The following is a 56,658-nucleotide window of genomic DNA, read 5'->3' as shown; positions in this document are numbered from 1 at the left end:
GGAAGACACCTTCGATTTCTTTTTGCACCATGTGAACTTTGCCGGGGCTGCCGATGCGGTGAAGATGGAGAACCTGCCGACGGCGAAGATATTTCTGACGCAGCCTGCTTATACGAAGTTCTGGCAGGATATGGCGGTGGAGAGGCATCTGACGAAGGTGGAGGTGCCGACGCTTGAGGTAGGTGGATGGTGGGATCAGGAGGATATGTGGGGGACGCAGGCGGAGTATGCCGCGTTGAAGCCGCATGATGCGAACGATGAGGTGTTCATGGTGCTGGGGCCGTGGAACCATGGTGGGTGGGGGCCGACGACGCGGCATCTTGGGGTGCTGGATTTTGGAGCGGCCACTGGGGATCAGTACAGGAAGACGATGGAGGCTCCTTTCTTTGAGAAGTATTTGAAGGGGCGCGGCGGGTTTGACCTGACTGGCGTGGCAAGCTTCCGGACTGGGGTAAATAAGTGGGAGCGGTATGAGGCGTGGCCTCCGAAGCAGGGGTTCAGAGAGGCGAAGCTGTTTTTGAATGCTGATGGCGGGTTGTCGAGGGATACGCCTGCGGCTGCCGGGAAGGCTGCGGCCAGCTACAACGCAGATCCCGCAAATCCTGTGCCGTATCGGAATCGGCCCATTCAGTCGACTTATGGAGATGGGTCGAAGTGGCGGACGTGGCTGGTGGAGGATCAGAGGTTTGTAAGTGGGCGGAAGGATTTGGCGAACTTTTCATCGCCGGTCCTGGAGAAGGATGTCACTGTGACGGGAGATGTCGTCGCGGATCTGTTTGCTTCGACGACAGGGACAGATGGTGACTTTGTGGTGAAGTTGATCGATGTTTATCCGGATGATGCGCCGGCTCCGATGGCGGGATATCAGCTGATGATTGTGGATGAGATCTTTCGCGGGCGGTATCAGAAGAGCTTTGAGACGCCGGAGGCTTTGACGCCGGGGAAGGTGACTGAGTACAAGTGGAGTCTGCATGGGGCGGATCATACTTTTTTGAAGGGGCACAAGATGATGGTGGAGGTGCAGTCCAGCTGGTTTCCTCTGTACGATCGGAACCCGCAGACGTTTGTGCCGAATATCATGACGGCTCCCTCGAGCGCGTACCAGAAGCAGACGGTGACGATCTATGGATCGGGGGAGTATCCGTCGCATCTGGAGTTTTCGGTTCCTGACAGGGATTGAGTGGTGTTGGATGGGGGTGTTGTGACGATCAAGACGATCAGCAGCCGGGAGGTCTATCGGAATCCGTGGACGAGCGTGCGGGAAGATGTGATCGAACGGGCGAATGGAAAGCGAGGGATCTATGGGGTCGTCGACAAAGATCCGGCTTGCATTGTGATTCCGCTGGAGGTGGGAGCGGAGGGTGAGTTTGTATATCTGATTGAGCAGTTCCGGTACACGGTGGGGGCGCGGCACTGGGAGCTACCGCAGGGCGGGTGGGAGTTGGCCGAGGTGGTGCCGGAGGAGTTGGCTCGGGGAGAGCTGCGGGAGGAGACCGGACTGACGGCCGAGCGTATGACGCTTCTGTCGACGCTACAGATTGCGTATGGAGTGATGAACCAGAGGCAGTATGTGTTTTTGGCTGAGGGGCTGACGATAGGCAAGGCCGACCCGGATGCTGAGGAGAGCGATTTGGTGGTGAAGCGGGTGAGCGTGGTGGAGTTCGAGGCGATGATTCTCGAGGGTACGATCGTGGATAACTGCTCGGTGGCGGCGTGGGGGCTTTACAAGATTTGGCGAGAGCGTCGGGGTTAGTTCATCGTGTCAGCAACTGGGGAGAAGGATCGCAGGCTGGAGTCAGGCTCTTGCGTGGAAGCAGGATTGATCACTACGTCTTTCAGAACTTCGATCGGAGCAACGGGGGACGTGTGCCGAGGGCCACTCTCAAAGATTGCGGACTCTTGATGCGATGTTTGCATCTAAAGGTCACCATGATTCTGCGGATGAAGTTTGTTCTGATTATTTTTTCTTTAGGCGGTTCCGTCGCGCTTGCGCAGCAGGGAGCTGCGTCGAGCGTGCCTGGGCGGCAGTCGCCTGCGCAACAGGTGGTAGTGCTCCGGAATGCGCGGGTGATTGACGGCACGGGTGCGGCGCCGCGGGAGCATGTTTCATTGCTGCTGCGGAATGGAAAGATTGAGCAGATTGGTGGCGGCGAGATGGCTGCGCCGGCGGGAGCGCAGGTTCGGGATCTGACGGGAAAGACGGTGATGCCGGGGCTGATCAGCGCCCACTCGCACCTGGGTTTGCTGGTGGACGATGCGGAGTCTTCTGCTGCCGGGTATACGCGGGAGAATGTGACCGCGCAGCTGAAGCAGTATGAGCGATACGGTGTGACTGCGATCCTGTCGCTGGGCTTGAATCGCGATCTGGTGTTTGTGTTGCGGGATGAACAGCAGGCGGGACGGTTGGGCGGTGCTTCGATCTTTACTGCGGGGAGGGGGATTGGAGTGCCGGAGGGGGCGCCTCCGCTGCCTGCGGCCGCGGATCAGATCTATCGTCCGGCAACGGAGAAGGAGGCGAGACGGGCTGTCGATGAGATGGCGGCACAGCGTGTGGACATCATCAAGATCTGGGTGGACAAGCTGCATGGCAAGGCGCCGGAGATGACGCCGGAGATCTATAAGGCGGTGATCGACGAGGCGCATAAGCGGCATGTGCGCGTGGCCGCGCATGAGTATGCGTTGGAGGATGCGAAGCAGCTTGTGGCGGATGGTGTGGATGTGCTCGCGCATTCTGTTCGGGACCAAGTGGTGGATGATGCGTTTGTGCGGGCGATGAAGCAGCATCGTGTCTGGTATGTCCCTACGTTTACGGTGGATGAGTCGGCTTATATCTATGCGGACGATCCCGCTTTCATGAAGACGACCTTCTTTCAGCAGGCCGCGGGTCCGAAGCTGTTGGCGAAGTTCAGCGCGCCGGGGTATGGGGAGAAGATCGGTCAGGATCCGCAGACGGCGCAGCATAAAAAAGACTTCGACGTGGAGCAGCAGAACTTGAAGAAGCTGTTTGATGCCGGCGTGAGTGTTGGGTTCGGAACGGACTCGGGCGCGTTACCGGGACGCATTCCAGGTTTTGCGGAACATCACGAGCTTGCTTTGATGGTGAAGGCGGGGCTTACTCCTCTACAGGCTATTACAGCGGCTACGGGAGGGAATGCGAAGCTGCTGCATGCGACCGATCGCGGAACGATCGAGGTCGGCAAGCGTGCCGATCTGCTGGTGCTGGACGCGGATCCGCTGGTTGACATCGGCAACACGCAGAGGATCTTCGCGGTGTATCACGATGGGCACAACATCGTCGATTTGCCCTCGCTTGTGAAGTAGCACAGGGCTTGCAGTTTGCCCGCGTGTCTTTTTCGTAGATGGCTTTTGTTTTGTAGTGTCACATAAGTGGCGGCCTGACGGATCGTGTTGGTTTGTTTTTGACCCTGAGCCGCTCTTCAGCTTTCCGCATCAAACCTCACGGAAGTTGTGATCGAAAAACATGAACGAATCGATAAGTGATTTGAAGACTCGGAGGCATCGAGGGGTGTGGGGTTGGATTTTGATCTCTTTGCTGATTGCGGTCATTGTTCTTGCGGTGATCGGCGAGATCGTGGTTCATCGGGCGATGACGATCTTGAAGGGGCGCGTTATCGAGACGCTGAGCACCCGGTTCAACAGTAGGGTGGAGATGGATAACTTTTCCGTCTCTGTAATGAAAGGGCTTGAGGTGTCTGGGGATGGGCTGCGCATCTATCCGCAGGACGAGGTGGTCGCGGCAGGGGCCACGGATCCTCTAATCACGCTTGGTCACTTTTCGTTTCATGCGAGTCTGTCGGGTTTGTTTGTGAGGCCGATGCATGTTGGAACGGTGCACGTCGCGGGCATGTCGATTCACATTCCGCCGCGAGAGATGCGGCAGCAGGCGCCGAAGGGACAGCGGCATCTGGGCAAGATCAAGATCCTGGTGGATGAGATTGTGTTCGACGATTCGAAGCTGACCATCGGGACGATGAAGCCGGGCAAAGAGCCGAAGGAGTTTGAGATGAGCCGCATTGCGATGCGGAACGTTGGGCCGGATGCGCCGTGGAGGTACGATGCGACACTGGTGAATGCTATTCCGAAGGGCAATATTCATGCGACGGGAACCTTTGGGCGGTGGAATAACGAGAGCCCGGGCGACTCGACTGTGACTGGGAAATATACGTTTGATCATGCGGATTTGAATACGATCAAGGGTATTGGCGGGATGCTGTCTTCGGTGGGTGAGTTTGGCGGGCAGTTGAACAAGATTGTGGTGGATGGGACGACGGAGACGCCGAACTTTTCGCTGGATACGGCGAATCATCCGGTGCCGCTGCATACGAAGTTTCATGCGATTGTAGATGGGACGAGTGGCGATACGTATTTGCAACCGGTAGAGGCACGATTGGGCAGGTCGGAGTTTACGTGCAGCGGAGCGGTGGTGAATGTGAAGGGTAAGGGACACATTATTGATCTCGATGTGAATGTGCCGGCGGGGCGGATACAGGATTTTTTGCAGCTTGCGGTGAAGACCACGCCGGTGGTGATGACAGGTCGGCTGCAGATGAAGACGAAGCTGCATATTCGTCCGGGGCCGGAGAGCGTGGCGAAGAAGATCGGATTGAAGGGTGGCTTTGTGCTCGAGCAGATTCATTTCTCCAATCCCGAGATAGAGGACAAGGTGGATATGTTGAGCCTGCGGGCGCAGGGAGATCCGAAGGCCGCGAAGCCTGGTGCGGAGGACGTGCCTTCCGAGATGGTGGGAGAGTTTGTGATGGATGCTGGGCGGCTTAGTTTCAGCAAACTGAACTACAGCTTGCCCGGAGCGGATGTGATGCTGGCGGGAGAGTACACGCTGGATGGAGAGCGCTTCGAGTTCGCGGGGAAGGTGCGGACCAAGGCGAAGGTGTCGCAGATGGTGGCTTCGAGGTGGAAGTCGATTCTACTGAAGCCGGTCGATCCATTCTTCAAGAAGGATGGGGCAGGTGCTGTGATTCCTGTGAAGGTGAGTGGGACGAAGTCAGCACCGAAGTTTGGGCTGGATCTGCATCACTAGAAGTTATTTGAGAGTGCGCCGCCTGGAGAAGCGGGTGGCGCTTTCGATCAGGATGAGGGCAAGTCCGAAGAAGAGGATGGGGCCTGACCATGCGGAGGCCTGTCCGAGGTGGGGCGAGAGAGTTCGCACGATAAGGAGCCAGAGGAGGATGGCGAGGGCGAAGCTGCTGTCGTCGACGAAGAGGCCGAAGATCTCGCGGAGGATCGTTTTGATCGAGTTCAGGGCGGTCTCCTTATGGGATTGATGGCTCGGTTTGCGAGCGACTGCGGCAGAGGGGAACCATCGCCAGGGCTAGGAGCAGGTAGGCTGCAATGAGGGCGAGGATCGACCAGTCGGCTGCGGGCCAGTGGAGGTCGAGGCCTTCGCCCACCCAGAAGGTTCCGAAGGCAGAGAGCAGGATGCCGACGAGGAACTTGAGGGTGTTTTCGGGGACTCGCGCGAGGGGGCGGTGAAGGATGAGGCCGAGGGCGATGACGACGAGGAGCGCAGCCACTGCGCCGAGGCTGGCGGGGAGGAGCGTGCCGGCGCGGCCTGCACCGATGGCGATGACGATGAAGACGACTTCGGTGCCTTCGAGCATGGTGATGTTGAAGGCGGCGGCGAAGGCGATCTTGTCCCAGGCGGTGGGGAGGTTGGCGTGCCGGCGCATGGCCTCCGTGTTCTTGGAGAAGGCAGCGGCTTCGTCGTGAAGAGGGATGAGGCCCGCGGCTCTGAGGATGGCTTTCCGCAGCCAGCGCAGGCCGAAGAGGAGCAGGAGAGTGCCTACGGTGAGTTGAAGGAGGTGTAGCGGGATGTGGGTGAGGACGTTGCCGAGCGCTGCGATGATGAGGAGGAGGACGGCGATGGCTGAGGCGCTGCCGATGAGAGCGGAGCGCCAGCCGCGGACGCTGCCCACGGCGAGGACGACGGTGAGGGCTTCTACGCACTCGACGAGGGAGGCCAGGAAGGAGGCTGTGATTGAGGTGCCGATATGTGCCCAGCCTGTGCCCATCATTTTCCTTTTGATGATGTTAGCTGATAGTTGTCCTGCCGGACGGGCCCGCTGCGCGCGGCGCGGTCACTTCGTGACTGGTATACCGCTTCGCTTGGTCCTCCCGTTGGTCGGAGGGAGTTTAATGCACGGTTTTCATGCGGCGGGACATGAAGTCCATCAGGAGATAGTTGCCTAGATTTTCGGGGGTGGTGAAGTAAGCTTTGCCGCGGCACATCGCGCTGACCTGCTGGACGAACTGCACGAGGGAGAAGTCGCTGGCGAGCATGAAGGTGTTAATCATGATGTTGGAGCGCTTGCAGCGGGAGACTTCTTCGAGGGTCTCGGAGATGACGAGGGGGTCGAGACCGAAGGCGTTCTTGTAGATGCGACCGTCGGGGAGGGTGAGGGCGGAGGGCTTGCCGTCGGTGATCATGACGATCTGCTTCATGTCTTTATTCTGGCGGGCGAGGATACGCTGCGCCATGCGAAGGCCTTCGCGAGTGTTGGTGTAGTGCGGGCCGACCTTGACGCGGGAGAGTTGTGAGACGGGGATCTCTTCGGCGGTGTCGTGGAAGAGGACGAGGTTGAGGGTGTCACCGGGGAATTGGGTGCGGATGAGGTGTGAGAGGGCCATGGCGACGCGCTTGGCGGGGGTAAAGCGGTCCTCACCGTAGAGGATCATCGAGTGGGAGCAGTCGAGCAGGACGACGGTGGCGCAGGAGGATTGGTAGTCGGACTGATGGACGTGGATGTCGGAGTGGTAGATGTTGAGCGGCGCATGCTCTTCGCCTTCGATGGCGGTAGCGAGCCCTTCGCGGGCGAAGACGCTTGAGAGGGTGGCGGTGATGTCGAGATTCAGGGTGTCGCCGAACTCATAGAGCTTGCTGCTGCCGTTAGTCTCGACGCCGGCGGCTTCGTGGCGAGTGTCGTGACGGCCAAGGTTGGATTTGCCGAGGGGGCCGAGGAGTTCGCGTAGGGCTTTGTAGCCGAGGAAGTCCATGCCCTTGTCGGTGACCTCGAAGCGGGCGTCGCCGTCGCCGTCGCCTTGTTCGCCCTGGCCTTGCTGGGGCATCTCGGCGTTGATAAAGTTCTGCTCCTGCATCTTCTGGATGATCTGGTCGATGAGTTCTTCGACCTGTTCTTCGGAGAGGGCTTCGTATTTTTCCTGGGCTTCATCGTCGAAGAGTTCGCCGGAGTCGAGGGCTTGGCGTATGGCTTCGCGGAGGTTCTCCATGGTCTGGTCGCCGTCGAACTCCTGGAAGCGGGACATGGGGTCGTTGAAGCCGGAGTCGAGCAGAAAGTCAGAGAGGGCCTGCATGAGGTCTTCGAGGCCGAAAGAGGAGGCGAGGTCGCCGGTGAACTTTGTGTATCGGACGCGCTTCATAGTTTTCGCCTAGTGGACCCAGCGGGTGTTGACGACGGTGAGTTGCGGGCAGCCTGCCTTGGCTGCGAGCTGTTTGTCGGTGAGTGCGGGTGCTTGCGACTGCTGCCTGATCTTCGATTGAAACGACTTGATGTCGTCGAAGCGGAAGACCTGACAGCCGCGCAGGAAGTCGACCACGTCGCCGGTGGTGGGGTCGATGGAGTACATGCGGACTAGATGGGCTTTTTTGTAGATGCCGATCGAGTCGAAGCCGTCATCGGTGTCGGGATGCATGGGGTCGAGGGTGTAGTCGGGGTCGCTCAGGGGCCAGCCCTCATCGTGGGCGAGGATGGTGGCGATGTCGTTGAGTTGGTCCGCAGAGAGGTGCGGGGGCAGCTTCTCCGGGGGAGCGGCGAGGGCGAGCAGCGCGAGAGTGGAGGTCAGGAGCATAGTTTGAGCCGTTACGTGAGGAAAGCCCGAATCTACCTTGAGTTTTCCTCATGCGGATAGAGAAGGGCTTTTAATTGAAGCCGCGGCGGGTGCGCTTGGCGTAGTCGTCACGTTCGATCTCGCGGTCGCGCATCTTTTCGGCGTACTGCGAGGCCTGATCGTTGCGGGATTTCTTTTCGGCGGCGCTGAAGGCGCGCTCTTCGGTGCGGCTGAGACGCTTGTGGGCGTACATGCCTTCGAGGAGAAACTCGGCGGCGCTTACGGTGATCTCGGGTTTGGACTTTGAGTTGATCTCGAGCGGTGAGAGTTTTTCGATGAGGCCCTGAATCTGTTTGAGCTCTTCGAGAGAGCCGCTGGAGGGTTGCTCGTCGTTGAGCTGGACGGTGCCGCCGAGGTTGAACCACTGCTCGATCTGCTGGGTGTTGGTGGCGGCGAAGTACTTGTCGAAGACAGTTGCTACGCTTGTGCGGATGATCTCGCGGATGACGGTGTCGGCTCCGCGCATCTCGCCTTCGTACTCGAGTTCGATCTTGCCGCTGATGCCGGGGAGCGCGGTGTAGATGTCGCCTACGCGGGGGACTGCGATGGCTTCGTCGTGGAGGAGAGCACGGCGTTCGGCGTTTGAGACGACCAGCTCCATGGTGCTGATGGGAAGCCGCTGGGAGACTCCGCTGCGCTTGTCGACTTTCTTGTCTTCGCGGGCGGTGAAGGCGATCTGTTCGACGATCTGGCGGATGTAATGAGGGATTTCGATCTTGGAGGCTGGGCGTGAGGACCAGGCTTCCTGCGCGGTGATGGCGATGCCTTCTTCGACATTTTCTGGATAGTGAGTGCGGATCTCGCTGCCGATGCGGTCTTTGAGCGGGGTCACGATCTTGCCGCGGGCGGTGTAGTCCTCGGGGTTGGCGGAGAAGACGATGGCTACGTCGAGCGGGAGGCGGACGGGGTAGCCTTTGATCTGCACATCGCCCTCCTGCATGATGTTGAAGAGAGCGACCTGAATCTTTCCGGCGAGGTCGGGGATCTCGTTGATGGCGAAGATGCCGCGGTTGGCGCGGGGGAGCAGGCCGTAGTGCATGGTGAGTTCGCTGCCGAGATCCTGATTGCTGCGGGCGGCCTTGATGGGATCTATATCTCCAACCAGATCGGCTACTGTCACGTCGGGGGTGGCTAGCTTTTCGACGAAGCGGTCATTTGGTGTAAGCCACGCTATGGGCGTGTCTTCTCCGAGGCGCGCGATGAGGTCGCGGCTGAACCTGGAGATGGGGGCGTAGGGATTGTCGCGGATCTCGGAGCCGGCGATGTAGGGGCAGTGCGGGTCGAGCAGCGTGGTGAGGGAGCGGAGGATGCGGGATTTTGCTTGGCCGCGGAGGCCGAGGAGGATGAAGTTATGCTTCGAGAGGACGGCGTTGACGATCTGGGGGACCACCGTGTCCTCGTAGCCGACGATGCCGGGGAAGAGCGGGGCTTTGTTGCCTTCCTTCGATTGGGCGGAGGCGCGAAGTTTGGCGATTAGATTTTCACGGAGCTCGTCTTTGACGCTGCGGGCGAGGCGGGCTGGGGTGAACTCGCTTGCGCGGAGAGAGCCTAGGGTGGTCGGGAGTGTGGTCGCCATGTCTAAGTATAGATGTTTGGCGTTGATCAAGGGTTCAGACGCTCTGCGTATGAACAAATGCGCTTGCAAATTTCGATGTGAAACGCAGATGCGTTCGTACGGGGTCAGGTGGTGAGGTCGTCGCGGAGGGCTTCCATTTCGGCGAGGGCGTGCTGGTTGTTGGTGCGGTTGGCGGTGGCGATGCCGTGGTGGAGGCGGTCGAGGGCTTCGTCGGTGCGGCCTAGTTTGGCGAGGGTCTGGGCGGACATCTGATAAGCGGGGACGTAGTCGGGGCTGTGGTGGATGAGGGTGGTGAACTCGGCGAGGGCGGTGTCGGTGTGGCCCTGGCTGATGTGCTCCATGGCGAGGCCGTAGCGGGCGAAGGCGTTGGTGGGGTCGGCGGTGAGGATCTCGGTGAGAGCGGCGATCTTGTCCATAAGTGGATTTTAGTGGGTCTTACGACGGAGTGCCGACCGCGGATTGGCGCGGAGTAACACGGATTAGACGACTAAAGACGATTGAAAACGGAGAAGGGGCGGATCGACGGCTTGGATAGCGTTGGAAGGTGTTTCATGTGTTTCGATCCGTGCGAATCCATGGTCGGTGTTCTGGGGATTTAGACTTGTAGGAATGAGCGAGTTGGTTTTAGAGCGGACGGTGGCGGAGTCGCAGTCGGAGCGAAGTGAGATCGTGTTGCCGGCGGACTCGAATGCGCTGGGGAGCCTGTTTGGCGGGCGTTTGATGCAGTACATCGATCTGGTCGGCGCTATGGCCGCCAGCCGGCATGCCCGGGCATTTACGGTGACGGCGAGTATGGACCATCTGGATTTTGTTGCTCCGGTACGGGTTGGGGAGTTGCTGATCTTGAAGGCGAGTGTGAACCGGGCGTTTCGGACGTCGATGGAGATTGGGGTGCGCGTAATGGTGGAGGATGTGCGGGAGCAGAGATTGCGGCATGTCTCTTCGGCTTACCTGACGTTTGTTGCGGTGGATCGCGAGGGAAGCCGGCTGGTTGTGCCGCAGGTGGTGCCGGAGACGGAACATCAGAAGCGCAGGTTTGAAGATGCCGGGCGGCGGCGCGAGATGCGGGCGGGAGAGACGCAGAGGAAGAAGGAGATGCGGGCGTCGCTTGGGGCGGGATGGCATGTGTGAGGCGTCGACTAAGCCAGCATCGTTCCGCTCTGTGAGCAAAATGCGGGGGTTTTTCGCTCCGCTCAGAATGACAACTTTATAGACGTTTGGATAGGGGATGAGTATGGGACATATGGGAGCAGGAGCACCGCAGGGGCCGCAGCCTTTGCCGGGAGTGGCGCATGTTGTGGCGATTGGCAGTGGCAAGGGCGGAGTGGGTAAGACGACGGTTGCGGTGAACCTGGCGGTTTCGCTGGGGAGGCTGGGGTATCGCGTTGGGTTGATTGACGCCGATATCTATGGGCCGAATGTGCCGATGATGTTGGGCGTGACGCGGCAGCCAAATATTGTGGGGGAGAATCGGATTGAGCCGATTCTGGCGCATGGAGTGAAGTTTATTTCTGTCGGGCTGATCTCGCCTGGGGATAAGCCCATGGTGATGCGGGGGCCGATGCTGCACCAGATCATTCGGCAGTTTCTGCAGCAGGTGGAGTGGGGGGATTTGGATTTTCTGATTGTCGATCTGCCTCCGGGTACGGGGGATGTGGTGATTTCGCTGGTGCAGACGGTGCCTTTGACGGGGGCTGTGGTGGTTTCGACGGGGTCGGGCGTGGCGCTGCAGGATGCGCGGAAGGCGTTGGAGATGTTTCACCAGGTGAAGGTGGAGGTAATTGGCCTGGTGGAGAATATGTCGCTGATGACATTGCCGGATGGGCAGGTGATCGACGTGTTTGGCGCGGGTGGGACGGAGCGGACGGCGGCACAGTTTGGGCTGGAGTTTCTTGGGGCCGTGGAGCTTGATCCGCAGATTCGCGAGGGGGGAGATAAGGGGCTGCCGGTGGCGCTGGCGGGGCCGGATTCGAAGTTGGCCAAGGATTTCTACTTGATTGCGGCTAAGGTGGCGGAGAGAGCCAAGGCGATTGCTGCTAAGACGGAGGATGTGCTGGAGATCTCGTAAGTGCCTTGTCCTGCCGGACGGGCCTCCTGCGCGGAGGGCGCCCACTTCGTGGGGCGTGTACCTTGTCTGGGTGTATTAGCTGCGTTGGGCCTCCCGTTGGTCGGCTTGAAGAGTGCTCCCGAGCTTCGGCGGGACACCGCTTTATGCACTTGACGGGTGGCGTAGAGTTAAGGACGGAGGGATGAATGGCGGATGCGGAGCGGGTTACGGCGCGGCAGAGAGCTATTCTGACCGCCATCATCGAGAGCTACATCGAGACAGGCGAGCCGGTTGGGTCGGGGACGATTGCTCGTCTACAAAGTGGTGAAAGTGCTGGGCTTAGCCCGGCGACAGTACGGAACGAGATGGCGGAACTGGCGGATGCGGGTTTGCTGGAGCAGCCGCATACCTCGGCTGGGCGGGTGCCTACGGCTAGGGCGTTCCGGATGTTTGTGGAGCAGTTGAGTGGCGGGGTGAACCCGAGGATTGATGCGGCGCGTTTGTCGGCTCGGTCGCGTTCGCAGATTGACTCGAGTTTTGTTGGAGTTGCGGGAACGCAGGCGGTGTTGGAGAGGACCTCGCATGTGCTGGCTACCTTGTCGAGCGGGGTAGGCGTGGCCATTGCTGCGGCTGCGGATGGGGACATGCTGGAGCATGTGCACTTTTCGCGGCTGGCTCCGGCGCGGGTGCTGGCGGTGGTGGTGACGCGCAGCGGGCTGGTGCGGGACCGGGTGCTTGCGCTCGATAAAGACTTGACTTCGAGGGAGTTAGAGGTTGCTGCGAATTTTCTGAATGAGAACTTTCGCGGATGGAGCGTGGAGCGGGTTCGGGCAGAGATTGCGCGGCTGGTGGAGCGGGAGAAGAGCGAGTATCAGAGATTGCTGAATTCTGTGCAGCAGCTTTGGATGAGGGCGGTGCCGGAGGCTGGGGTGCCGCTGCAGACGGTTTATGTGGATGGGGTGGCGAATCTTGTTGGTTCTCAAGAGGATAGGGAGAAGCTGCGAGAGGTTTTGACGGCGCTCGAGGCGAAGCAACGGCTGGTGGAGTTGTTGAATGCCTACATCGATGCGCGGCAGGAGAGTGTGCGGGTGGTGTTTGACCTGGAGGAGCAAGCTCCTGAAATGGCGGGACTTGTGCTGATTGCTGCGCCGGCGCGGATGGGTGGAGAGAGCCGTGGTACGGTGGGCGTGATTGGGCCGAAGCGGATGCACTACGAGAATACGATGAATGCGGTGAGCTATATTGCGCAGGTCTTTGACCGGATGCTGCATCCGGTAGATTGATTTTGGGGAGTGATTTTTTTCTGGCGTGGTCGGGGTGTGGTTTTTGCCGGTGTTTTTAAGAGAATAAGGTGTTTGGACGTGGTGAATTTGTGGTGTGGATGTGGTGTTTTGCGTGGCTGAGTGTGGATGTTCGCCGCATAGTTTTGAGCGATTAAAAATACGCCAAGGTTTTAAGATTTATTTTCTTGCCGGGTGAGAGGGTATTAAGAACAGACAATGGCTTGACGAGGGTGGAAAGGTACGAGCGTCTTGGCAGGGCGGAGTTCGTCGGGATCCTTCGCTGCGCTCAGGATGACAGCAAAGGCACAACGTCGGGATATGGGCTTTGCTAGCCGAACAAAGGCGAAGACATAACTGGGTTTTGCGGACGGCAAGCGAGGTTTTTAGGATGAATGCCAGGGAGCAGTTCGCGCGATGGGCTCGGATGGGCAACAATGGAAGAGGTAACACGATGAGGAGTTCAAAGAAGATGCAGGATCAGATGGCGGAACAGGAAACGACTGGGCAGGGAACGATGGAGCCGGAGGTGGCTGTGGGTTCTGAGGTTGAGCCGATTAATGAGGTGAGCCCCGCTCAGGCGGAGCTGGAGCAGGTGAAGGGCGAACGGAATCAGCTGCTGGACCGACTAGCGCGGCTGCAGGCCGAGTTCGACAATGCTCGCAAGCGTGAGGCGAAGGAGCGAGCGGATTCGCGGGACTATACGGTTTCAAATACGGTTGAGCCGTTTCTGGGCGTGATGGACAACTTTCAGCTGGCGCTGAAGGCGAATGGGACGAAAGAGCAGTTGCGGGGCGGTGTGGAGCTGATTCTGAAGCAGATGGAAGATGCGCTGAAGGGGTTGAATGTTCAGGCGGTGGAGACGGTGGGGACGCAGTTTGACCCTCGAATCCATGAGGCCCTGGGGAGCATCGAAACCAAGGAGTTCCCGGACCACCAGGTGTTGGAGGAGATTCGGCGGGGGTACAGTATCCGCGAGAAGCTATTGCGGCCGGCGCTGGTGAGGATTGCCGCGAATCCGAATCAGGTTGCGGATTAGGAGAAGAGGGCATACCCCAGGGGCTAAAGCCCCTCGTTTTCTTTTTGTAGAGAGGCCCAAGGATGAAGCCTTGGGGTACCTAGAGGCAAAGACAATTGCAACTGCAACGACAGAAATAAATGCTTGCGGGATGACAGGAAAAGGGCAAGAGCAACGACAAGATGCGGCTGAGTGAAGGCGTACTTTCCCACCCATCGCAGGAACGCGATGGATGGGGCACCCGATGAGTATTGGCCGGTTGGGGATGAGAGTACACCGCAGTAACTGTAAATGAATACCAGCACGCATCAGTCGCAACTGCACGGCAACACAGATTAGAAAGAGACTTTCAGGGATATGGCGACGGCAAACGTGACGAAGGTTGACTACTACGAAGTATTGAGTGTTTCGCGGGATGCGAGCGATCAGGAGTTGAAGACTGCCTATCGCAAGCTTGCCATGCAGTACCACCCGGACCGGAACCCGAACAATCCTGAGGCTGAGGAGAAGTTCAAGGAGTGCGGCGAGGCCTACTCGGTGCTGAGCGATGTGGAGAAGCGCGCGGCCTATGACCGGTATGGTCATGCGGCGTTTCAGAACGGCGGCGGGGCCGGTGGTCCATTTGGTGGTGGGTTCAGCGGCAATCCGCAGGACCTGGGAGATATCTTCGGCGATCTCTTCGGCGAGATGTTCAACATGGGCGGCAATGGTCGCCAGCAGGCTTCACGGGTGCAGCGCGGACGCGATCTGCGGTACGACATGAAGCTGGAGTTTGAAGAGGCAGTCTTCGGCAAGGAGAAGGAGATCACGATCCGGCGGATGGAGACCTGCATCGACTGCAAGGGCTCGGGTGCGTCGCGGGGTAAGGCTCCGGTGACTTGTACGCAATGCGGCGGCCGCGGGCAGCAGAGGTTTCAGCAGGGGTTCTTTTCGGTGGCGCGGACCTGCTCGGTGTGTGGAGGGACGGGGACGCTGATTGTTGATCCTTGCCAGACCTGCAAGGGCGAGACGCGGATACAACGCGAGCACACGATTATGGTGAAGGTGCCGGCGGGTGTGGAGCAGGATACGCGGATTCGCTACTCGGGCGAGGGTGAGGCGGGCAAGTTTGCGGGACCTGCTGGTGATCTTTACGTTGTGCTGAATGTGAAGGCGCACAAGTTCTTTGAGCGCGATGGGGATGATCTGCATTGCGTGATGCCGATCTCGTTCCCGCAGGCTGCGCTGGGGACGGAGCTTGAGATTCAGACGCTGGAGGGTGCGGCGACGATCAAGGTTCCTGAGGGGACGCAGAATGGGAAGGCGTTCAAGCTGAAGGGCAAGGGTGTGCCGCATTTGAACTCGCATGGGAAGGGCGATCTGATCGTGGAGATTCGGGTGCAGACGCCGGGCAAGCTGACCAAGCAGCAGCGGGAGTTGTTGAAGCAGCTGGACGAGATGATGGTGGTGGAGAATACGCCGACGTCGCGTGGGCTGTTCGACAAGGTGAAGGATATGTTCAGCTGAGAGGCAGCGAGTCAGGTGGTCAGCGCGTTAGCTAGTTAGCGGGTTAGCGTAAAAGACGAGCAACGGCAACGCAGGTGCAATGACAAAAGCAACTGCAAGTGCAAGTGCAACTGCAACAGCAGACGCAAATCCCCTTCGGGGATGACAACAAAGAAACTGCGGTCAGCTGGGTTAGCTAGTCAGCTGGAAACTGGTCAGCGCGACGGTGACGTTTTGTGGCTTTGGAGCGAGGATGGGCTTGGGGAGGAGAGCGGTTCGCGCCTGCCGGCGCGAATACCCCACCCTATCGCGATGAGGCCGCGAAAGGATGGGGCACCCGGCTTGGGACGGCTGGCAGGGAGCAAAGGCAGGATGCGGGAGCCTCTCTTGCGCATCTCACTATGAAGCTTTGGTGCTCGGTCGATGACGGCTTTGTGGTGGGGGCGCTGACCGCTTGCTGGATGGGCTAATGTGCTCGACGGGGGTGTGGATGCTGTTGGCGATCTGGCATGCTCTGAGGATGTCGTTGACGATGGGGTGGGAGATTCTTTGGGCGTTGATTCTGGGATTTCTGCTGTCAGCGGTGGTGCAGGCGGTGGTGTCGAAGGAGGAGATGTCCGGGCTGCTGCCGGATGACCGTGCGGGGACAATTGTGAAGGCGTGCGGGCTGGGGGCAGCGAGTTCGTCGTGCTCGTATGCGGCGGTGGCGCTGGCGCGGTCGATGTTCCGCAAGGGCGCGAACTTTACGGCTGCGATGGCGTTTCAGTTTGCGTCGACGAACCTGGTGATGGAGCTGGGGATTCTGCTGGCGGTGCTGATGGGTTGGCGGTTTACGCTGGCGGAGTTTGTGGGCGGGCCGCTGATGATCTGGGTGCTGGTGGTGTTGTTCCGATTGTTTCTGCGGCGCGGGCTGGTGGAGGCGGCGCGGGAGCAGGCGGACCGGGGCGTCGCAGGGCGCATGGAGGGGCATGCGGCCATGGACATGAGCGTGCATGAGGGAACGCTGTGGCAGCGGGCGGCGTCGGAGAAGGGGCGGACGGCGATCAGCCACTTCTTTGTGATGGACTGGGCGTCGCTGTGGCTGGATATCGGGGTGGGGCTGCTGATTGCGGGAGCGTTGGCGGCATGGGTGCCGAAGCAGTTCTGGCAGACGTTCTTCTTTGCGGGGCATCCGGTGCTGGCGAAGTTGTGGGGTCCGCTGGTGGGGCCGGCGGTGGCGGTGGTCTCGTTTGTGTGCTCGGTGGGCAATGTGCCGCTGGCGGCGGTGCTGTGGAACGGTGGGATCAGCTTTGGGGGCGTGATCGCGTTTCTGTTTGCGGATTTGATTATTCTGCCGATTCTGAATATCTATCGTAAGTATTACGGGTGGAAGGTTAGCGCATTCCTGTTTGTGACGTTCTATGCGGCGATGGCGGTGGCGGCGCTGGTGGTGGAGTTTGTGTTTGGGTGGCTGCACCTGATTCCACAGCAGAGGAACGCGCGGGTGATGGAGGAGGCGATCTCGTGGAACTATACGACGTGGCTGAATCTTGGATTTCTGGTGGTGGCGGCGCTGTTAGTGGTGCGGTTCCTGAGGACGGGCGGTCCGGCGATGCTGCGGATGATGGGGGAGCCGCAGAAGACGGGATTGGAGCACTCGCATACGCATCCGGCGGCGGGCGCGGATTCGCATGGATAGGCGTGGATTAGGCGAGGTGGGTGGCGGCTATGGCGATGGCGGCTATGGCGGCGGTTTCGGCGCGGAGGATGCGGGGGCCGAGGGTGACGGGCTGCCATTGATGGGTGGTGAAGAGGGACATCTCTTCGGGGGTCCAGCCGCCTTCGGGGCCTATGGCTAAGGCGGTTTGACGGTCTACCTCCCACCCTTCGCGGTGAGACTGCGAAGGATGGGGCACCCGGTCTTTTGTGGCGGGTGATGCTCCTTCGAGGGCGGCGGTCAGGGTTTGGGTCTGCTCGGTTTCGGATAGGAGGATGCGGGTGGGGGATTTTTCGCTTTCCAGGGCGGACTTCAGTGGGGTGGGGTCGGCGATCTCGGGGATGTCGGTGCGGCGGGATTGCTTGCTGGCTTCGAGAGCTATGCGGCGCCAGCGTTCGGAACGCTTGAGAGCGGATTGCGCGAGGTGCTTTTCGGTGCGGCGGGCGAGGATGGGTGTGATCTTTGCGATGCCTAGTTCGGTGGCTTTTTCGATGGCCCACTCCATGTGGTCGAACTTGAAGACGGCGAGGAGGAGATGGAGGGGGAGGGCGGCGTCGGACTGGAGCTCTTCGTGGAGGGTGAAGAGGACTTCTTTTTCGGAGACGGTGAGGATTTCGGCGCGGTGGAGGAAGCCGTTGGAGACGACGTCGTAGATCTGGCCGGGTTCGGCGCGGAGGACGCGGGCGAGGTGGGCGGCCTGGTCGCCGGTGAGGGATGCGGTGGTAGGGGTCCAGGTGTCGGCGATCCAGCGGCGGCGGGTCATGGGGTTAGTTTACGGTTTTATGGTGGATTCTCATGGGGGGCGGGGCGCTTCGGGCAAAATGCGGATGTCCCTCCACTGCGCTACGCTTCGGTCGGGATGACGGGATTTGTGGTGCGCCCCAGAAGTAAGTTGAGGATTTTGTGGGTGCGTCCCAACGTCAATTGACTCCATTGGTGCGTTCCCCAAGGTTCGTGGGCTGCGTCTCAGGGGGCAGTTGAGTCAGTTGGCTACTTTGGTGGCGGGGTTTGGGACCGCTTCGCTGGCGCGGCTGATCATGATGGACTGAAGGCCCTGATGGTAGAGGTCGACGTTGAGGGCGGCGGTGCGGCGGTGGTCCCATACCTCCTGGGATATGGGGAAGTGAAGGATAATCATGCCCTCGGCGGATTGGCCGGGGTTGATCATGGTCTCGCGAAGGAGGGGTTCGGAGGCGAGGGGCTTGAGTGCGGGGAAAGCGGATAAGACGCTGGGAAGGTCGTCTTTTTCGACGGCGCTGGTGGTGATCTCTTCGCCGTCGCCGGTGGTGAGGGTGGCGGTGAAGTCTTTGAGGAAGAGGGGGAGGCGGAGGCCGTCGGTGATGCGGAGGGTGGTGAGGACGTAGAGGTCGTCCTGGCCCCGGTCGTGGCCGACGAGGATGGACTCGCCTTTGAAGACGGTGTGGGCGGAGTAGACGTTGGTGTGGAGGATGTCGAGATCGGCGGTCTTATGCGGGGTGAAGCGCATGACCAGGGCGAGGGTGATGCCAAGGATCAGAAACGCCAGAAGGACCGGAGCCAACAGGTTGCTGCGAGCGGGTTGGGCAAACTTGAGATCTGACACTGGCATGAGAATAGCAAGGGCGGTTGGTTTTCAGAAGATTAAAAGAGCTGGAATTTAACCTAACGTTGGTGGTGCGAGTCTGTAAATAGTGACGGAGATGGGAATGCGGTGAGCGTACCACAAAAGTTGCAGGCGGGGGATCATTCCTTTTGGACGGCGTACTCCTCCAGCAGGACGGTGATGAGGGCGGCGGTGGGGACTGAGACGAGGGCTCCGACGATGCCGGCGAGGGCGGTTCCGAGGAGCAGGGCTACCAGGACGGTGAGGCCCATGAGGTTGACGCTGGAGCGCATGATGCGGGGGGTGAGGACGGCGTTTTCGACGTTGATGTAGATGGCGTAGAAGAGGAGGACGCTGGCCATCTTGGTCCAGGAGTCGAGGGCGGCGACCCCGGCGGCGATGATGATGGTGATGACTCCGCCGGCGATGGGGATGATGTTGAAGAGGCCCATGAGGAAGCCGAGGAGGAGGAAGTATCGGACGTGAAGGAGGCCGAAGACGATGGTGCTGGAGACTCCGAGGATGAGCATGAGGAGTCCCTGGCCAAGGAGCCACTTGCTGATCTTGCTCTCAGCTTTTTTTAGAGTGGCGTTGAGGCGGGGGCGATCGGCGCTGGGGAAGAGGGAGAGGAAGAACTGGTAGGCGTGCTCGCCTTCGAGCATGAAGTAGATGCAGAGGAAGGCGGCGGTGAGGATGTCGAAGAGGTGGGAGAGCCAGAGGGGGAGCGAGGTGAAGAGATAGGTGGCGGTGGCGTCGAAGGCTCCGGCGGCGCGCTGGGCGAGGGAGTCGATGCCGAACTTGTCGGCGAGGGGGAGCTTCTTGATGCGGGCGACGACCTCGGGGATGCGCTGGGGCAGCTCGGCGGAGAAGTTGCGGAGGTCGCTGAGGACAGGCGGTAGGCCGGTGGTGAAGAAGAGGGCGAGAACGCCGGCGACGGCAGCGATGAGGATGACGATGGCAACGCCGCGGGAGGGCTGGTAGTTGCGGATCTTCAACTGACGGATGCGCTTGACTGCGGGCATGAGGACGACGGCGAAGAGAGCACTGACGTAGAGGATCAGCAGCTCTTTCTGGAGGGTCCAGGCGAGGGCGAGCAGGAGGATGACGGCGAAGAAGAAGAGGATGTTGCCGCGGACCTGGGCGCGGTTTTTTTTCTCGTAGGGTGTGAGGTCGTCGGGCGTGGGGTTGGTCAGCCGGGTTCTCCTGTGGGTGCTGACGTTGAGATGCAGATATTGTGCGCTTTCACTGCTTAGGTGCGGGAGTGCGGAGTTTGAGTCCGGGGTTTGGTTGAGCAGAGTGCGCTGCCTTCGATCGAAATGGCGGCTCTTTGTTGATGTCTATGGCAATTTGCCTACTAGTGTAGAAACTGCAAATGCAGATTCCCTTCGGGAATGACAACAAAGGGAGGACGGCTCTAACTCCTGCTTTGAGTCAGGGCGAGGAGGAGGGCTTCGACGGTCTGGGCGGGAGTCTGGTCGGCGGTGGCTATGGTGAGTGCGGCCATGCGGCGGTAGAGGGGGTGGCGGCGCTCGAAGCGGATCTGGGCGGCGGCGGGGTCTTCGAGGACGGGGCGGGCGTTGGGACGACCGAGGTCCTGTAGCATGCAGCGGTCGAAGAGGGTGGGGAAGGGGGCGTCGAGGAAGATGGTGAAGGTGGCGGGGGTTTGTTCGAGGAGGAGGCGGTTGGTGAGGTCTTCGGGGGTTCCTCCGCCGAGGGCGAGGACGATGTTGCTGTAACCAAGGGCGGAGGCGAGGGCTGTGGATTCGAGGCGGCGGAAGCGGGCTTCACCTTGCTGCTCGAAGAGCTGAGGGATGGTGGCGTTGGTGCGGGACTCGAGGTGGGCGTCGAGGTCGAGGAAGTTCCAGCCGATGCGGGCGGCGAGGAGGCGGCCGATGGTGGATTTGCCTGCTCCCATGAAGCCGGTGAGGACGAGGCGTTTGAGGTGGGCTAGGGCTTGGGTCATGATCTCGGTTGGGGTCTTGATTTGGGTCTCGGGCTCGGGCTTGGTTTGCGTATCGGGTTCGGTGGACGTCATTGCCTCTCCTTAGTGTGCCTGTAAAACGTTGCGGAAAACGAAAGAGCCGCAACCTGGTGTGGGTTGCGGCTCGGGAAGGTCGAAGACTCTGAAGTTTTTAGGTTTTTTCAGAGATGCATGCGAGGACTCCACTGGCCGCTGGATGGCGCCAATAGGAGCAGGTAAAAAAAGCGAACTGGAAGCGGCTCGACATGCTGGTAAGACGATACACCGGGGGTTTGGGGTAGTGCAAGGGGTTGGTAGCGGTTGGTAGCAGAATGCGGGGGGCCGCGAGATGCCCGTTTTCCGGATAAATAACATAGATGACGACAAGCCGACTTCTAGGGAGTTGAGAGCCGAATTTCTAAGGGCCCGAGGAGGATGTCGACCATCTTTGATGGTGTCGGTTCTCGAACTTCGTTCAATGAAGGTTGTCAAGAAACGCATTCATCTCTGCGACCACCTGAGCTTCGTTGCTCAAATACACATAGTGGTCTGCGTTCGGGATCATAACGATATGGGCGTTGGGCACGCCCCTGCGGAAATTATCGGCCCAGCGCGTGCAGCGCGCTTTATCGTCCTTGATCAAGGCGGCCTTCCTGTCGCCATCAGGTAGGCGGTCCCAGTTGTGCGGACATGCATAGATAGCGAGAGCGGGAACTGAAATGCTTGTGTACTTTTGCGTGCCGAAGTTGAGCGCCGCACCGATTGGCGAACGAGGCGGCAGGGGCGGCATATTTGCTATCTCCGCGTTGTCATGATGTAGGACGGTCTCGAAGCGTGCTGCAGCAATCTCCAGTTCCAATAGCTCTTTCTTTTCATCCACCCCACCTGCTTCGATCTTGTCAATGCGCTTCTTCATGTCATTCATCTCGTTTGTCAGAAGTGGATGCTCAGGATCATCGAGAGCAAAGTCAGTCGCAGCATCCAGATAGATCAACCCGGAAACCTTGTTTGGAAAGCGGCTCCCGATCGAACTCAACTCCTCTCCGGCCATGGAATGCCCCACCAGCACAGGACGGTCGATGCGGAGCGCCTTCGCCACCGCAAGCACATCATCGCCAAGGCGGTCCGCTGAATAATTCCCATTGGCCGGTGCGGGACTGCTGGAGGCGCCAAATCCTCTCCGCGTGACGGCGAAAACGTGGTGCCGCTTTCTGAATTGTGGAGCGAAGCCATCGAAACGATGCGCTGTATCGCCGTTCCCAGCCAGAAAGATGAGAGGTCTTCCGGACCCGCCCCAATCCAGAACTTCGAGCTGAACGCCCGGTTCGACCACTACCATTTGGACTGAGTGTGGTGACGAATCCGTTTGAGCCATCGAATACGCGGCAATCCAAGGTGAGACGATGAGCAAGAATGATAGCTTCCTGATTTGACGCATAGTGGGTCTCCCTGAACCGAGCGGTCACCAATATTTCACAAGTAACCCACATCAGTCCTGATAAACGCCGTTCGCATCAAAAGCGATAGAGGAGGCTTCTTCGATTTAGCATTGGAGCATGCAAGAGATTGTGATTGGGAGCAGACAGAAGATTGACCTGGAGACTTGGGAGCGACGCGCGAGTTTCGATTTCTTCAAGAGTTTTACCGAGCCCTATCACGGCGTCTGCCTCCGCGTTGACTGCACAGAGACCTACTATTACGCCAAGAAGCATCAACTGTCAGTCTTTTTGTCACTGCTGCATCGCTCACTTGTCGCTGCGCACCAAGTTGAGAACTTCAAGACGCGTATTGTTGGCGACACCGTCTGGAGCTATGAACAGATCAATGGCGGAAGTGCTGTAGGACGCGAGAATGGCACGATTGGCCTGGGACACTATCAGTTCCGACCGCGAATCGATGAGTTCGTGCGGGAGGCGGCTATCGAACTCGACCGGGTGCGGCAGAGAGATGACATCGAGCGCTATCCGGAGGCCAACCTGATCCGTTATTCGGTGCTTCCCTGGTTCGACTTTACCTCCATTTCGCATGCTCGCGACTTCGCGCACGAAGACTCCGCGCCCCGCATCACGTTCGGCAAAATTACTGAGGCGGGTGGCCGCTGCACAATGCCCGTATCGATCCATGTGCACCACGCTCTGGCGGATGGCCTACATGTGGCTCAGTTCGTTGAGAAGTTTCAATGTTGCCTGGATGCCCCGGTCGATCGCGAGATTGGTTAGGCGCGCCCACTTCGATTGGTAGCGAGCGTTGCTATTCCACGCCCGACCGAAGGCAGACGATGAAGCTTTCTATCGCTTCGGTCGAGATGACGATTTTATGGAGTGGTGTGGAGAGTTTAGACAAAGCTACGGGAAGTGCAACAGCAGATTCCTTCGCTGCGCTACGGAATGACAAAAAAGGACAAGCAACTGCAGCAGTGACTGCAACCGCAATAGCAACTGCGATTGCGTGGGTCAGGCTTTGATGGAGGGGGCCAGGTAGCCTTCGGTGGCCAGGTGTTGGCCCATCTTGGCGTACATCTCTGGGTCTTCGGGTTGCCAGGTGGCGAGGCCGTCGACGTAGCGGTTGAACATGCAGAAGGCTGCGGCGATGAGGACGGTGTCGTGAATCTCGAGGTCGGTGGCGCCTTGTTTGCGGGCTTTGGCGACGTCTTCGGAGGTGACGTGCTTGCCGCCTTGTTGGACTTTGCCTGCGATGGTGAGGAGGGCTTTTAGTTTGTCTGAGACGGGTGCCTGTTCGTAGTTTTGTCTTACCTGTTCGGTTAGACCCCAATCGTTGCCGAGGTGCGCGGCGGCGGCTGAGGCGTGGCTGGTCTGGCAGAAGTAGCAGTCGTTCTGGCTGGAGACGTAGGTTGCGATGAGTTCGCGCTCGGCGGGAGTGAGGGAGTTGGGCTCGTGCAGGAGGACGTGGGCGAGTTCGCGCATGGGCTTGGCGGTTTCGGGGCGGTAGACGAATCCGCTGCTGATGCCAGGGAAGCCTTCGGGCAGTTTGATGTGGGGCATGAGTCTCTCCTTACTGGGTTTTGACTGATGGTGAGAACTGCAGACGCAGATTCCCTTCGGGAATGACAACCAAAAGCAGGTTCCCTCGGGAATGACAAACAAAAAAGCGACGACTCTAAACCAACTAGTGTGCGGCTTCGGCGGGCAGATATTCTTTGCTGACGCTGACGTATCCTTCGCGTGCGATCCACTTGCCGCGCTCGCGGTACATGGCTTCATCGCGGGGTTGGGTGGTTCCGAGTCCGTCGACGTAGCGGTTGAACATGCAGAAGGCGGCGGCGATGAGGACGGTGTCGTGGATCTCGATGTCGGTTGCGCCCTGATCGCGGGCGGCGGCTACGTCGTCGGTGGTGACGTGCTTGCCGCCTCGTTGTACCTTGCCTGCGATGACGAGGAGGGCTTTTAGCTTTTCGGAGATGGCGGCATTGTGGAAGTCGTGCTTGACCTGTTTGACGAGGGCTTCGTCGCCGTTGAGGCTGGCTGCGGCTATGGCTCCGTGGATGGTTTGACAGTAGTAGCAGTCGTTTTCGGAGGAGACGTAGGTTGCGATGAGTTCGCGCTCGCCCGGGGTGAGGGAGTTGGGGCCGTGGAGGAGGACTTCTACGAGATCGTTGAGCGGCCTTGCGGTGGCGGGGCGGAAGGCCATTGCGCCGCGGATGCCGGGGAGGCCTTCGGGGAGTTGGATGTGTGCCATGAGTCGTTCCTTTCAGGATGTGATTTGTTGGGGAAGTGGGTTGGCGTTGACGTCTGCCTTGGAGAAGAAGAGACGGCGGACGGGTTCGCCGCAGAGGACGATGACTAAACCGATAAGCGCGGGGATGGGATCGTGCAGGAGGATCATCAGGTCGATGACGGCGCAGCCGAGGAGGAAGACGATGGGTGCGGTGGGGAACCACCATCGGCGAACGGGCTGAGGCATGCGGAAGAGGGTGGTGACGGAGAGGGCGAGAAAGCAGAGCGCGGAGAAGATGATGAAGGAGAGGATGCGGTTGAAGGCTCCGAAGCTTAGGACAAGGAGGGCGAGGCCGGTTTGCAGGAGGATGCCGCTGGCGGGAGTGCCGAAGCGAGGATGGAGCTTGCCGAAGGGGGCGAAGAAGGCACCGTCTTTTGCCATGGCGTAGTAGACGCGCGGGGCAGCCATGGTAAGGGCCATGAGTCCTCCGAGAACGGAGAGGAGGACGCAGGCGGAGAGGACTTTGCCTCCTGTGGTGCCGAAGAGGGCTTCGCCGAACTGGGCTACGAAGGCGGTGTTGGAGACGATCTTTTCGAGCGGGACGACCATGAGGAACGAGGCGCTGACCAGGAGATAGACAGCGGTGACTAGGAGCACGCCTCCGGTGAAGGCGAGGGGCATGTTGCGGCTTGGGTTGCGGACTTCGCCGGCGATCTTGCCTGCCTCCCACCATCCGCCGAAGCTGAAGAAGGCGCTGACGGTGGCTCCGGCGATGGCGGCGAAGAGAGGTTCGGAGCCGGGGCGGCGGGCGGCTAAAGGCAACAGATGCGCGACGGTCGCGTGCCCGGAGATCCATGCCCAGAGCACGAGGCATACGAGGACTGCGATCTTCAAGAGGTTGGCGGTGGTCATGACGCGGCGGCTGAGGCGAGTGCCGATGTAGTTGAGGACAGCGAGGCCGATGAGGATTAGCGCGGGGATGACGATTTGCGTGCGCGGCGGGAGTCCGAAGAGGGAGAGGACATAGGGGGCTGCGCCTACGGCGAGCGCGGCGGCGAGGCCTGGGTCCATGACGGCGGCGGACATCCAGCCGTAGAGGAATGCGAGGCGGGTGCCGTAACCCTGGCGCAGGTAGACATATTCGCCGCCAGTGAGGGGGTAGTTGATGGCTAGCTCGGAGTAGCAGAGCGCTCCGCATAAGGTGATGAGGCCCATGCCGCACCATACGGCGGCCAGCAGGAGAGGCGAGCCCAGCGATCTTGCCATTGCGGCGGGAGTAAGGAAGATGCCGAGCGCAATCGACTCTCCAGTAACCACGGAGAGGGTTGCGGCCAGTCCCATCTGCCGACGCTGTTCCATCAGGGAGCTATGCTACTCGTCTGATTTGGAATCTCCCATCCATCAAAGGGTTGAGATCGTGGGTGCTCAACAGCCGATGGCGGAACAGCAACCATGCAGATGCACCGGTAATAGCGAAATGCGGGGTTCTTTCCCTTCGACAAGCTCAGGGCGCGGAATGACAAGAAAAGGCAAAGACAAATACAGGGATTCTTCGACTGCGTTGCTCACAAAAAGCCGTGAGCAACTTCGCTCAGAATGACGATCCTTTTTGGGTAGCAGGGGACGACAATTTTGGGTAACGGGGGAACGACAATGCGAATGCGAAGCAACGGCGACACGGCAGTCGGAGGGTTACTCGTAGCGGAGGGCTTCCATTGGTTCTACCTGGGTGGCGCGGCGGGCTGGGATGCCGCTGGCGATGAGGACTACGGATGCGAGGATGGCGACGGCGAAGAGCAGAGGAGTCAGCGTCTGGTTGGTTGCCGCAGCCCAGTGAGCCAGACCTTTTTGCAGCAGGATGGTGAGCAGGATTCCTATCGCAACGCCGATGCCGACGCTCGTGATGGCTGAGCGCGCGACTAACTCGAGTACGCTACCGCGTGGAGCGCCGAGGGCCATGCGGATGCCGAACTCGTTGGTGCGTTGCGAGACGGTGTAGGAGACGACGCTGTAGAGGCCGACTGCTGCGAGAAGGAGAGCGAGGATGGCGAATCCGGCGAAGAGCCAGGAGAGGAGCTGGCCCTGGGCGTACTCGGGCTGGGTGCTGATCCAGTGTTCGAGGTCCAGGACCGACTGGCCTATCTGTTGGTCGTGATCCACGGAGGCGACCTGCTGGCCGATGGTGTGGATCATGGCGGTGGGTGGGCCGTCGGTGTGGACCAGGAACTGGGTGTAGCCCCACATGGCGAGGGTGTATGGGATGAAGGCCTCGGGGGCGACTGGATTACGCAGGCCATCATCGAGCTTGTCTTCGGTGACCCCGATGATCTGGATCCAGCCTGTTGCACTTGGTTGAGGGGTCACCTCTGGAGGCGCGTTTTTGAGAGCCCCTATCGTGAGGGAGTGGCCGATGGCATCGCCGTTGGGAAAGTACTTATGGGCGAAGGTCTGGTTGATGACCGCGACGGAGTTGGCGTTATGGTTCTCGGACTCGGTCCAGAGGCGGCCCTGGAGCAGGGAGATTTTGAGCAGCGGAAAGTATTCCTCGCTGACGAAGTTGATCCGCGCTTTCCGGTCCTGGGAGGAGGGTTGGCCCAGGAGTTCGATCGGCGAGTTGAGGCCGTTGTTTGGCGGCGTGGCATTGGCGGAGATGGCTACCATGCGAACGCCGGGGATCTCGGCGATTTTGTTGCGGAGGAGTTCGACGTAGGCGATGCGAGCGGGGAGGGTGGAGTAGGCGGACTCGCGAATGGGCAGACCGATCGACATGGTGTTATGCGGGTCGTATCCGAGAGGAGTGTGGGCGAGCTTGAGAAAGCTTTGAACGGCAGCGCCGGCGGCGGAGAGGAGCAGGAGGGTGAGTGCGATCTGGCCGGCGATGAGGGCGTTGTGGAGTGCCCGGCCGCTGACTGTGCCAGCGACCTTGCGGGTGCCGGTCTGCATGGCCTCGCGAACATCGGGGCGCGAGAGACGCAGCGCAGGCCAGAGGCCGAAGAAGATCCCGGTCAGCAGGGAGACCACGACAGAGAAGGCAAGCACGGGGAGGTTGATGGCGAAGGCGGCCTCGTGGGGGAAGGAGTATTGGGGCAGGAGCGCGATGATGCCTGCGAGCAGCTTATAGGCGAAGAGCACTCCCAGCGTGGCGCCGGTGACTGAGAGCAAGAGGGCTTCGGTGAGGAGCTGACGGACGATGCGTGCGCGCGAGGCTCCGATGGCGGCGCGTACGGCAAACTCATGCTCGCGGGCCACACCCCGGGCGAGCAGAAGGATCGAGACGTTGCCGCAGCCGATGGCGAGGAGCAGCAGGACGGCACCAAAGAGGAGCGCGAGGGAGGGGCCGATCGCTTTCATGAACTGATCGTTGAGGCCGATGACGGTCAATGGTCCAGGGTTGGGTGGGAAGTTTCGTGGGGTGTCCTTTTCAAACTGGGTGAGGAGCGGTTGGAGTTGCTGTTCGGCGAGGTGGTGGCTGACTCCGGGCTTGAGGCGGGCCTCTACCTGGTAGGCGTCGGTGCCTGCAGTTGTCTTCATGGGTAGATAGACATCGGCGTCGCCCCAGGTAAAGCGCTTTGCGGCAACACCTACTACGTTGTAGGGCTGGTGATCCAGTTGAATGGTTTTGCCGATGAGGGTGGGGTCGCCGTTGAAGTGGCGCTGCCAGAATTTGTAGCTGATCACGAGGATTGGTTGCGGATCGCGGTCGTCGCTTGCGTCCGATGGCAGAATTCCTCGGCCGAGCAGGGTGGGCACGCCGAAGAAGTTAAAGCCATTGGACGTCATCAGGGTGCTGTGGACGTCTTCCGGCAGGTCGCTTCCGGTGATGGTCATGTTTTTGAAGTTCATCAGGACCGAGTCCTCGATGGCTGGGACTTTGCGGAGTTGTTGCCACTGGGTGGCTGTGATCGCTACGCCGTTGTAGCCGTTGGCTGTGGCGCCTCCGAGTGCAAAGTGCACCATGCGGTCGGGGGCGGCGTAGGGGTAGGGGTTCATGACGACTCCCCAGACCACGCTGAAGACGGCTGAGGTTGCGGCGATTCCGCAGGCGAGGGAGAGGATGGCGGTGGCTGCGAAGCCGGGACTCTTGAAGAGTTGGCGGAGAGCGTAGCGTACGTCTTGAAGGAGAGATCTCATGCAGACTCCTTGCGCAGCCTATTGGACCCGCTGGAGTGAGTGCATGTGAGTGACCAAATGAAATGAGGCGGTTGAGCGCTAATTGGCTCGTATTTCGCGGTGTTTGCAGGGTTTTCGCCGTGAGGCTTCGGAGAAACGATGTCCGTAAGTGGACGGAGGAGTCCATATACGCACAGCTTGCACTGGAAAGAGCAGAACAGCCCAGCCTCTGCGATGACGCTGCGGAGGCTGGGCTGCTTGCGTCGGTGCGGTTTTGCCAGATAATTCGCTAGACAGTTTGTGGGATTGGGAGGTCGTCTTCGCCAGCGGTGCCCTGCTTCAGCTTGTTCTGGATGTTGCTCCAGACAGCGTCGCTGGGGTCCTGATCTTCGGTGGGTTCGAAGAGGCTGCGGGCTTGGTCGGCGATAGCTTCGAGGTCGCGAACGAGGGCGGCGCAGTCGGGATTATTCGCGAGGAAGGTCTGGAGGCGCGGATCGGTACTGACGTGGCCGTCGCCGTTGGCAAAGAACTCGGGCAGATAATTCTCGAAGTCGGCGGGAGTCATGGTGTCGAAGTCGAGAGATTTGAATTCCGTCATACCGCTACCTCCTTGAGGCCGTTTGGCTGGGCAGCTGGTTCAGGCTGGCGGAGGAGTTCGCGTAGTTTGAGGCGGGCCTTGTGGAGCTGCGATTTGCTGTTACCGGTGGAGCACTCGAGCATGGTGGCGATCTCGTTATGTTCGAAGCCTTCGACATCGTGAAGGACGAAGACCATGCGATAGCCGGGGGGCAGAGAAGCTACGGCACGCTCGAGGGCTACGCGGTCGACTGAGCCGGTGAGGGCCAGGTCTCGGCTGCCGAAGTCGCGCTTGGGTGCGTCTTCTTCCGAAGGGTTGATGGTCTCTTCGAGGGAGACCAGGTTGAGGCCTTTCTTGCGGAGGTGCATGAGCACCAGGTTTACCGTGAGTCTGTGGAGCCAGGTGGAGAAGGCCGATTCCCCGCGGAAGCTGCCGATCTTGCGGAAGAGATGCAGAAAGGCCTCCTGGGTCATATCTTCGGCCTCGGAGACGTTGCCGAGCATGCGGAGGCAGAGGGTGTAGACGCGGCGTTTGTGCAGGGCGTAGAGCTTGGAGAAGGCTTCTGCATCGCCGTTCTTCGCGGCTTCGATGGCTTCGGCTTCCCCTGCGATGGGTGGGTTGCGTTTGAAGACACCAGGAGTGGGTGGTGTTGGTTGGGTCAGTTGGGTCATTTGTAGGCCTTGGACGTCCATAGCTAGACTCCGGACAAATTAATCGTTCACGTTCGAGTTTTCGCCTGCATCGAGCCTACCGCAAACGGAGGAAATATTCTGTCGTAGGAGAATTGGATGGAGGACGGACGCGAAGGGTTGTTTGAGGGGAAAGAACTTAGAAGGTTGGCGTTGAAGACGACGTTGATCAGGAGCCGATGAAACGGGCGTAGAGGGAGCGCGCGAGGGTGATGTCGGTGGTGCCCTGAATGAGGGCGCGGCCGTCGGGAAAAAGGGTGAAGGTGTGAGGGCCGCGTTGGAAGCGGAGGAGGAGCTGGTTGAAGCGGAGGTCGTGGATGTCTGCGTGAGGCGCGAGCCGATTGCGCATGGCAGCGAAGTCGACTGGGCGGTGGTGCTCGTGAATTTGAACAGAGTTGCGGCCGCAGAGAGTGATGTGAGGGCGGCCTTCGCCGGCGAGGTGGGGGAAGAGGCGCTGTCCGCAGACGGTGCAGGAGGGGTTGGGTCTGGAGGCGTTGATCTCAGTGCGCTCGTTGGACCAGAGGTCGTGGGAGAGGAGGGTGCGGCGCATGAGGTGGGGCTGGTTGGTGAGGAGTTTGAGAGCCTCGGTGGTTTGGATGGAGGCGGCGAGGTTGACCGCGGTGGAGAGAATGCCGGCGGTGTCGCAGGTTTCTACGGGGCCGGTGGGCGGCTTGGGGAAGATGCAGGCGAGGCAGGCGGTGGGGGTGTATTCCAGCGCGTCTTTTATGGGTACGTCGCTCCGCTCCGTTCGTAAAGACGAAATGCGGGGGTTCTTCGACTCGGCGGCTTCGCCATCGCTCAGAATGACAGCTTTTGAAGAGTCGACAGGGATGGGGAGGATGTTCATGGTGGCGGCGTAGGCGCCGATGGCGGCAGCGTAGATCCAGGGCTTGGATTGCTGGACGCAGTAGTCGTTGAGGAGGTAGCGGGTCTCGAAGTTGTCGGTGGCGTCGAGGATCAGGTGAGCGGGGGTGAGGAGCTCGTGGATGTTGGCGGGGACCAGGTCTGCGATGTGGGAGTGGACGGTGATGCCCGAGTTGAAGAGGGCGATCTTGCGGCGGGCGGCTTCTGCTTTGGGGAGGGAGTCGCGGGCGTCTGCCTCGTCGAAGAGGATCTGGCGCTGGAGGTTGGAGGGCTCGACGAAGTCGCGGTCGATGAGGGTGAGGGTGCCGACGCCGGCGCGGGCGAGAAGGGAGGCGGTGGCGGCTCCGGTGGCTCCGACGCCGATGATGGCGACGTGGGCGGAGGCTAGAAGATGCTGGCCGGTGGGTCCGATGCCGGGGAAGAGAATCTGGCGGGAGTAGCGTTCCGTATCGAGGATGGGTTGGCGGGCGGCTGATGCGGGGGACTGCGTGGCGGGGGTGCCGATGTGGATGCTCGTGGCGGGTTCTTCGAGGGAGGGTGCTGGATGCTTTGACATGATGAAGGTCGCGTCCGTCCAAAAAGGGCTGCTGTTTCGTAGTATAGGGAAGGACGGATGTGCAGGGGAACCGGCTGACAGGCCATTGGCTGTCGGCATCCTACGGGAGAATGAGTTCACGGCGACTGCACGGGCTCTGGATGCGGGTCCTATGCATGGTGAAGGATTGTCGGGTCTCCTCAAAATTAGATAAGGAATGATGGGTGGTTTTTTGGGTCAGGTGCTTCGAGGTCGCGCGCGAATACGACGGTGGGTAAGGTGCGGACGTGGAGCTGCGGCTGTGTGGGCTGGGTTGTGGGTAAGTTTGGGGTTGGCATTTGGGCTTGCGGGCGGCGCGGCCCTGGGACAGGAGATTCCGGCAGCGTCAACGCCGGCGCGTACGCTGAACACGGTGCCGAGTGGAGCGACACCTGCGCAGGGGCAGCAGACAAAACCGGTTGCGGAGAAGCCGGATTCGGTTGACGACAAAGACGTGGGGCTGACGACTTCGCTGTGGCAGTGGAAGGGGCTCGTCGTCGAGAAGATCTTGTTTGAGGGCGTGAAGTTCGATGCGACGGATACGCTGCCGAAGGAGTTGCCGCAGAAGGTTGGGGTGCCGCTGGATCCGCAGGAGGTGCGGGCTAGCCTGCGGCGTTTGTTTGCTAGTGGCAGGTATCGGGATATTTCGGTTCGCGGGATTCGCAAAGGAGACCAGGTGACGCTGGTGTTTGCGGGACTGGCTCGGTACTACGTGGGACGGGTGACGATCGCGGGGGTGAAGAGCGAACGGCTGACGTCGCTGCTGGAGTTTGCGACGAAGCTTTCGCCGGGGACTGCGTTTACCGAGGCGCAGATACCTGCGGGGACTGCCGGGATCAAGGAGATTCTGCAGCAGCAGGGTTACTACGAGCCGACGGTGGCGGTGAAGCCGGAGACCGATGAAGCGGGCGATCAGGTGAATGTAACCTATACGGTTGCAATTGGACCGCAGGCGAGGGTGGGAGAGATAAAACTGGTGGGCGACGATACGGGGTTGACGCCGGAGGAGTTTCGGAAGAAGTCGAAGCTGAAGGAGAACAGCAAGGTGCGGCGGGATACGACGAGCAATGCGCTGGACCGGCTGCGGAAGCTGTATCAGAAGAAGAATCGGTTGGAGGCGACGGTTTCGCTGCAGAAGCAGACGTATGATGACGCGCGGGACAAGGTGGACTATGAGTTCCACGCGAACCAGGGGCCTGAGGTGAAGGTGTCGGTGGAGGGGGCGAAGATTTCGACGGGGCGGCTGCATCTGCTGGTTCCTATCTTCGAGGAGGGAACGATCGATAACGATCTGCTGAACGAGGGCGTGTTCAACATTCGCGACTACGAACAGCAGCAGGGATACTTCGACTCGAAGGTGGATGTGAGGGTGGTGGGGAACGGTACGACGGCGGAGCAGGTGGTTTTTACTGTGGATCGCGGGGTGAAGCACAAGGTAGTGGCCGTGGATTTGAGGGGCAACAAATACTTCACGGACGATCTGCTGCGGGAGCGGATGCGGGTGCAGAAGTCGAATGCGTATCAGCGGAGCGGGCGTTACAGTCCGGCGCTGGTGTCGGGAGATGTGGGTGCGATTCAGGCGCTGTATCGGGCGAATGGATTCGATCAGGCCAAGGTGACGACGGATGTGAAGGATGTTACGACCGCGAAGAACGGGAAAAAGCTGAAGGTGGGTGAGATTGCGGTGACGTTCACCATCGTTGAGGGGCCGCAGCAGAAGTTTGGCAAAGTTGATTTGACGGGAGTGGACGCGGCTAGAGTGCAGAGTGTGCGGGGCCTGATGAATGCACAGGCAGGCCAGCCGTTTTCGCTGGTGACGCTATCAGGCGATCGCGACACGGTGTTGCAGTATTACCTGGCGAATGGATTTGACCAGGTGAAGGTGGAGATAAGGCAGACGAAGGAGTCGGCGGATGCGGATAAGACGGATGTGTCGCTGAACGTGACGGAGGGGCAACAGGTCTTCGTGAATCGCGTGCTGCTTTCGGGGGTGGAGAAGACGAGGCCGAGTGTTGTGGCGTCGCAGATTCTGGTGCACCCGGGGGATCCGCTGGACCAGACGGCGCTGTTGCAGACACAGAGAAATCTTTACAACATTGCGCTGTTCAACGAGGTGGTGGCGGCGGTGCAGAATCCCGCGGGAGACGCTCCGCAGAAGAATGTGTTGCTGCAGTTGACGGAGGCGAAGCGGTGGAACGTGACGTATGGGTTCGGCTTCGAGGCGGCGCTGGGAACACCGCAGACAGGGACGATCTCGGAGGCGTCGTGCATCCAGCTTGGACTGACCTATCCCTGTAACCAACTGTCTCCGGATGGCAAGCCCGGCGTAAGCCCACGGGTTTCGCTGGATGTGTCGAGGATTAATCTGCGGGGGTCGGAGGATTCGCTGACGCTGCACACGACGTACGGTTTGCTGGAGCAGGTGGCGACGTTGACGTTGCAGAATCCGCATCTGCGGGGGAGCAAGAACTTCAGCGCGGCGATCGCAGGCGGCTACTCAAATGTGCAGGATATTACGACGTTTCAGGCGTCGACGCTGCAGGGGGACTTTCGCATTACCGAGAAGTTTCGGCGGCGGGACACATTTATCTATGACTTTCTCTATCGGCGGGTGAAGGTAAATCCGAACAGCCTGCAGGTCTCTGCGGATCTAATTCCATTGCTGTCGCAGCCTGTGCGTGTAGGAGGGCCGAGCTTTACCTGGTTTCATGACACGCGGTCACCGGGGCCGCTGGATGCGGTGAAGGGGCAGTACTCGACGGTGCAGGGCTTTGTGGCTTCGTCGAAGTTTGGATCGCAGACGGACTTCTGGAAGCTGGATGGAACGAACTCGACGTACTACCAGTTTGGCAAGCTGAAGTATGTATTTGCTCGGGAGACGAGGATTGGCTATGAGCGGGCGCAGGGCGCAAATCCGAATGTGGGAAACACTGCATGCGCGGGAGTTTTGCTGACGACGAATCCGAGCTGCAATTCGATACCGCTGCCGGAGCGGCTGTATGCGGGCGGTGCGAACTCGCATCGCGGATTTCCCATCAATGGTGCGGGGCCCAGAGACTTGCAGACCGGCTTTCCGGTGGGTGGGTCGGCGGCATTCGTGAATTCTTTTGAGCTGAGACTGCCGGCGCAGACTTTGCCTCTGGTGGGCAATAGCGTGAGCTTTGTGATCTTTCACGATATGGGCAATGTGTTTCAGAATGCGAAAGATATGTTTCCAAGCTTTACACGGTTCAATCAGCCGAACAAGCAGACGTGCGCGAATGTTTCAGGGATCATCGGGACCTGCAACTTCAACTATTTTTCGCATGCAGTGGGACTGGGTGCACGCTATAAGACACCGGTTGGGCCGATTCGCGTGGACTTTAGCTATAACCTTAATCCGCCGGTGTATCCGATTATTTACGACTTCAACAACAACCCTCCGCATGAGGGGCAGGCTTCGCACTTCAACTTTTTCTTCAGTATTGGAGAGAGCTTTTAGATGCGTTGGATGACGCACAATTCGAGGTTGCTGCTGGTCGCGTTTGCGCTGACGCCCGTGTGGAAGAGTGGGCAGGCCTGGGCGTTTTTGCAGACTGCTGCTGGGCAGACGGCGACACCTCAGGCGGGGGCTACGAGTACGGCACCTGCTGCTACGCCTGGTGCTGCGGCGCAACAGGGCGTCGTGCTGGATCGCGTGGTTGCTGTGGTGAATGGTGATGTGATTCTGGAGAGCGATGTCGATGAAGAGCGGCGGTTTGAGGATATTCAACCTTATCGAAGGACTGCAGGGGATCGCTCGAGGGAGAGAACGATTGAACGGTTGATCGATCGCGATCTGATCTTGCAGCAGGCGGAGCAGGAACCGGAAGATGCAATCACCGACCAGGCGCTGGATGAGCAGTTGACGATGCTGCGGAAGGATATTCCTGACTGCAAGGCGTATCACTGCGAGACCGAGGAGGGTTGGAAGAAGTATCTTAGCGACCACGGGTTTACGGTGGAGGAGTTCCGCGAGCGGTGGCGGCTGCGGATGCAGTTGCTGAAGTTTATTGAGGTACGGTTTCGGAATGGGATCAAGATTTCAGACGCAGAGATCAAGGAGTTTTACGAGAAGAGAATGGCACCGGAGTATGCGAAGCGAGATGTGACTCCACCCAAGATGGACACGATCTCAAAGAGGATTGAAGAGGTGCTGCTGCAGCAGCAGGTGGGAGCGCTGCTGGTGGACTGGTTGAAGTCGCTGCGGGTGCAGGGCAGCGTGAAGATTATGAATCCGGGCGAGGTGGCGCCGTGAGCGACCTGGAGAAGAAACTCAGCGAGAAGAAAGAAAAGATGGAGGCGAAGGTTGCCGGCGAGATTGCGAAGGTGAAGCGATCGCTGGCGAAGCGGATGATGATCTGGATTGGCTGGACGGTGGGGGCATTGCTGGTTCTGGTGCTGGTGTTGTTCGGGGTGTTTGCGTGGTACTCGAAGACGAACGACTTCAACCGAAGAGTTGGCAAAGAAGTTGTTAAAGTCCTGGAGGATGCGACTGGCGGAAGAGTGGAGCTGGGGAAGATCAGCTTCGATCTGTGGCATCTTGCGGTGGAGGCCGATGGGCTGGTGATTCATGGACTCGAGGGGCCGGGGGAGGCTCCTTATCTTGCGGTGGATAAGGTGCTGCTGCGGGTGGAGATCTTCGACTTCTTCACGCATGTCAGCGGCACCGGCATCTCGTCGCATGTGCGGCTGAACTATCTCGGTGTGGAGCATCCTCAGTTTCACTTGATTGTGGATAAGGATGGAAAGACGAATCAGCCGGTGCCGAAGCATCCTAGTACAAGCAACAAGCCCGTTCTCGACACGGTACTGGACCTGAAGGCGCAGGAGGTTGTGGTGTCGGATGGAGTGGCGTTGCTGAATGATTTGGCGATTCCGTTCCATCTTGTTGCGCGAGATCTGGATGCGAAGGTGCATTACATTGCGTCGACGGATCGCTATGGTGTGACGGTTGACTTGAAGGATCTGCGGACGAAGATGGGCAAGCAGGTGGAGGCGCAGTCGGGGTTGAGTCTGGCGGTGGAGCTGGGACGAGACACGATTGAGCTGCAGCGATTGAACTTTACGACGGGCAAGAGCTCGAAGCTGGATGCGACCGGGAGCATCAAAGACTTTGCCAGGCCGGAGTGGCAGGCGACTGTGAAGGGGACGGTGGAGATCAAGCAGGTCTCCGTGCTTGCCGATGTGGACGGTTTGAATGCGGGCACGGTGGACCTGGATTTGAATGGGCATAATTGCACGACCTCACCTGCTGTGGCGCAGAAGCATCCGCCGTTCTGGCGGCGAAGCCATCCCGCGGAGACGACGAAGCCTCTGCGTCCGTTGCCGCCTGATCCGGATTGTGTGGCTGGATATCTTCTGGTGGGGACGGCGAAGATTCATAAGGCGGCTTATCGGGATCAGAATGTGCGACTGCATGATATCGATGGCGGTGGAACGTTGCATGTGACGCCCACGGAGTTGTTGCTTACCGCGTTGACGGGATATCTGCCTGGCGGAGGCAGCGCGGCGGGTGAGCTGCGAATTGTGAACTGGCTAGGAGAGGTACCGCCGCAGGATATTGCAGTGAGTTCGTCTTCGACCAAGGCTGCGATAACGACAGCCAATACCACAGCCAAGACGATTGGGGCGAAGGCTCCGATGAGCGAGACGGCGAAGGTGCCCCCGGTGCAAACGGCTCATGCTTATTTGACTGCAATGGTTACGAAGATTCCGCTGCGAACCATTATGGATGTGACGGCGCCGGAGGACTATGGCGATCTGGGATTTGATACCGCTGTGAGTGGGCCGGTGAAGGTGGAGTGGGGCGGTCCGGCGAAGAACATTGCGGATACGGTAGAGGTGGATGGGAATTTGACTTTTACGTCGACGGGGGTGAAACGGCGGGGCGCATTGAACGATGTTCCTGTGACGGGGCAGGCTCTGGCGCATTACACCGGCCGCAACGAGACGGTTCGGATTCAGCGGATTACGCTGCAGATGCCGCAGACAAACTTTGAGGCGTCAGGAGTTCTGGGTGTGAACGAGGGTGATCCACTAACTGACCTGCGGGTGGATATGACGGTGCGAGACCTGTCGGAGTACAACCAACTGCTGACGACGCTGGATCTGGAAGGAAATGGAAAGAAGGGTACCGCGGCGATTCCTGTGGTACTGCATGGCGCGATGCAGTTCAACGGAACGGCGAAGGGGAAGATTGCGGATCTTGATGTGAAGGGACATCTGCAGGCGACGAATGCGGAGTTTGCGCTGGGAACGACGGATGTGTTGCTGGATTCGCTGGTGACGGATGCGGAGTACTCGCCGAACACGGGTGTTGTCGTGGCGACTTCGACGATCAAGCGCGGGACTGCGGTACTGAATGTGGAGGGCAAGATTGCGCCGCGGAAGGTAGTGTCGCCTCGCGGTGCGGTGAGTTATCTGTGGGACGACGGGATGGCTCTGGATGCGAAGGTGCAGCTGGCCAATGCGCAGGTCGTCGATGTGTTGCAGATTGCGGGGCAGCAGGAGAAGGTTTCGCTAACAGGAACAGTGGCGGTGGACGGGCATGCGGCGGGAACGCTGAGGAGTTTGAGTGGGGGTGGCCATGTCTCGTTGATGAACGGGGTGGCCTATGGGGAACCGTATGAGTCTGCGGTGGCGGATTTGACGGTGCAGGGGAAGGATTTGGAGGCGAGCAATGTTGTGCTGCGCGTGCATGGGATGCAGATTGCAGGTAACGGCGGGTACGACATGGGAATGGAACACCTACATGGGCATGTCGAAGGGCATGATATTCAGCTGTCGAAGTTTGAGATGGTGAAGAAGGCGAAGAACGATGTGGATGGGACGGTGGACCTGGTCGCGGATGCGAATGGGACGATGACGCAGCCGGGGCTGAAGGCGAAGGTCACGTTGAATGGGATGTCTTATCGAGGGCAGACGATTGGCGAGGCGGCGGTGGAGGCGCATAGCCAGGGAGAGGTGATGTACTTTACTGCGGACTCGACGCTGGTGGGAGCGAAGCTGAATGCTTCGGGAGAGTTGCGGCTGACGGGGGATTATCAGACGCAGGCGAAGATGACGGTGGCGGGTCTAGATATCGGCAAGCCGCTCGGGATGTTTGGGCCGGGGACGATGAAGGCGCAGTCGATGATCAATGGGACTGCGACGGTGAGCGGTCCACTGAAGACACCGAAGGCGCTGCGTGGCGAAGCCGAGTTCAATCAGGTGGATGTGAAGTTGCAGGGAGTGGAGCTGAAGGCGGCGGAGCCTCTGCGGGTGGGACTGCGTGATGGTGTGGCTACGCTCGAGCAGGTTCATATCACCGGGCAGGATACGGACATGCGGGCGAGCGGGACGGGACAGCTGTTTGGAGCGACGGATCCAAAGGGAGGCAAGCTGGATGTGAAGGCGACCGGAAGCGTGAGCATGACGCTGCTGCATACCTTCGACGCGGATGTTATTTCGACCGGCAAGGTGGAGTTTACCGTGGGCGCTGGCGGGTATGTGATGAATCCGGAGCTGACGGGAAGGGTTCAGTTCGAGAAGGTGAATGTTGCGATCGATGGAATTCCGAATGGGTTGAGCAATATGAACGGTACGCTGGTGTTCAACGGCGATCGGCTGCAGGTGGAGAACCTGGCTGCGACGACTGGCGGAGGAACGCTGAAGATCGGCGGGGCTATTCGCTACAAGAATGGGTTGTATGCGGACCTGTCGGCGACCGGCGATGTGGTGAGGGTGCGGCTGTATGGGCTGAGCGCTACGGCGAATGCGAATCTGAAGCTGCAGGGAAGCCCGGACAGTGCGCTGTTGAGTGGAACGATCCTGATTACGCGATTTGGCGTAGGGGCTGATGTGGATTTTGCTGCGTTCGGATCTGCAGGGGGAGTGAGTCCGCCGCCCGATCCGAATGCTCCGGCGAACAAGATTCGTTTGGATGTGCACGTGACGAGTGCGCCGCAGCTTGATTTTCAGAACTCGTATGCGAAGCTGGCGGGGACGGTCGATCTGCAGATTCGCGGGACGGCTGCGGACCCTTCGTTGCTGGGACGGATCGAGATCAACGAGGGAAGCGCGACGTTTGCCGGGACGAAGTATCAACTGCAGCGCGGGGAGATTTACTTTACCAATCCGGTGCGTATTGACCCGATCATCGACCTGGATGCGACTGCGCAGGTGGAGAACTACGACATTACGATTGGGCTGCATGGGACATCGACGAACTTGAAACCGACCTATCGGTCGGAGCCGCCGCTGAGCGAGTCGGATGTGTTTCAGCTGCTGGCGCTGGGCCGGACGCAGGAGGAGGCACAGCTCTACCAGGAGCGACAGGTGCAGCAGGGCACCGATCCGACGACGAGCGCCTTGCTGGGTGGGGCGTTGAACGCTACGGTCAGCAACCGCGTGGAGAAGCTGTTTGGCGTGGGCAGCGTGAAGATCGATCCGGCGTTTGTGGGGACGCTGGGCGGGTCGTCGGCCAGGATTACCGTGCAGCAACAACTGTCGCGGCAGATTACGGCGACGTTTGCGACGAATGTGAATACTTCGGCGCAGCAGCTGATCCAGGTGCAGTATGACTTGAACCACGACAACTCGATTGTGGTGTCGCGTGACGAGTCGGGCGTATTCAGCGTTGTCTATAAGCTACGGAAAAGGTATCGTTAGCGCGCTGAGGTAGAGGCTGCATCGTACGAGGTGTGGATGAGGGCACGGATGCCGTTTTTCGCGGCGCTAACGATCTCCGGAGGGAAGACTATGAGCAGGATGAAGAACTTTGCATGCGCCGGCGTGTTGGTTTTTGCCGGTCTGACGATGTTGGATGGGGCATCGAGGGGCGTGGCCCAAAGCGCGCAGGGCAATGTCGGGCCGGGGCCAAACGACGCGCGGATTCAGGCGGAGGTGACGAAGGCGCTGGATAACAAGCGATTCAAAGATGTGAAGAGCTCGGTGCAGGATGGCGTTGTGAAGCTGACGGGGACGGTGGAGCTTTACAGCGCGAAGCTCGACGCGGACGACCGTGCCCACCACCGGCAGAATGTGAAGGGGGTTGAGAATCAGATTGAGGTTGCGGGGCCTGATGTCGATGACATGACGCTGCGGAACAAGCTGGCGGAGAAGCTGGCGTATGACCGGGTTGGGTATGGAACGACGGCGTTCAATGCGTTTACGATCGGCGTCGAGAAGGGTGTGGTGACCCTGGGCGGGACCGCATATGGCCCCACGGATAAGGATTCGGCGTTGAGCCTGGCAGAGAACTATCCGGGGGTGAAAGACGTGATTGATAACGTGGAGGTGGCGCCGGTGTCGCCTATGGATGACAGGATTCGACTGGCAGAGGCGCGGTCGATCTATGGCTTTCCGCAGTTGAACAAATATGCGATTGATCCGGCAAAGCCGATTCGGATCGCGGTTGTGAATGGGAACGTGACTTTGTCGGGCGTGGTGGACAGTCAGTCGGACAAAGATGTGGCGAATATTCGTGCTAATGGTGTGCCGGGAGTGTTCAAAGTGGTGAATAACCTGGAGGTGGTTGGGGGTGAGGCGGAGAAACCGGCTAAATAAGGCTGTTTTTTGACCTTTAGGCACGCTGGCTAGGTTGGAGGGGACGAACTCTTTTACGATAGAAGGATGGCATCGTTGTGGAAGAGTACGGTTGTAACGCTTGAGATGATCAAGTGGGAGCATTCGGTGTTCGCGCTCCCGTTTGCGTTGACAGGAGCGGTGCTGGCTGCGGGTGGTTGGCCGACGCTGCGAGTTCTGGGCTGGATTATTGTGTGCATGGTGGCTGCGCGGTCTGCGGCGATGGCGTTCAATCGACTGGCGGATGCGCAGTTGGATGCGGCGAACCCGCGCACCGCCATGAGGGCTTTGCCTGCCGGCGCGCTGAGCAAAGGGTTTGTTGCGGGATTTGTGGTGGTGTCGATCGCGCTGTTTGTGGTGGGTGCGGCGATGCTCAACCGGCTGACGCTGGAGCTTGCTCCTGTGGCGCTTGCTGTGGTGCTGGCCTACAGCTATATGAAGCGGCTGACGCGGTGGTCGCATGTTGTGTTGGGTCTGGCGTTGGGGATTGCGCCTTCGGCCGCGTGGATTGCGGTGCGGGGATCGCTGGATATCAGAATTGTTGTGCTGACGGCGGCGGTGCTGTTGTGGGTTGGCGGCTTCGATGTGCTGTATGCGTGTCAGGACTTTGAACACGACCGCAAGGTGGGACTGAACAGTGTGCCGCAGGCGTTCGGCATCACGGCGGCCTTCTGGATTGCGCGCGGGATGCATTTGGGGATGCTGCTGCTGCTGTGCTGGCTGATTGAGCTGTTTGGGTTGGGAAGGATTGCGATGTTGGGGGTTGGGCTGGTTGCGATCCTGCTGCTGTATGAGCACTCAATTATTTCGCCGAAGGATCTGCGACGCATGAATGCGGCTTTCTTTACGCTGAATGGGGTGATCTCGGTGGTGTTCTTTGGGTTTGTTGCCGCGGATGTGTTGATGCACAAATAAGAAAGGCCCGCACAATGGCGGACCTTTCAAGAGGGATTCGCCTGGCTAGCTGTTGTGCTCTCGTTTGAAGTTATCCAGCTTCTCGTTCACGCTGTCCTTAACATTCTGTGCAGTGTTTGCAATCTTCTCGCGCATGTTGTGAGCGGTGTCTTCTGCGTGGGCTTTGTAGTCTTCGCCTTTGACGTCAGTACGAGCGCGGGCATCATCCTTTGCGACCTCCGCGGCATCTTTAGCGTTGCCCCAGGTCTCCTTGGCGGCACCCTTGACTTGATCGGCTACGCCCGAGTTGGCTAGCTTTTGATTACCGACGGCTTCGCCTACGCTCTGCTTGATCTTGCCGGCTACCTGATCGAATTTACCTGCTGCTTTTTCGGTGTTCATAGTTGACTCCTTGCGTATAGAGCGAGAGGGCTGCGGTTTAACTTCTTAACTTCGAGAGTGGTTATAGGGCTCGTCTGCCAGACAGCAGGTTGAAGATGAGCACGATGATGGCCAGAACCAGAAGGATATGAATCCATCCACCGAGGGTGTAGCTGCTAACAAGTCCCACAATCCACAGGATGAAGAGAATAATTGTGATTGTCCAAAGCATTTGGTTCTCCTAAGACGATTGCCGGCTTCACTTCCCGGTTCGCCGTGATGGCATTCAAAGATTCAGGCCCGTCCTGTGGTAAGTTGCCCGGTTAGGCGAGTGGGTTGCCAGAGGGAATAAAATATGAACCAAACATGAACGAAATGTGCGGGGTATCTGGATTGAAGGTGGCGATTCAAGGAGAGTTGGGCTCGAATAGCCACATGGCAACTGTCGAGATGCTGGGCAGTCGCGAGAAGTTAGAGATTGTTGCTTGTACGGTATCGGCCCAGGTGCTGGCGAAGGTTCTCGCGGGTGGGGTCGATGCGGCGGTGCTGCCCATTGAGAACAGTCTGCACGGATCGGTTGCGGAACATTACGATCTGCTACTGGATCTTCCGGTGCATATTGAGCGCGAGAGTTTGATGAGGATTCGACACAATGTGATTGCGATGCCGGGAGTGAAGTTACAGGAGATCAGGAGAGTGATGTCGCATCCGGTCGCGTTGTCGCAGTGCCGGAGATTTCTGGCTTCGCATCCGGAGTGGGAGGTGGTCCCTTTCTACGACACGGCGGGGAGCGTGAAGCGACTCATGGGAGAGGGTCTGCGGGATGTTGCAGGGATCGCTCCTGCGCTTGCGGCAACGGAGTATGGCGCAGAGGTAATGGTGGCGGGCATTGAAGACCATGCTGAGAACTACACGAGGTTTCACCTGGTGAAGCGCGACGGTGCGTCGGTCGAGGAGCCGGCAAAGGACGGGAACAAGATGAGCCTGGCGTTTGCCATCGAACATCGACCGGGAACGCTGGTGGCGGCGTTGCAGAGACTGGCGGACGCCGGGGTGGACCTAACCAAGATCGAGTCCAGACCGGTTCCGGGTAGCCCGTGGGAGTATGTCTTCTACGTCGATGTGCGGTTCGATTCGGCGGAGAAGGCTGAGGCTGCGTTGAGTGCGTTACGGGAACACTGCCGGATGGTGAAGGTGCTGGGTCGATATTGGGCGGCTTAGCGGTCCCGCTGTCCCGGACGTTATATTGGGCTTGCCTTGGCCGGTGGCAAAGTGGCGGGTCTGAGGCGTAGTATGCCCAGTACTGTGGGCGGTCAAACGACGGCTTGATTATCCCGTCCTTCTTTGGGTCGAGATTGATGTCGTGGGGTGATTTGGCGAGGATCTGACGACTGGGCTCTTATTTGGAAGAGCAATCTTGAAATCCCTCTTTTAGGAAGTTACTCACTGATGCGAATGGGGTTATGGCCGATGACGGAATGTGGAGACGCACGTTTTCCGGAGAGAGGGGCATAGTTTGCGACCAGATGAAGACTTGCTGCATCGAATAGTGGATAATCTGATAGAGGTACACTCAATGCCAAGCGACTTTGTAAGTGTGATTCAACCGACCGCGACCAAAACCAGCGAGGGGTCGGGTGCTGAGGTGATAGGGAAACGGCCTGTTCCGGTGTTGCCGGTTCGGGATACTGTCCTGTTTCCTCACGCGGTGCTTCCGTTGACGGTGGGGCGGGATAGCTCGATCCAGCTGATTCAGTCGCTGGGCGAGGAGAAGACCATTCTTGTGGTGGCGCAGCGGGATGCGCGGCAGGACGCTCCGCAGGCTGCAGATCTGTTTGCGACTGGTACCAGAGCGACGGTGCACAAGGTCGTCAAGATGCCGAACCAAAGTCTGTTTGTGTTCACCGAGGGCAATGAGCGGGTACATCTTGGCGAGTTTGCGCAGCTGGCGCCCTTTATGACGGCCGAATATGAGGCCATTCCGGACGTGGATCCACAGCAGACGCCAGAGGCCGAGGCGCTGCAACGGAATGTGGTCAGCCAGTTCCAGCAGATTGTGACCTCGTCGCCTACCTTGAGCGACGATCTGCAGACGATTGCGATCAACATCGACGAACCCGGGAGGCTGGCGGACTTTATCGCCTCCTCGCTTCCGTTTTTGACGACGACTGACAAGCAGGAGCTACTGGAGACGCCAGATGTTTCGGCGCGTCTGGAGCGGATCAACAAGCACCTGGCGAAGGAGCTTGAGGTGCAGCAGCTGCGCAACAAGATCCAGACCGAGGTGCAGGATTCCGTGCAGTCGTCGCAGCGGGATTACTACCTGCGCGAGCAGTTGAAGGCGATCCAGAAGGAGTTGGGTGATCAGGATGATACCCAGAAGGACATCGCTGAGCTGAAGGAGAAGATTGAGACCGCCGGGATGCCGGAAGATGTGAAGAAGGATGCGTTGAAGGAGTTGGGCCGGTTGAGCCGGATGAATCCTGCGGCGGCGGACTACTCCCTGACGCGGAACTATGTGGAGTGGCTGGCGGTGCTGCCGTGGTCGAAGACCTCTTCGGGCGAGGTGGATATTCTGAAGGCGAAGGCGATCCTCGATGAGGATCACTATGGCTTGAAGAAGGTGAAGGATCGCATTCTGGATTACCTTTCGGTGCGGCGTTTGAAGCCGGATATGAAGGGGCCGATTCTGTGCTTCGTTGGGCCTCCGGGTGTTGGTAAGACTTCGCTGGGACGTTCGATCGCGAAGGCGTTGGATCGCAAATTTTCACGCATCTCGCTGGGCGGTATGCATGATGAGGCCGAGATTCGCGGACATCGGAGGACATACATAGGCGCGTTGCCGGGGCAGATTATTCAGCACCTGAAGCGGGTTGAGGTGAAGGATCCGGTGTTCATGCTGGATGAGATCGATAAGCTGGGGCGCGACTTCAGGGGAGATCCTGCGAGTGCGTTGCTTGAGACGCTTGATCCGGAGCAGAATAATACGTTCCGCGACAACTATCTCGATCAGCCGTTTGATCTGAGCAAGGTGTTGTTTATCTGCACGGCGAATCAGCTGGATACGATTCCCGGGCCGCTGCTTGATCGTATGGAGATCATCGAGCTGACCGGTTATACGGAAGAGGAGAAGGTGAATATCGCCATCAAATACCTTATTCCGCGGCAGATCAAAGAGAACGGTATTACGGAAGAGAACATCGAATTCCCGAAGGACAGCGTGCATCTGATCGCGCGGCACTACACGCGGGAGGCTGGTGTTCGCAAGCTCGAGCAGCAGATTGGGACCGTGTGCCGCAAGGTTGCGCGCAAGATCGCGGAGGGTCAGACGGAGAAGGTTGTGATTACTCCGGAGGTCGTGCACGAGTTTCTTGGCGGCATCAAGGTGCGTGTGGATACCGAGATTGCGGAGCGTACCAAGCGTGCTGGGGTTGCTGTGGGCTTAGCGTGGACACCGGCGGGCGGCGATGTTTTGTTCATTGAAGCGAACCGGATGAAGGGCAAAGGCGGCTTCACGATCACCGGTCAGATTGGGGATGTGATGAAGGAGAGCATGCAGGCTGCTTTGACCTGGGTGCGCTCGAATGCCGCGTCGTTAGGGCTCGATGAGGACTTTACGAAGGATGTGGACCTGCACATTCACGTGCCTGCGGGAGCGATTCCGAAGGATGGTCCTTCGGCCGGCGTGACGATGGCTACGGCTCTGGTCAGCTTGTTGACGGATACTCCAGTGCATCCTCTGACGGCGATGACGGGCGAGATTACGCTGAGCGGCAATGTGCTGCCGGTTGGCGGGATCAAGGAGAAGTTCCTTGCGGCGAAGCGGGCCGGCGTGCGGGATGTAATTCTGCCGGCGGACTGTAAACAGCAGGTGGATGAGGACTTAACGCCGGATCAGATTGAGGGCGTTACGCTGCACTACGCTACGCGGATTGAGGATGTCCTGGCCGTCGCGCTGCCGAAGACTCGGGCGGAGAAGGTGAAGGATGAGGTGGTTCGCGAAGAGGTTCTTCACGCTACGGTGTAAGTTCGATCAGGACGAAGGGCGGTTCGGCGGTTGCCGGATCGCCCTTTTTTCTTTTCGGCGGGAGAGATTTTTTGTTTGGTGGTGGAGGGGTGTTTTTGCGGGGGTTTTTGCGAAATATGGGTGTTTTGCTGTGGTGTTTTTGTGGTGAGACTGTGGTGATTTGCGTGGCTGATGTGGTGTTTTAGCCGTCATGTTTTTAGCGTCTAAAAATGTGACACGTTTTTGAGGTTTATTTTCAGGCGGTGGCTGGGATGATGACGGTTGGGCACTCGACGCTGGAGCTGGGGGCGTTTCTGCGGGCGCTGAGGGAGAATGACTGCTCGACGCTGGTGGATGTGCGGCGGTATCCGGGGTCTAAGAGGTATCCGCAGTTTGGGCAGGAGAGGCTGTTTGCGTCGCTGGAGGGGGTTGGAATTCGCGGGGTGTGGAGGGTGGGACTGGGTGGGCGCAGGGCGGCGAGGAAGGACAGCGTGAATACGGGGTGGCGGAACGAGAGCTTTCGGGGATATGCGGACTATATGCAGACGCCGGAGTTTGCCGCGGAGATGGATTGGTTGATGGGGCTGCCGGATCTGAAGACTGCGGTGGTGATGTGTGCGGAGGCGGTGCCGTGGCGGTGTCACCGTTCTCTGATTGGGGATGCGGTGCTGGCTCGTGACGGAGAGGTGGAGGATCTCTTTGTGACGGCTGAGGGTGGGAGTTCGCGGAGGGAGCACGCAATGACGGAGTTTGCGCGGGTGGAGGGTGTGCGGGTGTGGTATCCGGGCAGGGCTGAGTCTGGATCGTTCGATTTGTTTTGAGGGTGGTTTCGCCGAGTCCTGTTCGTGAGTAAATTTGGGAGGATGTGTGAGCTTGACCATCCGGTAAGGAGGGAGAGGGCCTGCCAAGCACTAAGTTCGACCTATGAATCTTTCCTCCACAATCTCTCGCCGGTTTTGACCGACGCATAAAGCGTTCAAGGATTGTTGAACTTTGCGACATCCGTACTCACCCCGGCCAGAACGCCACCTTTGAAGAGGCCATCCAGCGCGGTATCGCCACAGTTTCATCGTGGGAAGGTGAAGAGCTCGACGAGCGTCCTCACGCGCTCTCTCTGACGGCTGCGCGGCAATCGCCTGGTTCTTGTCAGCTCGGCGATACCATGGAGGCTCGCCCAAAACATCTCCGATAGAACCTCCGACTTCGAGCCCTGCCCCTGAAACAACTCGAGGAGTTGGGAAAACGCGAATCGCAGCTCCGGAGGAGTAGCCGCGTCATCGAATGGTACGCTCAGGCTGAGCGAAAACATCGCTTCATACAGTGCTGGTGAAGACGCGGCGAACTCCAGATATGCGGCCGCGACGGATTCGACTGTACTTCCACGCTTCACCCGTTTCCGTGCCTTCTCCAAAGCCAGGCCCATCTCCTGGAAACCCTCGATAGCCACCGCGGCGAGAATCCCTTCGCGGCTTCCAAAATGAGCGTACAAGACGGGTTGGCTGTATGAGATTTCGTCGGATAGCCGCCGAACGGTTACGTTGGACCAACCTTCAAGCTCCGCTATTTGTCGCGCGGCACTAATAATCTGTGCCCGTCGGGCCTGCCGGTCACGCAGTTTTCGTTCCGCAATTCGGTTCGCTGCCAGGGGCATTGCCATTGATAGGAAGTATAGCGCCGCTAGAATCAACACTTAGCGGATAGTGAAACTTTTCCTAGCTTTTCACATCTTATATAGCGTTGCTAGATTTTATAGTAAGGAGACATTTTATGCATAACGCTATCCCGCTTTCTCTCGCTGCTCTCATGGCTGTGGCGATCCTTGTTATCGGTTGTTTCTACCTTGTCTCTCCTGAACGAATGATAGGGTCCTTTGGTCTTAAGCCGCCTGCACCCGATGCTGACACTCGTGCCTGGCTGCGTCTTAAAGGAGTTCGAGACGTCGCATCCGGATTGGTTGTGCTGACCTTGATGCTGACCACGGACACGCGGACGGTAGGCATAGTTCTACTCGTTGAAGCCATCGTCCCTTTTGGCGACATGTCAAACGTTCTGGGGTCGGGCGGGTCGAAGTCGAAGGCGTTTTCAGTTCATGGCTTGACCTGCGTGGTGATGCTGGTCGTCGGCATCGTACTGATTCATGTCACTTGAGAGAGATGCCACTTGAGATCCAGCCACTTTAGATCCAGCCACTTGAGAGAGATGCCTTTAACCGTTCTTGTCGACCGTGAGTTGGTTGAACAACCAGTAGATGGAGGAGTTCATGATGGAAGTCCTAAGTGTCGTTGCAATTATCGTCGCGGGATTGATGGTTGGATGTGAACTGGCCATCGCCGCGCTTATTCATCCAACGCTCGATAGACTTCCGGATGACGCCCATCTGCCAGCCGCAAGCGCCATCGCTCGTGTGCTGGGGACGGTCATGCCGTTTTGGTACAACCTTACGCTTTTGCTTACGTTAGCCGAGGTTGTTATCCGATGGCATCAATCTGGCCGCTTACCGATCTGGTTCGCTACATCGGCCGTTTTGTGGATCGTCGCGATTGTCTATACGCTTATCGCCCTCGTGCCGGTCAACAACCGTATTAAATCGTGGGAGAAGTCCACTCCTCCTCCCGATTGGAAGACGTATCGGCGCAGATGGGATATGCATCACCGCTGGCGTGTTGTACTCCTCACGATAGCTTTCGCGTTTCTGATCTGGGGATTCGTTAGCAAGTAGTCCTCTTTGGCCCCCCCCGCAGCGAGGCGATGGGTCTGCCTGCTTGGCCGGGGCCCGAGCACTCTTCTGACGCGAAGAGGTGGGCGTTGCGTTGGCAGACATGATCGATGCCAGAGCGACATCACACTGCCGCTTATCAATGCCAGACTATCGCGTGTTCCCAACGGGGCACACGCCTATCGTATATAGGAATCTTGCTGGGTCAAGGTTGCGGCTCCAGCGTCTCGTCCACCAGGATGTGGGTTGCGGGGACGGTGGTGAATCTGGACGAGAGTTGTCTTCCTGAGGATTCGAAGGCGTGGCAGATGCAGTTGCGTCCGGCAGCTTTGGCGGAGTAGAGGGCTTCGTCGGCGATCTCGATGAGGTCTTCAGAGGTCTCCTTCCATCCGAAGGCAGTAGCGATGCCGATGCTGATGGTGGGGGAGTCGATGAGCGTTCTCTGACTGGCAATTTTGGTGGCCTGGACGGCTTTTCGAAGCTCTTCGGCGATGCGCCATGCCTGGCTGGAGGCGGATTGGGGAAGGATGACGAGGAACTCCTCGCCGCCGTAACGTCCGATGGCTCTGGATTCGGGGATGATGTGGGAGATGACGCGGCCGAGCTCTTTGAGTACGGTGTCTCCGGTGCGATGGCCGAAGGTGTCGTTGATGGCTTTGAAGTTGTCGACGTCGATGAGGAGGATGGAGAAGGGGGAGTTGTGCTTCGAGGAGTGCTGGCACTGGGCGTCGAGAAGGGCCATGATGTGACGGCGGTTGAAGAGTTCGGTGACGGGGTCGATGATGGCGGCGCGTTCGAGGTCGACGATCTTGGAGAGGTCTCTGGCGGTGTGGAGGGCGAGGGTGGATACGGTAAAGACGAAGATGGATGCGGCCAGGAAGACGAGGCTGACGATCCAGTCTTCGTAGTTGTCTGGACCGTCGGTGGTGTTGATGCGGAGGAAGATGGCGACGCCGACGGCGGCGAGGGTGAGAAGTGCTCCCATGATGCGCCAGGTGGAGCGGGCACGGCCGCGAGGCAGCATGGCGCAGATCCGGCGGATGGGGAGGAGTGAGGAGAGGAATAAGACAACTGAGGTAGCGAGGATGAGTTGAATTACTAGATTTGGGATAGCTGGAATGGTCATGGGATGGTGCGACGACTGATGAAGGTTGGATGCCAAAAGGAGCGTGGATGTTGGTCGGAGCCAGCTTATCTGGGGTGGCTAGGGTGCAAGTGATGCCATCGCAGCGGTTATGGAAGTTGCCGATAGGTTGCAGTAGTTTGGCGGTCTTTAATTTGGAACCGTGGATGGTGCAATTTGTGGTGCGATGGTGTTTGTGGTCGAACTTCGGTGAGTGCCGAAGAAACCTGTTGGGGGTGGATTGATTCTCAAGTAGAAGAGGGTTTGCGATGCCAAATGTGAAAAAGCCAAGTGCGAAGAGTGTGGTGAAGAGGCCAGGAACGAAGAGCGCGGCGAAGTCTGCAACGAAGAGCGCGGCGAAGTCGATGCCTGCGAAGGGGAAGGATCCGAAGGGCGGGCTGACGGCGGCGGGGCGGGAGTTTTATAAGAAGACGGAGGGTGCGAATCTGAAGCCGGGAGTGAAGGGGGAGGCGGATACTCCGGAGAAGATGCGGAGGAAGGGATCGTTTTTGACGCGGCACTTTACGCATCCGCGCGGGCCGATGGTGAAGGATGGAGAACCGACGCGGTTGGCACTGAGTGCGCATGCGTGGGGTGAGCCGATTCCGAAGACGGAGGCTGCGGCGAAGAAATTAGCGGCGAAGGGGAGGAAGCTGTTGGAGAAGTATCGTGCGGCGAAGGAGTCTTAGAGAAAGCGGTCATGTCTTCGCATGAGGCCCACATCTCAAAATCGAGATATGGGGTACCCGGCTGTTGGAGAAGTGTCATGCGCCGACGGAGTTTTGAGGCGGAGGTTGTTCGTACGAGGGCAATCTTAGGGTCGAGATATGCGCCTGGTGCCGTTGGGGGTGAGGATTTCTGTGAGGTGGGAAGGAGAGCGGTTCGCGCCTGCCAGCGCGAATAACCCACCCTATCGCGATACGACCGCGAAAGGATGGGGCACCCGGTCCTTTCGGAGCTCAGATATCGGTACCCGATTCTCGGGATTTATCAAGGGTGTTGCTGGTGTGCCCATCTATGCCCATCTGTATCCAGCTAGGACTGGGTGGGGCGTTTGAAGCGGTGGATGTATTCGGCGGGGGTGATGCCGAGGATGCGGGAGAAGGTGCGGCGCATGGCGTCTGCAGTGCTGAAGCCGGTGGCGGCGGCGATCTCTTTGAGGCCCATGTTCGAGCTGTCGATCATCTGCTGGGCGGCTTCGACGCGCATGCGATCGACGAACTGGCCGGGGTTCACGCTGGTTTCGCGAAGGCAGATGCGGGTGAAGTGGCGGGGGCTGACGCCAATGCGCTCGGCGAGGCGGTCGACGGTGAGGGGTTCGCGGAGATGTTCGAGCATCCAGACCTGTAGCTCGCGTAGGGGCTGCGAGGTGACGGCCTGGTGGGAGAGCATGTGGCTGTACTGGGCCTGGCCTCCGGGGCGGACGAGGAACATGACTAACTTGCGCGCGATGGCGAGGGCGGCGGCGTGGCCGTGGTCTTCTTCTACGAGTGCTAGGGCAAGGTCCATGCCGGCGGTGATGCCGGCGGAGGTGTAGATTGAACCGTCGCGGAGGTAGATGGGGTCGGGCTTGACTTGGACGGCGGGGAACTCGCGGGCGAGGCGGTCGCAGAAGTCCCAGTGGGTGACGGCCTGGCGGTTGTCGAGGAGGCCGGCGGCGGCGAGGAGGAAGGCTCCGGTGCAGATGGAGGCGACGCGGCGGGAGCGGGTGGCGGCTTGGGCGATCCAGGCGACGTAAACGGGATCGTAGGTGCCGGATTCGGCTCCGGGGCCGCCGGTGACGAGGAGGGTGTCGATTGGGCCGGTGACTTCGGCGAGGGGGACGGCGTTGGTGAGGGCGAAGCCTCGGTTGGTCTGGAGGACGGTGGTGGCGTCGGGTGTGGCGAGTGTGATCTCGTAGCCGGGGGCGTTGGCGGGGACGGCGTTGGCGAAGACGGCGTTGGCAAAGACCTCGAGGGGGCCGGCGATGTCGAGGATCTGCACGGGGGGAGGGCCGGTGATGACGATCTTTCGCATGGTTTTCAGGGTACGTGATTGGGGCGGAGGGGATGTCCGAATTTGCTGTATCTGTGTCGTGGCGGTGCGGGCGGGGGCGGCGCAGGATGGGGATGTCAGTAAGTTGTGCCAAAGGAGAGTGCCATGAGTCTTACGATTTCTGCTACCGCTATTCCTGATTCCAAGCTTGCCAAAGAGGCTACCGAAATCCTGCGGGAGCAGGGTACGGATCTGTTGTTCAACCATTCGAACCGGGTGTATTTGTTTGCTGCGGAGCTGGGGCGGCAGAAGAAGCTGCGGTTCGATCCTGAGCTGTTGTATGTGAGTGCGGCGTTCCATGATCTTGGGCTGGTGAAGAGGTACATCAGCGAGACGGAGCGTTTTGAGGTGGATGGGGCGAATGCGGTGCGACAGTTTTTGACTGCGCATAACGTGGCGGAGGAAGAGGTGATGACGGCGTGGACGGCGATTGCGCTGCATACGACTCCGGGGGTGACGCAGTATATGAAGTCGGAGGTGGCGCTGCTGTTTTCAGGCGTGGGGCTGGATGTGCTGGGGGAGGGGTTTGAGATTTTTCCGACGGATGTTCGTGAGGCGATTGTGGCGGAGTATCCTCGGGAGAACTTTAAGGAGGGGATCGTGAAGGCATTCTTTGGCGGGTTTGAGAATAAGCCGGGGACGACCTGGGGGACGGTGAAGGCGGATGTTTGCGAGCGGTTTATTCCGGGGTACAAGAGCCCGAACTTCTGCGATCTGATTGCGAACTCTCCGTTTCCGGACTCGGTTCGCTGAAGGGTTTGATGGTCAGAAGGCGGCGTTGCTCCCTTTAGGAGTGATGTTGAAGTTGTATGGACGTCAAAGACTCGTGCTCGCGTATTCTGATGGGATATGCGGGTGCGAGTTCTTTATTTTGGAGTGCTGAAGGATGTCTTCGGCAGGAGTGGTGAGGATTTGGAGCTGACGGATGGGGCCTCGGTGGCGGATCTGATTGCGGGTTGCCGGGGACGGGCTGTGGGCGCTGCGGGAGTTTGGGATTCGATGGCTGTGGCGGTGAATCAGGAGTATGCGCAAGGTGTCGATGTGTTGAAGGATGGCGACGAGGTGGCTTTGTTGCCGCCGGTGAGTGGGGGAGTTGGAAGACGACAGCGATGAGCAAAGGAAAAATCAAGAGCAGCGGCAAAAATAAGAACAAATGCGAGGGTCTCTCCACTACGCTGCTCACGATGAGACCGTGAGCAGCTTCGTCGAGATGACGATTTTTAGTTGATTTGTTTAGAGGTAGAGGTAGAGGTAGAGGTAGAGGCAAAGGCAAAGGCAAAAGCAAAGGCAAAAGCAAAATGCGGAGGTTCTTCGCTCCGCTCAGAATGACAAAGGTTGAGTATGGGTTTGAGGTATGGGATGCGGGTTGAGATTACAGATGAGGTGATTGCGTCGGCGGAGATTGCGGCGGAGATCAAAGCTGCTGCGGACGGCGCGGTGTGCGTGTTTGACGGGATTGTGCGGGATAATACGCGGGGACGGAAGACGCTGTATCTCGACTATGAGGCTTATCGGGAGATGGCGCTGGAGAAGATGCGCGGGTTGGCGGGCGAGGCGGTGGAGCTGTTTGGCGTACGGGATGTGGCGCTGGTGCATCGTCTGGGGCGGCTTTATGTAGGGGAGACCAGTGTGCTGATTGTGGTGGCTTCGGCGCATCGGGGTGCGGCGTTTGAGGCTTGCCGGTGGCTGATCGATACGTTGAAGAAGACGGTGCCGATCTGGAAGAAGGAACAGTTTGTGGATGGGGCGGTGTGGGCGGATGGGGAGCCGTTCCCTGAGGAGCAGCGGGTTGGCGGGTTGGCGAGTCAGCCAGTTAGCGAGACGGAGGGCGCTTCCGAGGCGTTGGTTTTGGGCGGGGCGGATGGGCTTGGGGAGGAGAGCGGTTCGCGCCTACCGGCGCGAATACCCCACCCTATCGCGATGAAACCGCGAAAGGATGGGGCACCCGGTGGGTTAGCGAGTCAGGGAGTCAGCGAGACGGCGGGACCCGGCGGTCATGCTTCTTCGGACGATGCCGATATATCAGAAGCGATGTATCGGGCACCCGGTTCTGTGGCGAAGGTCGAGGGTGGAGGCGCACGGTGAGAGTGCTGGTTGGGGCACTGCTTGGGCTCGTGCTGGTGCGGGGGGATCTGTTGTCGCAGGCTCCGGTGGTGAGGCAGCCTCCTGCGACGGTGGGGGCGCAGGCGCCTAAGGATCCGGAGGATGTGCAGACACCGCCTGCGGTGGCGACTCAGACTCAGACGGGTGGCAAGGCGAATGGTTCTGCGGGGACTCCTGAGGGCGGATTTCCTACGATCAGGGTGGAGACGCGGCTGGTGAATGTGGCGTTGAACGTGGTGGATGCGAAGGGTTCGCCGGTGGGTGGGCTGGAGCGGGAGGACTTCCAGATTCTTGAGGATGGGAAGCTGCAGAAGATCGCTGTATTTGAGAAAGAGGCTACGACGCCGCTGTCGATCGTGCTTGCCATTGATGCGAGTGAGAGCGTGATGACCAGTGAGCGGCTGGAGAAGGAGGCGGCGAAGCACTTTGTGCGAGCGTTGCTGCGGGAGCAGGATGAGCTGGACCTGATGGAGTTCTCGGATGTGGTGCGGGAGCTTGTGCCGTTTACGAATCAGCCGAAGCGGATTGAGAGCGGGTTGAATGCGATTCAGCATGGAGACGCTACGGCGTTGTATGACGCGATCTATCTGGCGTCGGATAGGCTGGCGGGGACCTCGGCTGCGAATGGGCGAAGGCGGGTGATTGTGCTGATCACCGATGGCGGCGATACGGTGAAAGGGGCGCGCTATACGCAGGCGCTAGAGGAGGCGCAGAGGGCGGGGGCGATGGTGTACTCGATCATTATTGTGCCGATCTATGCGGATGCGGGCAGGAATACGGGCGGGGAGCATGCGCTGATTCAACTGGCCGAGGATACGGGTGGGAAGTACTACTACGTGGTGGACCCGAAGGATCTGGAGCCGGCGTTTGCGCATGTGTCGGATGACCTGCGGACGCAGTATCTGCTGGGGTATTATGCGCCGCGGCGGGGGGCGGATAGTTCGTTTCGGCAGATCAAGGTAAGGATGACGGATGCGGAGCTAAAGGCGAAGTATGATCTGCGGTATCGAACGGGATACTACGCGGATGCGCGATAGAGATCAGGCGTCGGCGTAGGTGGGGTCGATGGTGGAGTGGATGAGGGTGATGGCGTTGGCGGGAAAGCCGCCCTCGAAGGCGTGGCGGCGGATGACCTCTTCGTCGGGTGCGATGTAGATGCAGAAGATCTTGTCGGCGGTGACGAAGGAGGTGAGCCACTGCACTTCGGGGTCGATGCCGCGGAGGGTGCGGCAGGAGCTTTCGGAGATGGCGACGAGTTGTTCGCGCGTGAGGTGGCCGGTGTCGGGGATATCGCGTTCGATAAGAAATTTTGGCATGGCTGACCTCGGGAGAGATGGAGTTTCGAGCGGGGCCGGACGGGCACAGGATAGTCTGGTGGACATACTCTGGTGGACAACGATAGCACTGGAGACGGCTGCGGTCGATGGGAGGTTCATGATGAAGAAGTTTGAGTTTGCGCATATTGCTGAGGGTATTGCGCGGCAGGCGGGGGCGTTGCTGCGGGGGTTTTACACGAAGGGGGTGACGACGGAGTACAAGGGCGATGTGGACCTGGTGACGGAGGCCGATCGTGCGAGCGAGCAGTTGATTGTGGAGAAGCTGAAGGCGGCGTTTCCTGCGCATGGGGTGTATGGCGAGGAGGGGACGCGGAGTGGATTGGATAGCGAGTTTCGGTGGTATGTGGATCCGCTGGATGGGACGACGAACTTTGCGCATGGGTTTCCGGCGTTCTGCGTAGTGCTGGGTTTGGAGAGGCGCTCGGCTGGGCTGGCTGCGGATCAGGATGGAGAGATGGTGGCCGGGGTGATCTACGACCCGCTGCGCGATGAGATGTTTTCTGCGGAGAGGGGAAAGGGCGCGTGGCTGAATGGGAGAAAGATCCATGTGTCGAAGATCGCTTTGATGCAGGAGTCGCTGACGGCTACGGGGTTTCCGAGTAAGAAGCGGCATGAGAGCCCGAACATTCACTTCTATAACGAGATCACGCTGCGGTCGCATGGGGTGAGGAGGGCAGGGAGTGCGGCGTTGGATATGGCGTATGTGGCTTGCGGGCGGCTGGATGGGTTCTGGGAGTTCAATCTGAATCCGTGGGATACGTCGGCTGGATTTCTGCTGGTGGAGGAGGCTGGGGGCTCGGCGACTCACTTCGATGGGGGAAAGTTTACGTTGGATAGTCGCGAGACTCTGGTGACGAATGGGTTGATTAAGAACGAGATGGTGCATCTGTTTACGGAGATGTTTGCGGGAAGAGAGTTGACGGCGATTCCTTCGGCGGCGGAGTTTGCGGCGAAGCGGATGGCTGCGAAGTAGGGTGCGGAAGAGACGAACGGCGCGGGTGATGCTGTTTGATGAGGCGGGAGATGTTTTGCTGATTCGATTTGTGGTGCCGCGGGAGGAGGGGGAGTTTGTCTTCTGGGCTCTGCCGGGTGGAGAGATTGAGGCGGGAGAGACGGAGGCTGCGGCGGCAGCGCGTGAGGTGAGGGAGGAGACTGGGCTGGAGCTTGTGATGTCGGGGCCGGTGTACTGCGACAGGAATCAGTTTCTGCATCAGGGGGAGATGCAGGACAATACGGATTTTCTGTTCAGGGCGAGGTGTCGGCGGGAGGAGCCTCGTCTGATGGGAGTTACGGTGGATGAGAGGGAGATTATGCGTGAGATTCGCTGGTGGAGCGAGGGTGAGATTGCGGGGTCGCGGGAGAGAATCTTTCCGGAGAATCTGGCGGGGCGGATGCGGGAGCAGAACGGCTTGAAGTGAGCGAAACAGGGGCTGAAGCGGCCTCTGGTGCATTGAAGAGCGAG

At 59.2% G+C, this 56,658-nt stretch carries 54 protein-coding genes (1 of these 54 only partly in view); 30 read left to right on the top strand and 24 right to left on the bottom strand.

Annotated elements, in window-relative coordinates; translation table 11 throughout:
• The 4 genes from RBB75_RS03305 to RBB75_RS03290 all read left to right on the top strand — a co-directional run.
• Nucleotides 1-1,180 carry the 3' portion of a CocE/NonD family hydrolase gene (locus RBB75_RS03305; RefSeq protein WP_353069497.1) on the top strand. 992 nt of this gene lie to the left of the window's left edge, so only the last 1,180 of its 2,172 coding nucleotides appear in the window; its start codon lies beyond the left edge, outside the window; it ends in the stop codon at nt 1,178-1,180.
• A 21-nt stretch (nt 1,181-1,201) separates the two neighbouring features.
• Nucleotides 1,202-1,753: an NUDIX hydrolase gene (locus RBB75_RS03300; RefSeq protein WP_353069495.1), complete on the top strand. Its 552-nt coding sequence runs from the start codon at nt 1,202-1,204 to the stop codon at nt 1,751-1,753.
• Nucleotides 1,754-1,929: 176 nt separating this feature from the next.
• Nucleotides 1,930-3,321 carry an amidohydrolase family protein gene (locus RBB75_RS03295; protein WP_353069494.1) on the top strand — a complete coding sequence of 464 codons (1,392 nt, stop codon included), beginning with the start codon at nt 1,930-1,932 and terminating at the stop codon, nt 3,319-3,321.
• Nucleotides 3,322-3,541: 220 nt separating this feature from the next.
• Entirely contained in the window at nt 3,542-5,059 is a 1,518-nt protein-coding gene (locus RBB75_RS03290) for a hypothetical protein (protein WP_353069493.1), read from the top strand.
• Between the two features lie 3 nt (nt 5,060-5,062).
• Here the strand turns inward: RBB75_RS03290 and RBB75_RS03285 are convergent, their stop codons facing one another.
• The 6 genes from RBB75_RS03285 to RBB75_RS03260 form a co-directional block, all read right to left on the bottom strand.
• Complete coding sequence (locus RBB75_RS03285; RefSeq protein WP_257031141.1) at nt 5,063-5,188, bottom strand: hypothetical protein; 126 nt, start codon at nt 5,186-5,188, stop codon at nt 5,063-5,065.
• Nucleotides 5,189-5,291: 103 nt separating this feature from the next.
• Nucleotides 5,292-6,053 (bottom strand): COG4280 domain-containing protein, encoded by a 762-nt coding sequence (locus RBB75_RS03280; protein WP_218884710.1) that lies wholly within the window; start codon nt 6,051-6,053, stop codon nt 5,292-5,294.
• Nucleotides 6,054-6,171: 118 nt separating this feature from the next.
• Complete coding sequence (locus RBB75_RS03275; RefSeq protein ID WP_179639321.1) at nt 6,172-7,416, bottom strand: vWA domain-containing protein; 1,245 nt, start codon at nt 7,414-7,416, stop codon at nt 6,172-6,174.
• 9 nt (nt 7,417-7,425) lie between these two features.
• Entirely contained in the window at nt 7,426-7,845 is a 420-nt protein-coding gene (locus RBB75_RS03270; RefSeq protein WP_353069491.1) for a hypothetical protein, read from the bottom strand.
• Between the two features lie 70 nt (nt 7,846-7,915).
• Complete coding sequence (locus RBB75_RS03265) at nt 7,916-9,460, bottom strand: sigma 54-interacting transcriptional regulator (protein WP_353069490.1); 1,545 nt, start codon at nt 9,458-9,460, stop codon at nt 7,916-7,918.
• A 104-nt stretch (nt 9,461-9,564) separates the two neighbouring features.
• Nucleotides 9,565-9,876: a tetratricopeptide repeat protein gene (locus RBB75_RS03260; RefSeq protein WP_353069489.1), complete on the bottom strand. Its 312-nt coding sequence runs from the start codon at nt 9,874-9,876 to the stop codon at nt 9,565-9,567.
• Between the two features lie 193 nt (nt 9,877-10,069).
• Between RBB75_RS03260 and RBB75_RS03255 the strand changes: the two genes are divergently transcribed.
• From RBB75_RS03255 to RBB75_RS03225, 7 genes are all read left to right on the top strand, one after another.
• Nucleotides 10,070-10,591, top strand: coding sequence for an acyl-CoA thioesterase (locus tag RBB75_RS03255; RefSeq protein ID WP_353069488.1), 522 nt, complete (start codon nt 10,070-10,072; stop codon nt 10,589-10,591).
• Between the two features lie 103 nt (nt 10,592-10,694).
• The gene (locus RBB75_RS03250) at nt 10,695-11,528 is read left to right on the top strand and encodes an Mrp/NBP35 family ATP-binding protein (protein WP_353070351.1); all 834 of its coding nucleotides are present in this window, start codon (nt 10,695-10,697) and stop codon (nt 11,526-11,528) included.
• A gap of 185 nt (nt 11,529-11,713) precedes the next feature.
• Complete coding sequence (gene hrcA / locus RBB75_RS03245) at nt 11,714-12,790, top strand: heat-inducible transcriptional repressor HrcA (protein WP_353069487.1); 1,077 nt, start codon at nt 11,714-11,716, stop codon at nt 12,788-12,790.
• Nucleotides 12,791-13,241: 451 nt separating this feature from the next.
• Nucleotides 13,242-13,826 (top strand): nucleotide exchange factor GrpE, encoded by a 585-nt coding sequence (locus RBB75_RS03240; protein WP_179639315.1) that lies wholly within the window; start codon nt 13,242-13,244, stop codon nt 13,824-13,826.
• A 336-nt stretch (nt 13,827-14,162) separates the two neighbouring features.
• Nucleotides 14,163-15,311 carry a molecular chaperone DnaJ gene (dnaJ, locus tag RBB75_RS03235; protein WP_179639314.1) on the top strand — a complete coding sequence of 383 codons (1,149 nt, stop codon included), beginning with the start codon at nt 14,163-14,165 and terminating at the stop codon, nt 15,309-15,311.
• Nucleotides 15,312-15,526: 215 nt separating this feature from the next.
• On the top strand, nt 15,527-15,760 hold the full coding sequence (locus tag RBB75_RS03230; protein WP_179639313.1) for a hypothetical protein: 234 nt from the start codon (nt 15,527-15,529) through the stop codon (nt 15,758-15,760).
• Entirely contained in the window at nt 15,760-16,968 is a 1,209-nt protein-coding gene (locus RBB75_RS03225) for a permease (RefSeq protein ID WP_257031140.1), read from the top strand. The genes RBB75_RS03230 and RBB75_RS03225 overlap by 1 nt, the downstream gene beginning before the upstream one ends.
• Before the next feature lie 7 nt (nt 16,969-16,975).
• Here the strand turns inward: RBB75_RS03225 and RBB75_RS03220 are convergent, their stop codons facing one another.
• From RBB75_RS03220 to RBB75_RS03200, 5 genes are all read right to left on the bottom strand, one after another.
• On the bottom strand, nt 16,976-17,749 hold the full coding sequence (locus tag RBB75_RS03220; RefSeq protein WP_179639312.1) for an RsmE family RNA methyltransferase: 774 nt from the start codon (nt 17,747-17,749) through the stop codon (nt 16,976-16,978).
• Nucleotides 17,750-17,968: 219 nt separating this feature from the next.
• Nucleotides 17,969-18,574 (bottom strand): hypothetical protein, encoded by a 606-nt coding sequence (locus RBB75_RS03215; RefSeq protein WP_179639311.1) that lies wholly within the window; start codon nt 18,572-18,574, stop codon nt 17,969-17,971.
• Between the two features lie 134 nt (nt 18,575-18,708).
• On the bottom strand, nt 18,709-19,692 hold the full coding sequence (locus RBB75_RS03210) for an AI-2E family transporter (protein ID WP_353070350.1): 984 nt from the start codon (nt 19,690-19,692) through the stop codon (nt 18,709-18,711).
• A gap of 290 nt (nt 19,693-19,982) precedes the next feature.
• On the bottom strand, nt 19,983-20,603 hold the full coding sequence (locus RBB75_RS03205) for a shikimate kinase (protein ID WP_179639310.1): 621 nt from the start codon (nt 20,601-20,603) through the stop codon (nt 19,983-19,985).
• Nucleotides 20,604-21,003: 400 nt separating this feature from the next.
• Nucleotides 21,004-21,966, bottom strand: a complete 963-nt coding sequence (locus RBB75_RS03200; protein ID WP_353069486.1) for an alpha/beta fold hydrolase — start codon at nt 21,964-21,966, stop codon at nt 21,004-21,006.
• 118 nt (nt 21,967-22,084) lie between these two features.
• On the opposite strand from RBB75_RS03200, the gene RBB75_RS03195 reads away from it, so the two are divergent.
• Both RBB75_RS03195 and RBB75_RS03190 read left to right on the top strand, forming a co-directional pair.
• Complete coding sequence (locus RBB75_RS03195) at nt 22,085-22,747, top strand: CatA-like O-acetyltransferase (protein WP_353069485.1); 663 nt, start codon at nt 22,085-22,087, stop codon at nt 22,745-22,747.
• 59 nt (nt 22,748-22,806) lie between these two features.
• On the top strand, nt 22,807-22,992 hold the full coding sequence (locus RBB75_RS03190) for a hypothetical protein (RefSeq protein WP_353069484.1): 186 nt from the start codon (nt 22,807-22,809) through the stop codon (nt 22,990-22,992).
• Here RBB75_RS03190 and RBB75_RS03185 read toward each other — a convergent pair.
• The 7 genes from RBB75_RS03185 to RBB75_RS03155 all read right to left on the bottom strand — a co-directional run bounded on the left by RBB75_RS03185 (nt 22,982) and on the right by RBB75_RS03155 (nt 31,002).
• Entirely contained in the window at nt 22,982-23,530 is a 549-nt protein-coding gene (locus RBB75_RS03185; protein WP_353069483.1) for a carboxymuconolactone decarboxylase family protein, read from the bottom strand. The genes RBB75_RS03190 and RBB75_RS03185 overlap by 11 nt on opposite strands.
• Before the next feature lie 124 nt (nt 23,531-23,654).
• Nucleotides 23,655-24,224, bottom strand: a complete 570-nt coding sequence (locus RBB75_RS03180; RefSeq protein WP_353069482.1) for a carboxymuconolactone decarboxylase family protein — start codon at nt 24,222-24,224, stop codon at nt 23,655-23,657.
• 12 nt (nt 24,225-24,236) lie between these two features.
• Nucleotides 24,237-25,562, bottom strand: coding sequence for an APC family permease (locus tag RBB75_RS03175; protein WP_353069481.1), 1,326 nt, complete (start codon nt 25,560-25,562; stop codon nt 24,237-24,239).
• Between the two features lie 333 nt (nt 25,563-25,895).
• Complete coding sequence (locus tag RBB75_RS03170; RefSeq protein ID WP_353069480.1) at nt 25,896-28,334, bottom strand: ABC transporter permease; 2,439 nt, start codon at nt 28,332-28,334, stop codon at nt 25,896-25,898.
• 268 nt (nt 28,335-28,602) lie between these two features.
• Nucleotides 28,603-28,911, bottom strand: a complete 309-nt coding sequence (locus tag RBB75_RS03165; protein WP_179639304.1) for a hypothetical protein — start codon at nt 28,909-28,911, stop codon at nt 28,603-28,605.
• Nucleotides 28,908-29,582: an RNA polymerase sigma factor gene (locus tag RBB75_RS03160; RefSeq protein ID WP_353069479.1), complete on the bottom strand. Its 675-nt coding sequence runs from the start codon at nt 29,580-29,582 to the stop codon at nt 28,908-28,910. Before RBB75_RS03160 ends, RBB75_RS03165 begins: the two co-directional genes overlap by 4 nt.
• Nucleotides 29,583-29,748: 166 nt before the next feature.
• Nucleotides 29,749-31,002: a ThiF family adenylyltransferase gene (locus tag RBB75_RS03155; protein WP_353070349.1), complete on the bottom strand. Its 1,254-nt coding sequence runs from the start codon at nt 31,000-31,002 to the stop codon at nt 29,749-29,751.
• Between the two features lie 307 nt (nt 31,003-31,309).
• Here RBB75_RS03155 and RBB75_RS03150 point away from each other — a divergent pair, with 307 nt between their 5' ends.
• The 5 genes from RBB75_RS03150 (at nt 31,310) to RBB75_RS03130 (ending at nt 41,517) form a co-directional block, all read left to right on the top strand.
• Nucleotides 31,310-34,498, top strand: coding sequence for a POTRA domain-containing protein (locus tag RBB75_RS03150; RefSeq protein ID WP_257031137.1), 3,189 nt, complete (start codon nt 31,310-31,312; stop codon nt 34,496-34,498).
• Nucleotides 34,499-35,293: a peptidylprolyl isomerase gene (locus RBB75_RS03145; protein ID WP_353069478.1), complete on the top strand. Its 795-nt coding sequence runs from the start codon at nt 34,499-34,501 to the stop codon at nt 35,291-35,293. It abuts the gene before it with no gap.
• Nucleotides 35,290-39,687, top strand: a complete 4,398-nt coding sequence (locus tag RBB75_RS03140) for a translocation/assembly module TamB domain-containing protein (protein ID WP_353069477.1) — start codon at nt 35,290-35,292, stop codon at nt 39,685-39,687. The genes RBB75_RS03145 and RBB75_RS03140 overlap by 4 nt, the downstream gene beginning before the upstream one ends.
• A gap of 90 nt (nt 39,688-39,777) precedes the next feature.
• Nucleotides 39,778-40,584, top strand: a complete 807-nt coding sequence (locus RBB75_RS03135; RefSeq protein ID WP_257031136.1) for a BON domain-containing protein — start codon at nt 39,778-39,780, stop codon at nt 40,582-40,584.
• Between the two features lie 66 nt (nt 40,585-40,650).
• A complete protein-coding gene (locus RBB75_RS03130; protein WP_353069476.1) occupies nt 40,651-41,517 on the top strand; it encodes a UbiA-like polyprenyltransferase in 867 nt (288 codons plus the stop codon).
• Nucleotides 41,518-41,562: 45 nt separating this feature from the next.
• Here RBB75_RS03130 and RBB75_RS03125 read toward each other — a convergent pair whose 3' ends face one another.
• Nucleotides 41,563-41,898 carry a CsbD family protein gene (locus RBB75_RS03125; protein WP_353069475.1) on the bottom strand — a complete coding sequence of 112 codons (336 nt, stop codon included), beginning with the start codon at nt 41,896-41,898 and terminating at the stop codon, nt 41,563-41,565.
• A 61-nt stretch (nt 41,899-41,959) separates the two neighbouring features.
• Entirely contained in the window at nt 41,960-42,109 is a 150-nt protein-coding gene (locus RBB75_RS03120; RefSeq protein WP_121472057.1) for a lmo0937 family membrane protein, read from the bottom strand.
• A 134-nt stretch (nt 42,110-42,243) separates the two neighbouring features.
• On the opposite strand from RBB75_RS03120, the gene pheA reads away from it, so the two are divergent.
• From pheA to RBB75_RS03105, 3 genes are all read left to right on the top strand, one after another.
• A complete protein-coding gene (pheA, locus tag RBB75_RS03115) occupies nt 42,244-43,098 on the top strand; it encodes a prephenate dehydratase (protein WP_257031135.1) in 855 nt (284 codons plus the stop codon).
• Nucleotides 43,099-43,453: 355 nt separating this feature from the next.
• Nucleotides 43,454-45,904 carry an endopeptidase La gene (gene lon / locus RBB75_RS03110; RefSeq protein WP_179639297.1) on the top strand — a complete coding sequence of 817 codons (2,451 nt, stop codon included), beginning with the start codon at nt 43,454-43,456 and terminating at the stop codon, nt 45,902-45,904.
• A gap of 251 nt (nt 45,905-46,155) precedes the next feature.
• Complete coding sequence (locus RBB75_RS03105) at nt 46,156-46,704, top strand: DUF488 domain-containing protein (protein WP_353069474.1); 549 nt, start codon at nt 46,156-46,158, stop codon at nt 46,702-46,704.
• A gap of 245 nt (nt 46,705-46,949) precedes the next feature.
• On the opposite strand, the gene RBB75_RS03100 is transcribed toward RBB75_RS03105, so the two are convergent.
• On the bottom strand, nt 46,950-47,540 hold the full coding sequence (locus RBB75_RS03100; RefSeq protein ID WP_353069473.1) for a TetR/AcrR family transcriptional regulator: 591 nt from the start codon (nt 47,538-47,540) through the stop codon (nt 46,950-46,952).
• A 110-nt stretch (nt 47,541-47,650) separates the two neighbouring features.
• Between RBB75_RS03100 and RBB75_RS03095 the strand changes: the two genes are divergently transcribed.
• Nucleotides 47,651-48,031, top strand: a complete 381-nt coding sequence (locus tag RBB75_RS03095) for a DUF4267 domain-containing protein (RefSeq protein WP_353069472.1) — start codon at nt 47,651-47,653, stop codon at nt 48,029-48,031.
• A gap of 112 nt (nt 48,032-48,143) precedes the next feature.
• Nucleotides 48,144-48,602, top strand: a complete 459-nt coding sequence (locus RBB75_RS03090; RefSeq protein WP_353069471.1) for a DUF1772 domain-containing protein — start codon at nt 48,144-48,146, stop codon at nt 48,600-48,602.
• 202 nt (nt 48,603-48,804) lie between these two features.
• Here RBB75_RS03090 and RBB75_RS03085 read toward each other — a convergent pair whose 3' ends face one another.
• Entirely contained in the window at nt 48,805-49,725 is a 921-nt protein-coding gene (locus RBB75_RS03085; protein ID WP_353069470.1) for a GGDEF domain-containing protein, read from the bottom strand.
• A gap of 266 nt (nt 49,726-49,991) precedes the next feature.
• Between RBB75_RS03085 and RBB75_RS03080 the strand changes: the two genes are divergently transcribed.
• Entirely contained in the window at nt 49,992-50,411 is a 420-nt protein-coding gene (locus tag RBB75_RS03080) for a DUF6321 domain-containing protein (protein ID WP_353069469.1), read from the top strand.
• A gap of 346 nt (nt 50,412-50,757) precedes the next feature.
• On the opposite strand, the gene RBB75_RS03075 is transcribed toward RBB75_RS03080, so the two are convergent.
• Nucleotides 50,758-51,738 carry a GlxA family transcriptional regulator gene (locus tag RBB75_RS03075; RefSeq protein WP_353069468.1) on the bottom strand — a complete coding sequence of 327 codons (981 nt, stop codon included), beginning with the start codon at nt 51,736-51,738 and terminating at the stop codon, nt 50,758-50,760.
• Nucleotides 51,739-51,861: 123 nt separating this feature from the next.
• On the opposite strand from RBB75_RS03075, the gene RBB75_RS03070 reads away from it, so the two are divergent.
• The 4 genes from RBB75_RS03070 to RBB75_RS03055 all read left to right on the top strand — a co-directional run bounded on the left by RBB75_RS03070 (nt 51,862) and on the right by RBB75_RS03055 (nt 54,896).
• Nucleotides 51,862-52,509 carry an HD domain-containing protein gene (locus RBB75_RS03070; RefSeq protein ID WP_353069467.1) on the top strand — a complete coding sequence of 216 codons (648 nt, stop codon included), beginning with the start codon at nt 51,862-51,864 and terminating at the stop codon, nt 52,507-52,509.
• Nucleotides 52,510-52,611: 102 nt separating this feature from the next.
• A complete protein-coding gene (locus RBB75_RS03065; protein ID WP_353069466.1) occupies nt 52,612-52,869 on the top strand; it encodes a MoaD/ThiS family protein in 258 nt (85 codons plus the stop codon).
• A gap of 228 nt (nt 52,870-53,097) precedes the next feature.
• Complete coding sequence (locus RBB75_RS03060) at nt 53,098-53,841, top strand: molybdenum cofactor biosynthesis protein MoaE (RefSeq protein WP_353069465.1); 744 nt, start codon at nt 53,098-53,100, stop codon at nt 53,839-53,841.
• Nucleotides 53,838-54,896 (top strand): VWA domain-containing protein, encoded by a 1,059-nt coding sequence (locus tag RBB75_RS03055; RefSeq protein ID WP_353069464.1) that lies wholly within the window; start codon nt 53,838-53,840, stop codon nt 54,894-54,896. The genes RBB75_RS03060 and RBB75_RS03055 overlap by 4 nt, the downstream gene beginning before the upstream one ends.
• A 3-nt stretch (nt 54,897-54,899) precedes the next feature.
• Here the strand turns inward: RBB75_RS03055 and RBB75_RS03050 are convergent, their stop codons facing one another.
• Nucleotides 54,900-55,175, bottom strand: a complete 276-nt coding sequence (locus RBB75_RS03050) for a DUF4242 domain-containing protein (RefSeq protein WP_179639289.1) — start codon at nt 55,173-55,175, stop codon at nt 54,900-54,902.
• Between the two features lie 118 nt (nt 55,176-55,293).
• Here RBB75_RS03050 and RBB75_RS03045 point away from each other — a divergent pair, with 118 nt between their 5' ends.
• Both RBB75_RS03045 and RBB75_RS03040 read left to right on the top strand, forming a co-directional pair.
• Nucleotides 55,294-56,169, top strand: coding sequence for an inositol monophosphatase family protein (locus RBB75_RS03045; protein WP_373563224.1), 876 nt, complete (start codon nt 55,294-55,296; stop codon nt 56,167-56,169).
• A 1-nt stretch (nt 56,170) separates the two neighbouring features.
• Nucleotides 56,171-56,614 carry an NUDIX domain-containing protein gene (locus tag RBB75_RS03040; RefSeq protein WP_353069463.1) on the top strand — a complete coding sequence of 148 codons (444 nt, stop codon included), beginning with the start codon at nt 56,171-56,173 and terminating at the stop codon, nt 56,612-56,614.
• Nucleotides 56,615-56,658: the final 44 nt, after the last annotated feature.

Origin of the sequence: Tunturibacter empetritectus, assembly GCF_040358985.1 — a bacterium.
In the GTDB taxonomy this organism is placed as follows: domain Bacteria; phylum Acidobacteriota; class Terriglobia; order Terriglobales; family Acidobacteriaceae; genus Edaphobacter; species Edaphobacter empetritectus.
This window is presented reverse-complemented; position numbering and strand designations above follow the sequence as displayed.

Excerpts from the sequence above, each read along its gene's own strand:
- RBB75_RS03295 (WP_353069494.1), top strand. The coding sequence starts at position 1,930 with ATGATTCTGCGGATGAAGTTTGTTCTGATTATTTTTTCTTTAGGCGGT.
- RBB75_RS03280 (WP_218884710.1), bottom strand. The coding sequence starts at position 6,053 with ATGATGGGCACAGGCTGGGCACATATCGGCACCTCAATCACAGCCTCC.
- RBB75_RS03275 (WP_179639321.1), bottom strand. The coding sequence starts at position 7,416 with ATGAAGCGCGTCCGATACACAAAGTTCACCGGCGACCTCGCCTCCTCT.
- RBB75_RS03270 (WP_353069491.1), bottom strand. The coding sequence starts at position 7,845 with ATGCTCCTGACCTCCACTCTCGCGCTGCTCGCCCTCGCCGCTCCCCCG.
- RBB75_RS03265 (WP_353069490.1), bottom strand. The coding sequence starts at position 9,460 with ATGGCGACCACACTCCCGACCACCCTAGGCTCTCTCCGCGCAAGCGAG.
- RBB75_RS03260 (WP_353069489.1), bottom strand. The coding sequence starts at position 9,876 with ATGGACAAGATCGCCGCTCTCACCGAGATCCTCACCGCCGACCCCACC.
- RBB75_RS03255 (WP_353069488.1), top strand. The coding sequence starts at position 10,070 with ATGAGCGAGTTGGTTTTAGAGCGGACGGTGGCGGAGTCGCAGTCGGAG.
- RBB75_RS03250 (WP_353070351.1), top strand. The coding sequence starts at position 10,695 with ATGGGACATATGGGAGCAGGAGCACCGCAGGGGCCGCAGCCTTTGCCG.
- hrcA (WP_353069487.1), top strand. The coding sequence starts at position 11,714 with ATGGCGGATGCGGAGCGGGTTACGGCGCGGCAGAGAGCTATTCTGACC.
- RBB75_RS03240 (WP_179639315.1), top strand. The coding sequence starts at position 13,242 with ATGAGGAGTTCAAAGAAGATGCAGGATCAGATGGCGGAACAGGAAACG.
- dnaJ (WP_179639314.1), top strand. The coding sequence starts at position 14,163 with ATGGCGACGGCAAACGTGACGAAGGTTGACTACTACGAAGTATTGAGT.
- RBB75_RS03225 (WP_257031140.1), top strand. The coding sequence starts at position 15,760 with ATGTGCTCGACGGGGGTGTGGATGCTGTTGGCGATCTGGCATGCTCTG.
- RBB75_RS03220 (WP_179639312.1), bottom strand. The coding sequence starts at position 17,749 with ATGACCCGCCGCCGCTGGATCGCCGACACCTGGACCCCTACCACCGCA.
- RBB75_RS03215 (WP_179639311.1), bottom strand. The coding sequence starts at position 18,574 with ATGCCAGTGTCAGATCTCAAGTTTGCCCAACCCGCTCGCAGCAACCTG.
- RBB75_RS03205 (WP_179639310.1), bottom strand. The coding sequence starts at position 20,603 with ATGACGTCCACCGAACCCGATACGCAAACCAAGCCCGAGCCCGAGACC.
- RBB75_RS03200 (WP_353069486.1), bottom strand. The coding sequence starts at position 21,966 with ATGCGTCAAATCAGGAAGCTATCATTCTTGCTCATCGTCTCACCTTGG.
- RBB75_RS03195 (WP_353069485.1), top strand. The coding sequence starts at position 22,085 with ATGCAAGAGATTGTGATTGGGAGCAGACAGAAGATTGACCTGGAGACT.
- RBB75_RS03190 (WP_353069484.1), top strand. The coding sequence starts at position 22,807 with ATGAAGCTTTCTATCGCTTCGGTCGAGATGACGATTTTATGGAGTGGT.
- RBB75_RS03185 (WP_353069483.1), bottom strand. The coding sequence starts at position 23,530 with ATGCCCCACATCAAACTGCCCGAAGGCTTCCCTGGCATCAGCAGCGGA.
- RBB75_RS03180 (WP_353069482.1), bottom strand. The coding sequence starts at position 24,224 with ATGGCACACATCCAACTCCCCGAAGGCCTCCCCGGCATCCGCGGCGCA.
- RBB75_RS03175 (WP_353069481.1), bottom strand. The coding sequence starts at position 25,562 with ATGGAACAGCGTCGGCAGATGGGACTGGCCGCAACCCTCTCCGTGGTT.
- RBB75_RS03170 (WP_353069480.1), bottom strand. The coding sequence starts at position 28,334 with ATGAGATCTCTCCTTCAAGACGTACGCTACGCTCTCCGCCAACTCTTC.
- RBB75_RS03165 (WP_179639304.1), bottom strand. The coding sequence starts at position 28,911 with ATGACGGAATTCAAATCTCTCGACTTCGACACCATGACTCCCGCCGAC.
- RBB75_RS03160 (WP_353069479.1), bottom strand. The coding sequence starts at position 29,582 with ATGGACGTCCAAGGCCTACAAATGACCCAACTGACCCAACCAACACCA.
- RBB75_RS03145 (WP_353069478.1), top strand. The coding sequence starts at position 34,499 with ATGCGTTGGATGACGCACAATTCGAGGTTGCTGCTGGTCGCGTTTGCG.
- RBB75_RS03135 (WP_257031136.1), top strand. The coding sequence starts at position 39,778 with ATGAGCAGGATGAAGAACTTTGCATGCGCCGGCGTGTTGGTTTTTGCC.
- RBB75_RS03130 (WP_353069476.1), top strand. The coding sequence starts at position 40,651 with ATGGCATCGTTGTGGAAGAGTACGGTTGTAACGCTTGAGATGATCAAG.
- RBB75_RS03125 (WP_353069475.1), bottom strand. The coding sequence starts at position 41,898 with ATGAACACCGAAAAAGCAGCAGGTAAATTCGATCAGGTAGCCGGCAAG.
- RBB75_RS03120 (WP_121472057.1), bottom strand. The coding sequence starts at position 42,109 with ATGCTTTGGACAATCACAATTATTCTCTTCATCCTGTGGATTGTGGGA.
- pheA (WP_257031135.1), top strand. The coding sequence starts at position 42,244 with ATGAACGAAATGTGCGGGGTATCTGGATTGAAGGTGGCGATTCAAGGA.
- lon (WP_179639297.1), top strand. The coding sequence starts at position 43,454 with ATGCCAAGCGACTTTGTAAGTGTGATTCAACCGACCGCGACCAAAACC.
- RBB75_RS03105 (WP_353069474.1), top strand. The coding sequence starts at position 46,156 with ATGATGACGGTTGGGCACTCGACGCTGGAGCTGGGGGCGTTTCTGCGG.
- RBB75_RS03100 (WP_353069473.1), bottom strand. The coding sequence starts at position 47,540 with ATGGCAATGCCCCTGGCAGCGAACCGAATTGCGGAACGAAAACTGCGT.
- RBB75_RS03095 (WP_353069472.1), top strand. The coding sequence starts at position 47,651 with ATGCATAACGCTATCCCGCTTTCTCTCGCTGCTCTCATGGCTGTGGCG.
- RBB75_RS03090 (WP_353069471.1), top strand. The coding sequence starts at position 48,144 with ATGATGGAAGTCCTAAGTGTCGTTGCAATTATCGTCGCGGGATTGATG.
- RBB75_RS03085 (WP_353069470.1), bottom strand. The coding sequence starts at position 49,725 with ATGACCATTCCAGCTATCCCAAATCTAGTAATTCAACTCATCCTCGCT.
- RBB75_RS03080 (WP_353069469.1), top strand. The coding sequence starts at position 49,992 with ATGCCAAATGTGAAAAAGCCAAGTGCGAAGAGTGTGGTGAAGAGGCCA.
- RBB75_RS03075 (WP_353069468.1), bottom strand. The coding sequence starts at position 51,738 with ATGCGAAAGATCGTCATCACCGGCCCTCCCCCCGTGCAGATCCTCGAC.
- RBB75_RS03070 (WP_353069467.1), top strand. The coding sequence starts at position 51,862 with ATGAGTCTTACGATTTCTGCTACCGCTATTCCTGATTCCAAGCTTGCC.
- RBB75_RS03060 (WP_353069465.1), top strand. The coding sequence starts at position 53,098 with ATGGGTTTGAGGTATGGGATGCGGGTTGAGATTACAGATGAGGTGATT.
- RBB75_RS03050 (WP_179639289.1), bottom strand. The coding sequence starts at position 55,175 with ATGCCAAAATTTCTTATCGAACGCGATATCCCCGACACCGGCCACCTC.
- RBB75_RS03045 (WP_373563224.1), top strand. The coding sequence starts at position 55,294 with ATGATGAAGAAGTTTGAGTTTGCGCATATTGCTGAGGGTATTGCGCGG.